At 68.3% G+C, this 57,671-nt stretch carries 53 protein-coding genes and 1 pseudogene (1 of these 54 running past the window's edge); 46 read left to right on the top strand and 8 right to left on the bottom strand.

Annotation, left to right across the window (positions count from 1 at the left end):
* From QH195_RS25710 to smc, 14 genes are all read left to right on the top strand, one after another.
* Positions 1-515 carry the 3' portion of a DivIVA domain-containing protein gene (locus QH195_RS25710; RefSeq protein ID WP_280423973.1) on the top strand. It extends 232 nt beyond the left edge of the window, so 515 of the gene's 747 nt are visible here — the last part of the coding sequence; its start codon lies off the left edge, out of view; the stop codon is at positions 513-515.
* Between the two features lie 109 nt (positions 516-624).
* Positions 625-1,284: a YceD family protein gene (locus tag QH195_RS25705; RefSeq protein WP_280423974.1), complete on the top strand. Its 660-nt coding sequence runs from the start codon at positions 625-627 to the stop codon at positions 1,282-1,284.
* A gap of 2 nt (positions 1,285-1,286) precedes the next feature.
* Positions 1,287-1,469 carry a 50S ribosomal protein L32 gene (gene rpmF / locus QH195_RS25700; RefSeq protein WP_280402095.1) on the top strand — a complete coding sequence of 61 codons (183 nt, stop codon included), beginning with the start codon at positions 1,287-1,289 and terminating at the stop codon, positions 1,467-1,469.
* A gap of 14 nt (positions 1,470-1,483) precedes the next feature.
* Entirely contained in the window at positions 1,484-2,206 is a 723-nt protein-coding gene (gene rnc, locus QH195_RS25695) for a ribonuclease III (RefSeq protein WP_280423975.1), read from the top strand.
* Position 2,207: 1 nt separating this feature from the next.
* On the top strand, positions 2,208-3,095 hold the full coding sequence (mutM, locus tag QH195_RS25690; protein ID WP_280437307.1) for a bifunctional DNA-formamidopyrimidine glycosylase/DNA-(apurinic or apyrimidinic site) lyase: 888 nt from the start codon (positions 2,208-2,210) through the stop codon (positions 3,093-3,095).
* 79 nt (positions 3,096-3,174) lie between these two features.
* Entirely contained in the window at positions 3,175-3,756 is a 582-nt protein-coding gene (locus QH195_RS25685) for a dihydrofolate reductase family protein (protein WP_280423977.1), read from the top strand.
* Between the two features lie 3 nt (positions 3,757-3,759).
* Positions 3,760-4,818 carry a PHP domain-containing protein gene (locus QH195_RS25680; protein ID WP_280437306.1) on the top strand — a complete coding sequence of 353 codons (1,059 nt, stop codon included), beginning with the start codon at positions 3,760-3,762 and terminating at the stop codon, positions 4,816-4,818.
* A gap of 31 nt (positions 4,819-4,849) precedes the next feature.
* Positions 4,850-5,935 (top strand): winged helix DNA-binding domain-containing protein, encoded by a 1,086-nt coding sequence (locus QH195_RS25675; RefSeq protein WP_280437305.1) that lies wholly within the window; start codon positions 4,850-4,852, stop codon positions 5,933-5,935.
* A 448-nt stretch (positions 5,936-6,383) separates the two neighbouring features.
* Positions 6,384-7,907 (top strand): PstS family phosphate ABC transporter substrate-binding protein, encoded by a 1,524-nt coding sequence (locus QH195_RS25670; RefSeq protein ID WP_280437304.1) that lies wholly within the window; start codon positions 6,384-6,386, stop codon positions 7,905-7,907.
* A 192-nt stretch (positions 7,908-8,099) separates the two neighbouring features.
* Positions 8,100-8,234 carry a hypothetical protein gene (locus QH195_RS25665; protein WP_280422853.1) on the top strand — a complete coding sequence of 45 codons (135 nt, stop codon included), beginning with the start codon at positions 8,100-8,102 and terminating at the stop codon, positions 8,232-8,234.
* A 59-nt stretch (positions 8,235-8,293) separates the two neighbouring features.
* Positions 8,294-8,770 carry an OsmC family protein gene (locus tag QH195_RS25660; RefSeq protein ID WP_280422854.1) on the top strand — a complete coding sequence of 159 codons (477 nt, stop codon included), beginning with the start codon at positions 8,294-8,296 and terminating at the stop codon, positions 8,768-8,770.
* Positions 8,771-8,772: 2 nt separating this feature from the next.
* Positions 8,773-9,078 carry an acylphosphatase gene (locus QH195_RS25655; RefSeq protein WP_280422855.1) on the top strand — a complete coding sequence of 102 codons (306 nt, stop codon included), beginning with the start codon at positions 8,773-8,775 and terminating at the stop codon, positions 9,076-9,078.
* A 119-nt stretch (positions 9,079-9,197) separates the two neighbouring features.
* Positions 9,198-9,632, top strand: coding sequence for a DUF1707 SHOCT-like domain-containing protein (locus tag QH195_RS25650; protein WP_280437303.1), 435 nt, complete (start codon positions 9,198-9,200; stop codon positions 9,630-9,632).
* A 202-nt stretch (positions 9,633-9,834) separates the two neighbouring features.
* Positions 9,835-13,467, top strand: coding sequence for a chromosome segregation protein SMC (smc, locus tag QH195_RS25645; protein WP_280437302.1), 3,633 nt, complete (start codon positions 9,835-9,837; stop codon positions 13,465-13,467).
* Positions 13,468-13,604: 137 nt separating this feature from the next.
* On the opposite strand, the gene QH195_RS25640 is transcribed toward smc, so the two are convergent.
* Entirely contained in the window at positions 13,605-13,994 is a 390-nt protein-coding gene (locus QH195_RS25640; protein WP_280422858.1) for a DUF2237 family protein, read from the bottom strand.
* Positions 13,995-14,172: 178 nt separating this feature from the next.
* Here QH195_RS25640 and ftsY point away from each other — a divergent pair, with 178 nt between their 5' ends.
* The 6 genes from ftsY (at position 14,173) to ffh (ending at position 22,652) form a co-directional block, all read left to right on the top strand.
* Positions 14,173-15,963 carry a signal recognition particle-docking protein FtsY gene (gene ftsY, locus QH195_RS25635; protein ID WP_280437301.1) on the top strand — a complete coding sequence of 597 codons (1,791 nt, stop codon included), beginning with the start codon at positions 14,173-14,175 and terminating at the stop codon, positions 15,961-15,963.
* A 266-nt stretch (positions 15,964-16,229) separates the two neighbouring features.
* On the top strand, positions 16,230-17,519 hold the full coding sequence (locus QH195_RS25630; RefSeq protein WP_280422876.1) for an ammonium transporter: 1,290 nt from the start codon (positions 16,230-16,232) through the stop codon (positions 17,517-17,519).
* A 5-nt stretch (positions 17,520-17,524) separates the two neighbouring features.
* Positions 17,525-17,863, top strand: a complete 339-nt coding sequence (locus QH195_RS25625) for a P-II family nitrogen regulator (RefSeq protein ID WP_062974701.1) — start codon at positions 17,525-17,527, stop codon at positions 17,861-17,863.
* Positions 17,864-18,044: 181 nt separating this feature from the next.
* Positions 18,045-20,471 (top strand): [protein-PII] uridylyltransferase, encoded by a 2,427-nt coding sequence (locus tag QH195_RS25620; RefSeq protein WP_280437309.1) that lies wholly within the window; start codon positions 18,045-18,047, stop codon positions 20,469-20,471.
* 175 nt (positions 20,472-20,646) lie between these two features.
* A complete protein-coding gene (locus QH195_RS25615; RefSeq protein ID WP_063915929.1) occupies positions 20,647-20,952 on the top strand; it encodes a hypothetical protein in 306 nt (101 codons plus the stop codon).
* A 134-nt stretch (positions 20,953-21,086) separates the two neighbouring features.
* On the top strand, positions 21,087-22,652 hold the full coding sequence (ffh, locus tag QH195_RS25610) for a signal recognition particle protein (RefSeq protein ID WP_280422860.1): 1,566 nt from the start codon (positions 21,087-21,089) through the stop codon (positions 22,650-22,652).
* Positions 22,653-23,032: 380 nt separating this feature from the next.
* Here ffh and QH195_RS25605 read toward each other — a convergent pair whose 3' ends face one another.
* The gene (locus tag QH195_RS25605; protein WP_280437300.1) at positions 23,033-24,925 is read right to left on the bottom strand and encodes a vWA domain-containing protein; all 1,893 of its coding nucleotides are present in this window, start codon (positions 24,923-24,925) and stop codon (positions 23,033-23,035) included.
* Between the two features lie 330 nt (positions 24,926-25,255).
* Here QH195_RS25605 and rpsP point away from each other — a divergent pair, with 330 nt between their 5' ends.
* The 4 genes from rpsP to trmD are packed head-to-tail and all read left to right on the top strand — an operon-like array spanning position 25,256 to position 27,169.
* Positions 25,256-25,705, top strand: coding sequence for a 30S ribosomal protein S16 (gene rpsP / locus QH195_RS25600; RefSeq protein WP_280437299.1), 450 nt, complete (start codon positions 25,256-25,258; stop codon positions 25,703-25,705).
* Positions 25,705-25,947: an RNA-binding protein gene (locus QH195_RS25595; protein ID WP_030521790.1), complete on the top strand. Its 243-nt coding sequence runs from the start codon at positions 25,705-25,707 to the stop codon at positions 25,945-25,947. The genes rpsP and QH195_RS25595 overlap by 1 nt, the downstream gene beginning before the upstream one ends.
* Entirely contained in the window at positions 25,948-26,472 is a 525-nt protein-coding gene (gene rimM / locus QH195_RS25590; RefSeq protein ID WP_280422863.1) for a ribosome maturation factor RimM, read from the top strand.
* Between the two features lie 10 nt (positions 26,473-26,482).
* On the top strand, positions 26,483-27,169 hold the full coding sequence (gene trmD / locus QH195_RS25585; RefSeq protein WP_280437298.1) for a tRNA (guanosine(37)-N1)-methyltransferase TrmD: 687 nt from the start codon (positions 26,483-26,485) through the stop codon (positions 27,167-27,169).
* Between the two features lie 78 nt (positions 27,170-27,247).
* Here trmD and QH195_RS25580 read toward each other — a convergent pair whose 3' ends face one another.
* A complete protein-coding gene (locus QH195_RS25580) occupies positions 27,248-28,102 on the bottom strand; it encodes a helix-turn-helix transcriptional regulator (RefSeq protein ID WP_280437297.1) in 855 nt (284 codons plus the stop codon).
* Positions 28,103-28,191: 89 nt separating this feature from the next.
* Here QH195_RS25580 and QH195_RS25575 point away from each other — a divergent pair, with 89 nt between their 5' ends.
* From QH195_RS25575 to QH195_RS25515, 13 genes are all read left to right on the top strand, one after another.
* Positions 28,192-29,817, top strand: coding sequence for an AMP-binding protein (locus QH195_RS25575; protein ID WP_280437296.1), 1,626 nt, complete (start codon positions 28,192-28,194; stop codon positions 29,815-29,817).
* 111 nt (positions 29,818-29,928) lie between these two features.
* A complete protein-coding gene (locus QH195_RS25570) occupies positions 29,929-32,436 on the top strand; it encodes a Tex family protein (RefSeq protein WP_432278304.1) in 2,508 nt (835 codons plus the stop codon).
* A 25-nt stretch (positions 32,437-32,461) separates the two neighbouring features.
* Positions 32,462-33,412 carry a hypothetical protein gene (locus QH195_RS25565; protein ID WP_280437295.1) on the top strand — a complete coding sequence of 317 codons (951 nt, stop codon included), beginning with the start codon at positions 32,462-32,464 and terminating at the stop codon, positions 33,410-33,412.
* Between the two features lie 125 nt (positions 33,413-33,537).
* Positions 33,538-33,879: a 50S ribosomal protein L19 gene (gene rplS / locus QH195_RS25560; RefSeq protein WP_030521783.1), complete on the top strand. Its 342-nt coding sequence runs from the start codon at positions 33,538-33,540 to the stop codon at positions 33,877-33,879.
* Positions 33,880-33,992: 113 nt separating this feature from the next.
* Positions 33,993-34,781, top strand: a complete 789-nt coding sequence (lepB, locus tag QH195_RS25555; protein WP_432278303.1) for a signal peptidase I — start codon at positions 33,993-33,995, stop codon at positions 34,779-34,781.
* 34 nt (positions 34,782-34,815) lie between these two features.
* On the top strand, positions 34,816-35,541 hold the full coding sequence (locus tag QH195_RS25550; protein ID WP_280437294.1) for a ribonuclease HII: 726 nt from the start codon (positions 34,816-34,818) through the stop codon (positions 35,539-35,541).
* Between the two features lie 151 nt (positions 35,542-35,692).
* On the top strand, positions 35,693-35,998 hold the full coding sequence (locus QH195_RS25545) for a DUF2469 domain-containing protein (protein ID WP_011210678.1): 306 nt from the start codon (positions 35,693-35,695) through the stop codon (positions 35,996-35,998).
* A gap of 648 nt (positions 35,999-36,646) precedes the next feature.
* Positions 36,647-37,003 (top strand): YraN family protein, encoded by a 357-nt coding sequence (locus QH195_RS25540; protein WP_280437293.1) that lies wholly within the window; start codon positions 36,647-36,649, stop codon positions 37,001-37,003.
* The gene (locus QH195_RS25535; RefSeq protein WP_280437292.1) at positions 37,003-38,511 is read left to right on the top strand and encodes a YifB family Mg chelatase-like AAA ATPase; all 1,509 of its coding nucleotides are present in this window, start codon (positions 37,003-37,005) and stop codon (positions 38,509-38,511) included. The genes QH195_RS25540 and QH195_RS25535 overlap by 1 nt, the downstream gene beginning before the upstream one ends.
* Positions 38,508-39,746, top strand: coding sequence for a DNA-processing protein DprA (gene dprA, locus QH195_RS25530; RefSeq protein ID WP_280437291.1), 1,239 nt, complete (start codon positions 38,508-38,510; stop codon positions 39,744-39,746). The genes QH195_RS25535 and dprA overlap by 4 nt, the downstream gene beginning before the upstream one ends.
* A gap of 167 nt (positions 39,747-39,913) precedes the next feature.
* Positions 39,914-40,837: a tyrosine-type recombinase/integrase gene (locus QH195_RS25525; protein ID WP_280437290.1), complete on the top strand. Its 924-nt coding sequence runs from the start codon at positions 39,914-39,916 to the stop codon at positions 40,835-40,837.
* 407 nt (positions 40,838-41,244) lie between these two features.
* The gene (locus QH195_RS25520; RefSeq protein WP_280422873.1) at positions 41,245-41,631 is read left to right on the top strand and encodes a YidH family protein; all 387 of its coding nucleotides are present in this window, start codon (positions 41,245-41,247) and stop codon (positions 41,629-41,631) included.
* A gap of 9 nt (positions 41,632-41,640) precedes the next feature.
* Positions 41,641-41,961 carry a DUF202 domain-containing protein gene (locus QH195_RS25515; RefSeq protein ID WP_280437289.1) on the top strand — a complete coding sequence of 107 codons (321 nt, stop codon included), beginning with the start codon at positions 41,641-41,643 and terminating at the stop codon, positions 41,959-41,961.
* A 156-nt stretch (positions 41,962-42,117) separates the two neighbouring features.
* Here QH195_RS25515 and QH195_RS25510 read toward each other — a convergent pair whose 3' ends face one another.
* Complete coding sequence (locus QH195_RS25510; RefSeq protein ID WP_280489801.1) at positions 42,118-42,606, bottom strand: M23 family metallopeptidase; 489 nt, start codon at positions 42,604-42,606, stop codon at positions 42,118-42,120.
* Between the two features lie 2,260 nt (positions 42,607-44,866).
* Between QH195_RS25510 and rpsB the strand changes: the two genes are divergently transcribed.
* The 5 genes from rpsB (at position 44,867) to QH195_RS25485 (ending at position 49,661) form a co-directional block, all read left to right on the top strand.
* Positions 44,867-45,691: a 30S ribosomal protein S2 gene (gene rpsB, locus QH195_RS25505; RefSeq protein ID WP_195054710.1), complete on the top strand. Its 825-nt coding sequence runs from the start codon at positions 44,867-44,869 to the stop codon at positions 45,689-45,691.
* Positions 45,692-45,838: 147 nt separating this feature from the next.
* Positions 45,839-46,663 carry a translation elongation factor Ts gene (gene tsf / locus QH195_RS25500; protein ID WP_280437287.1) on the top strand — a complete coding sequence of 275 codons (825 nt, stop codon included), beginning with the start codon at positions 45,839-45,841 and terminating at the stop codon, positions 46,661-46,663.
* Positions 46,664-46,919: 256 nt separating this feature from the next.
* Positions 46,920-47,648 (top strand): UMP kinase, encoded by a 729-nt coding sequence (gene pyrH / locus QH195_RS25495; RefSeq protein ID WP_280419750.1) that lies wholly within the window; start codon positions 46,920-46,922, stop codon positions 47,646-47,648.
* 50 nt (positions 47,649-47,698) lie between these two features.
* On the top strand, positions 47,699-48,256 hold the full coding sequence (gene frr / locus QH195_RS25490; protein WP_280419749.1) for a ribosome recycling factor: 558 nt from the start codon (positions 47,699-47,701) through the stop codon (positions 48,254-48,256).
* A gap of 517 nt (positions 48,257-48,773) precedes the next feature.
* Positions 48,774-49,661, top strand: coding sequence for a phosphatidate cytidylyltransferase (locus QH195_RS25485; RefSeq protein WP_280419752.1), 888 nt, complete (start codon positions 48,774-48,776; stop codon positions 49,659-49,661).
* Between the two features lie 12 nt (positions 49,662-49,673).
* On the opposite strand, the gene QH195_RS25480 is transcribed toward QH195_RS25485, so the two are convergent.
* On the bottom strand, positions 49,674-50,060 hold the full coding sequence (locus tag QH195_RS25480; RefSeq protein ID WP_280419748.1) for a LapA family protein: 387 nt from the start codon (positions 50,058-50,060) through the stop codon (positions 49,674-49,676).
* A 136-nt stretch (positions 50,061-50,196) separates the two neighbouring features.
* Between QH195_RS25480 and rlmN the strand changes: the two genes are divergently transcribed.
* Together rlmN and lhgO are read left to right on the top strand one after the other, a co-directional pair.
* Positions 50,197-51,306, top strand: coding sequence for a 23S rRNA (adenine(2503)-C(2))-methyltransferase RlmN (rlmN, locus tag QH195_RS25475; protein ID WP_280419747.1), 1,110 nt, complete (start codon positions 50,197-50,199; stop codon positions 51,304-51,306).
* Between the two features lie 64 nt (positions 51,307-51,370).
* Entirely contained in the window at positions 51,371-52,585 is a 1,215-nt protein-coding gene (gene lhgO, locus QH195_RS25470; protein ID WP_280437286.1) for an L-2-hydroxyglutarate oxidase, read from the top strand.
* A 24-nt stretch (positions 52,586-52,609) separates the two neighbouring features.
* On the opposite strand, the pseudogene QH195_RS25465 reads toward lhgO, so the two are convergent.
* The 3 genes and pseudogenes from QH195_RS25465 to dxr form a co-directional block, all read right to left on the bottom strand.
* A pseudogene (locus QH195_RS25465) lies at positions 52,610-53,257 on the bottom strand (AAA family ATPase); the annotation flags it as partial.
* A gap of 140 nt (positions 53,258-53,397) precedes the next feature.
* A complete protein-coding gene (locus QH195_RS25460; RefSeq protein ID WP_280419744.1) occupies positions 53,398-54,600 on the bottom strand; it encodes a M50 family metallopeptidase in 1,203 nt (400 codons plus the stop codon).
* 125 nt (positions 54,601-54,725) lie between these two features.
* Positions 54,726-55,865 carry a 1-deoxy-D-xylulose-5-phosphate reductoisomerase gene (gene dxr, locus QH195_RS25455; RefSeq protein ID WP_280437285.1) on the bottom strand — a complete coding sequence of 380 codons (1,140 nt, stop codon included), beginning with the start codon at positions 55,863-55,865 and terminating at the stop codon, positions 54,726-54,728.
* A gap of 95 nt (positions 55,866-55,960) precedes the next feature.
* On the opposite strand from dxr, the gene QH195_RS25450 reads away from it, so the two are divergent.
* A complete protein-coding gene (locus QH195_RS25450; RefSeq protein ID WP_280419742.1) occupies positions 55,961-56,224 on the top strand; it encodes a DUF2631 domain-containing protein in 264 nt (87 codons plus the stop codon).
* A 169-nt stretch (positions 56,225-56,393) separates the two neighbouring features.
* Positions 56,394-57,551, top strand: coding sequence for a flavodoxin-dependent (E)-4-hydroxy-3-methylbut-2-enyl-diphosphate synthase (ispG, locus tag QH195_RS25445; protein WP_280419741.1), 1,158 nt, complete (start codon positions 56,394-56,396; stop codon positions 57,549-57,551).
* Positions 57,552-57,671: the final 120 nt, after the last annotated feature.

Here is a 57,671-nt window from a genome sequence, read left to right as displayed (position 1 = left end):
ACGAACAGGCCACCACCACAGTGGCCGATGCCCGCGCCGAGGCCGACCGCATCCTCGCCGAGGCGAAGGCGCACGCCGACCGTATGGTCGCCGAGGCCACCGCGCACGCCGACCGGCTGGTCGATACCGCTTCGAACGAAGCTCAGCGCCTGGTCGCCGATGCCAAGGCCGAATACGAATCGGTGACCGGCCGGGCTCGCGCCGAAGCCGACCGGATGGTCGAAGCCGGCCGGGCCTCCTACGACCGGTCGGTGGCCGACGGACAGGCCGAACAGCGCCGCCTGGTGGAGGAGACCGAGGTGGTGCGGGCCGCGCACGCGGAATCCGCCCGGCTGATCGATAGCGCACAGGCCGACGCCGACCGGATGCGGGCCGATTGCGACCACTACGTCGACAGCAAACTCGCCGAATTCGAGGAGACTCTCGGCGGCGCCCTGCGCACCGTCGGCCGCGGCCGGCAGCAGTTGCGCAACGGGTCGGGGGTACCGGACTACGCGGCGGAGTTCCGCCGCTAGCCACCGGACGATTTTGCAGGTAACCGCCCGTTTCGCGTACTGTGGTGTGGTTGCCCGCCGAATCCGGCCTGTACCCATATCCCCGAACGACCCAGTGGAGTGTTCTTCGATGCCTGCCGATACAACCACGCGCTCGCGTTCCGGTGCACGCCGTGCACACGACGCGGGTTTCGTGCTGGATGTGCGCAGCCTCGGTCGCGCCCCGGGATCCATGCGCGAACTGCGGCGTACCGTCACCACCTCCGAACGGCTCGGCCTGGATCTGATCGCCGTGCCGGCCGGTGCCGAGGTCGAGCTGGATCTGCGTTTGCAGTCGGTCTCGGAGGGGGTGCTCGTCACGGGTACCGTAACCGCGCCGGTGGCCGGTGAATGCTCGCGCTGCCTGGAACAGTTCACCGATTCGATCGAACTCGCGCTGACCGAACTGTTCGCCTACCCGGACAGCACCACGGATCGGACCGCGTCCGACGACGAGGTCTACCGGATGGACGACGACCTCATCGACCTCGAACCCCTGGTCGTGGACCAGCTCGGCCTCGAATTACCGCTGCAGCCGCTGTGCACTCCCGACTGCGCGGGACTGTGCCCGGAATGCGGGGTTCGGATGGCGATTGCGGGATCCGATCACGGGCATGAGATACTGGATCCCCGCTGGGCCGGGCTGGCGAAATTCGCCTCCGAATCGCCCGGCAGCGGCAGCCCCGACAAGGGTGCGGCCACCGGAGACCGTTCCGCAGACATTGCACGTAACAGTACAGAGGAGAAGTAGTCGTGGCCGTTCCCAAGCGCCGGATGTCCCGTTCCAATACCCGGTCGCGGCGCAGCCAGTGGAAGGCCGTCGCGCCTACGCTGATCACCTGCCCGAACCGGGCCTGCGGTCAGAAGACCCCGCCGCATATCGCGTGCCCCTCCTGCGGTACCTACAAGGGCCGCCAGGTCGCCTCGGCCGTCTGATCCCCGGTCGACCATTGACCGCGGGCAAGGACGAACCCGGCGAGCGGCCGGATCAAGCGAGTTTGCTCGCCGCCCTGGGTGTCGAGATACAGCCCGAGCTGCTTCGTCTCGCATTGACCCATCGCTCGTACGCGTACGAGAACGGTGGGCTGCCGACGAATGAGCGGCTCGAGTTCCTCGGCGATTCGGTACTCGGACTGAGTATCACCGAACGGCTCTATCACGAGCATCCGGAGAAATCCGAGGGCGAACTGGCAAAGCTGCGCGCGAGTGTGGTGAATATGCACGCCCTTGCCGAAGTGGCCCGAAAGCTGGGCGAAGGCGGTCTGGGCGTACATCTGCTGCTCGGCAAAGGTGAGGAACTCACCGGCGGCCGGGACAAACCCAGCATCCTGGCCGACGGGATGGAATCGCTGCTCGGTGCCGTGCATCTCGAGCACGGTATCGATGTGGCGCGTGAAGTCGTGTTGCGGCTGTTCGCCGAACTGCTCGAACGCGGTCCGCGGATGGGCGCCGGGCTGGATTTCAAGACCAGCCTGCAGGAACTGACCGCCGAACGCGGACTCGGCGTGCCCAGTTACGAGATCACCTCCACCGGGCCCGACCACGACAAGGAATTCACCGCGACCACTGTGATCGCCGGGGATGCCTATGGACAGGGCGTCGGACGGTCGAAGAAGGAAGCCGAGCAGAAGGCGGCGGGCGCGGCCTACCGCGCGTTGACCGGCGAATCCTGAAGTGCCCGAGCTCCCCGAGGTCGAGGTCGTTCGCCGCGGTCTGGCCGAACATCTGTCCGGTCGGACCGTGGAATCGGTCACCGTCACGCATCCACGTTCGGTGCGCCGTCATGTGCCCGGTGCCGCGGATATGGCGGCCCGGCTCACCGGCCTGACAGTGGCCGCTGCCCGGCGCCGCGGCAAATACCTGTGGCTCACCTTCGACGAGCCGGCCGGTGACCCCGCGGACGCCGCGCTGGTCGTACATCTGGGCATGAGTGGGCAGATGCTGGTGCAGCCGGCTGCTGCACCGGTCGAGAAACACGCGCATATCCGGGCGACTCTCGACGACGGCCGGGAACTGCGGTTCGTCGATCAGCGCACCTTCGGCGGCTGGGTGCTGGCACCGCTGGTGGCGGTGGACGGCGATCTGCTGCCCGATCTGCTGGCCCATATCGCTCGCGATCCGCTCGATCCTCGTTTCGATGCGGAGCGTGTGGTCGCCGTGCTGCGCACCAAGCAGTCCGAGATCAAACGGTTGCTGCTGGATCAGACCGTGGTCTCCGGGATCGGCAATATCTACGCCGACGAGGCGCTCTGGCGGGCGCAGGTCCACGGCGGCCGGACGGCGGCCGGACTCACTCGTCCGGTGTTGCGGCGGCTGCTCGCCGAGGCCGCGGCGGTGATGAACGACGCGCTGGCCGCGGGCGGTACGTCGTTCGATGCGCTGTATGTGAACGTCAACGGCGAATCCGGCTATTTCGAGCGAGCTCTGGCGGTGTACGGGCGCGGTGACCGGCCCTGCCCGCGCTGCGGTGCGGTGATCGTCCGGGAGAAGTTCATGAATCGCTCTTCCTTCTCGTGCCCACGGTGCCAGCCACCGGCGCGACGCCGCAAAACCGCGTCGTAGATCTCTCGCGGCGGCGCCCGGCGGCGGGTTACGGTTTTGTCGGCAAGATCGTCGACCCGGTCGGCCTGGGAAGGACGTTATGCGCAAGCTCACCTACTTCGTCGCCGCCACGATGGACGGTTTCATCGCCACCGAGGACGGCGCCGTCGATTTCTTCCCGGTCGGCGGCGACCACGGCCCCACCATTACCGCGCAGTATCCGGAGACCGTGCCGTCCGAGGTACGCCGCGCACTCGGCATCGACGCACGCAATGCCAACTTCGACACCGTGATCATGGGCCGCAAAACCTTCGATTTCGGGGTGCGCACCGGCACCACCAGCCCCTACGCGCACCTGCGCCAATTCGTGGTGTCCACGACGCTCACCGCACCGCCGGACCCGGCCGTGGAACTCGTCACCGGCGACCCGCTCGCCCGGGTGCGCGAACTCAAACGCGAGCAGGGCCCCGGAATCTGGTTGTGCGGCGGCGGAGAGCTCGCTCAGGATCTGTTGCCCGAGATCGATCAGATCTTCCTCAAACTGCACCCGATCGTGCTGGGCCGCGGCCGGCCGCTGTTCGGCAGCGGCCCGCGTTTGCCCGAGCCGCTGGCGTTCCGCGTGATAACCAGCCAGGTCTTCGACGACGGTGTCGCCTTCGTCAAGTACGGAAGGGCCCGCTGACCGGTGTCCGACGACGCACCGGAAACCACCGGACGGCCCGCGCCGGAGCCGGTGGGAGCGCTGCGCGAAATCGGGTTCTGGCTCGAACGGGGTCGCGAGAAAACCTATCGGGTCAAGGCGTATCGGCGGGCGGCCGATATCGTCGCCGGTCTCGACGACGAGGAGGTCCGGCGGCGCCGGGCGGCCGGGAACTGGCAGGAACTGCCCGGGATCGGCCCCAAGACCGCGGCGGTGATCGAGGAGGCCTGCCAGGGCGCCGTTCCGCGCTACCTCGCCGAGTTGCGGGCCGCGGCGCGGCCGATCGGGGCCACGGGGGCCGAGCTGCGCGCGCGGTTGCGGGGTGATCTGCACACCCATTCGGACTGGTCCGACGGTGGGAGCCCGATCGCGGAGATGATGGGTTGTGCGGCCGCGCTCGGACACGAGTACTGCGCGCTGACCGATCATTCACCGCGGCTCACCGTGGCGAACGGTCTTTCCGCGCAACGGCTGCGGCGGCAACTCGATGTGGTCGCCGAAGTGAACGCCGAACTGGCGCCGTTCCGGGTGCTCACCGGGATCGAGGTCGACATCCTCGACGACGGCAGCCTGGACCAGGACGCCGATCTGCTCGCCGAGCTCGATATCGTCGTCGCCAGCGTGCATTCGCGGCTGCGCGACGACCGCGACACCATGACCCGGCGCATGGTGTACGCGGTGGCGAATCCGCATGTGGACGTACTCGGCCATTGCACCGGACGGCTGGTCGAGGGCGGGCGGGGGACGCGGCCCGAATCGGATTTCGACGCCGAGATCGTGTTCGAGGCCTGCCGCCGCTACGGAACGGCGGTCGAGATCAACAGCCGCCCCGAACGGCAGGACCCGCCGGAGCGGCTGATCCGGCTCGCGCTCGAGATGGGCTGCGAATTCGCGCTGGACACCGATGCCCACGCGCCGGGCCAGCTGGACTGGCAGGGTTATGGCTGTGCCCGCGCGGTGGCCTGCGAGGTCGCACCCGACCGGATCATCAACGCCCGGTCCGTGGACGAGCTACTGGAGTGGACGCGGTCTCGCGGTGCCTGACCTGTCGGTGCCGGCTCCGATAATGCCCGGTATGCGGGAACTGTCGCTGCGCACCTTGAACCGGACTCTGCTGGTACGCCAGCATCTGGCGAACCGTACCGATCTTCCTGCCTACGAGCTGATCCGGCATCTGGTCGCGGTGCAAGGGCAGGAACCGAATTGGCCCTATATCGGAATATGGTCGCGGTCGCGACAGTTCGATCATCAGGACCTGGCCGCGCTGATGCACGACCGGAAACTCGTCCGCTCCACCACGATCCGGCGCACTGTACATCTGAGCACGGCGGAGGATTTTCGCTGGTTGCGCCCCACGGTTCAGGCGTATGTCGAGGGGGCGCTCAATACCGCCTACTACCGCGAGGAGATCGACGGTATCGAGTTGTCCGAGTTGGCCGCCGCCGGCCGGGAAGTGCTGGCCGGTCGGCGGATGTCCCGCGGTGACCTCGGAAGGATTCTGGCCGAACGGTTTCCGCAACGTCATACGCGCCGCCTGGCCGAAGCAGTGGAGGTGCTGGTGCCCATGGCGCACGGCGCCGAGACCGGGGAATGGGGGCGGTGGCGCAACCGGTACGTCACGGTCGGCCCGGCCGAGGACTGGATCGGTGCACCGCTGGATCCGCCCGATCCGTCCACGCTGATTCTGCGCTATCTCGCCGCGTTCGGTCCCGCGAGTGTCGCCGATATACAGGCCTGGTCGGGTCTCACCCGGCTCCGCGAGGTCGTGAGCACCTTGCGTCCGCGGCTCCGGGTGCTGCGTAGTGCGGAGGGAGACGAGTTGTTCGATCTGCCCGATGCTCCGCTGGCCGATCCGGAACTGCCTGTGCCGGTGCGTTTTCTCCCCGCGTTCGACAATTCGCTGCTCGGGTACCGGGACCGGCGCCGGATCATCGCCGAAGAGGACCGGCGGCGGACGGCCCGCGAGGCCTCGGCCGGGGTTCCGGTGTACCTGGTGGACGGTTTCGTGCACGGCAGATGGTCGGTGCAGGATTCGATACTGCGCATCGAGCCCTGGCACGGGTTCGCCGCGGACCAGCGGGAGCTCGTCGAGGCGGAAGCCCGGCGGCTGCTGGGGTTCATTTCCGGCGGCGGTGACGGCGAAATCATCGTCGCCGAATGAACGGGACCGCAAGCCTCGGCTGAGCCACGGTCTCCGCCCGGGCCCTGCATATTCCGGATCCCCTGTCGGACGGAGTGCCAGATCGCGCGCCCGCACATCCCACGCCTTGGGTCGGCGGGAGCGCGTCGGCTGAACGCGAGTAGCCGCTGTGGCACCCAGCAGATCTGCGCCGAGGTGCACCCACGTTCCGGTGCCGTGGAGTCCGCCGGTACGCCGAAAGAGAAAGCGCTCGCATCCGCCCGGCAGACCCGCACGCGGGGGGGGGGGCGGGGGGCGCCCCCCCCCCCGCCCCCCCCGCCCGGGGCCTCCGGCCTAACCCCCGCCGAGCCCACGAGCACATCTGCCCGGCGGCCGATGACGTTGTGGTGAATGGTGTGCGAACACTCACCTGGCCTAGCGCGTTTCGCCGTACGGTTGGCCGAAGATGGTGCCGAGGGAGGGATTCGGGGTGGGTGAACTTCTGTTCGGTTTTGTGCTCCCGCTCGCCGGTATCGCGATTCCGGTGGGGGCCTTCGTCTGGGAGTTCGTTTTCGTCGGCCGTAAACGGCTCGGCTGGCGGGTGCAGATGGATACGCCGGTCACCGGTGAAGCGGAATCCGGGCATGCCGGGGCGCTGCGGCAGTTACGGCAGACCGCCGAGGGGCCCGAACGTAACCTGCAAGATCTGTCGGTGGTACTGATCCGGATCGAGAACCACGGCGCCACCACCATCGATGCCACCGACTACGTGACCGGGCAGAACGGCCAGGCCGGGCTGCATCTGCATTTCCCGCAGCGGCGGGTGATCGGGATGGCGGTCACCGAACTGAGCAATCCGGGGCTGGCCGTCTGCTTCGAGCCGGATTCCGGTTTCGGCCATCGTGAACTTCCGGGTCAGGATATCGGTGTCATCGATTTACCGAAGGTTCCGCTGAACCGCTCGGACCACTACAAGATCCTGGCGACTCTGGAACGCACAGCCGGCACGGGGGAGTATCCCGAGCCCACGATGCAGGGCGTGGTCACCGGCGGCGGGATCACCAAGACCCAGGGTCGCTCCGGGGCATCGCTGCTCATGCTGGTGCTGATCGGCTTCCTGGTCACCGTTATCGCGGCGATGGCGGTGCTCGATATCGTCGAGTCCGAGGCCGCGCCGAGCGGCTGCGCGACGGGACGGCTCACCGTGGTCGGGTCGACCGCGTTCGCCCGGGTGGTCGAGGAGGCGGGCGAACTCTACGAACGTACGTGCCCGGGTGCGGAGATCGACTACGAGTTCGAGGGCAGTGAACGCGGTATGGCACGGGTCGACGACGTACGTGGTGCCGACGGCACGCTGCTCGCGATCGGTGACGCGCCGAAGGGCACAGACTTCCCCGGACTGGTGCAGCGGCCGCTGGCGCTGTCGCTGTTCACCGTCGTCGTGCACCCGGAAACGGGGGTGACCGACCTCACCGTCGAGCAGATCAGGGAGTTGTTCCTCGGCGAGGTCACGAACTGGCGGGCCGTCGGCGGCGCCGATCTGCCCGTGCGGGTCGTCAACCGTTACGCCGGATCCGGTACCCGCTGGAATTTCGAGACCCGGCTGCTGGAAGCCGCACAGCCACCGGAACCCGGTATCACCTGCAACGAGCTCGCGCGCGGCGGGGAACCCGGGCGCTGCCAGACCTTGACCACCGCGGATGTCCTCGACGAGATCACCGAGATACCGGGTGCCGTCGGATACAGCGAGGCTGCGGACGCCTCGGACACTCCAGGCGTGGTGCGGGTGTCGATCGGTGGCCGACCCGCGACGCGAGAGGCGGCCGGTGCGCAGAGCTACCCGTTCTGGGGCGTGGAGTACGCGTACTCGTACGGTGATTTCGCCCCCGGGTCGATCGGTGCGAGCTTCGTGCGCTTCCTGCTGTGGGAGGGCGGTCAGGACGTGATCCGCCGGTACGGGAATCTTCCCTGTGCGGAGCTGGTCGATCCGTCGCGATGCCATCCGCATCGGTGACTCGGGCGATGTGTATCGGCCGGGCCCCGGGAGTGGTCTGCGGGCGTAAAGATTGCGCAAGCAAGGGGTTTCCGAGCTGTCCGCGGGGGTAGTTTTTCCTGCGCACCGCCGGTGAGCGCGGCCGGAGATACCGGCGTCACCGGTGGGTACGTGACCGATAGCGGTTGCGTGATGCGGAATGGAAGGACTGTCATGTCCCTGGTGACCCCGATGTTGATCGCGGGATTCCTGGTCGGTCTGCTGCTGCTGCGGGTTCTCGCCGCAACGCTGGAGAACCGTTCTCAGCGGCCGGTCCGGGTGGCCGCGCCGCGGTCGCGCCGGGGCTGACCCGCACCTGTCGCGGACGGGTGCGCCGAGCCCGGGCGGTGGATGGCAGGATCGAAACCATGGCTGATGACACCACCACTGCGGCCGCCGCCGCGGCGCCGGCCGGCGCACCCTCGGGCCCCACCACGCTGTGGGTGGAGCGTACGGGGACCCGGCGCTATACCGGGCGTAGTTCACGCGGCGCGGAGGTTCTGATCGGGTCCGAAGGTGTTCCCGGTGTTTTCACACCCGGTGAACTCCTGAAGATCGCGCTGGCCGCATGCTCGGGGATGAGCTCGGATTTCCCGCTCTCGCGCCGGCTCGGCGACGACTACGACGCGACCATCCGGGTTTCCGGCGCCGCGGACCGGGAGAACGAGGTGTATCCACAGCTGGACGAGGTATTCGAACTCGATCTCAGCGAACTCGACGAAGCCGCCCGCGAGCGGCTTCTGGTGACGGTGCAGCGGGCGATCGACAAGGTGTGCACGGTGGGCCGGACATTGAAGGCGGGTAGCAAGGTGACGCTGTCCTTCGAGATCGATACCGCCGACTGATCATGATCGGCGAAACGGCGGCGCGATCGGAATCCGATCCGGTGCGGCTGAGCGCCTGGGTGCACGGATACGTGCAGGGCGTGGGATTCCGCTGGTGGACCCGGTCCCGGGCATTGGAACTCGGGCTCACCGGGCATGCCACCAACGCGGCCGACGGGCGGGTGCATGTGGTGGCCGAGGGGCCGCGGCGCGCGGCGGCCGAACTGCTGGCGCTGCTGCGTTCTCCGGCGGCGCCCGGCCGGGTGGATCTGGTGGTCGAGAACTGGGAGCCGGCTCGGGGCGGGCTGCAGGGTTTCGTGGAGCGATAGGACACATTCGGCCGGCTCCGCGAGGCGGTATTTCTCGAACCCCTTGACATTCCACAGTGGGAGTAGCACTCTGGTTATATTCCACAGTGGAGTGTGGCCCGATGTGTAAGGGGAGCGATATGGAGATCTCGACGGGTATCCGCGCCTCGGATGCCGAACGCGATCGGATCGTGCGGGAGTTGGGCCGGCATCTGGGCGACGGCAGGCTCGACCTCGCCGAATACGACGAGCGGGTCGCGCAGGTGTACCGGATCGCGACCCGCGAGGAGCTGCAGAGTGTGCTCGCCGATCTGCCCGAACCGAAGCCGGGTCCCGGTCCGAACTCGACCGTCCCGGGATCGCGCTCGCGGTTCCCGATCTGGCAGCGGATCGAGGGCAGCGCCTGGCTGGGCGTCAGCGTGCTGGTGCTGGTGATCTGGGCGGCGATCTCGCTGGGCGTCGGAGCATTCACCTACTTCTGGCCCATATGGGTCATCGGCCCGTGGGGTGCCGTGCTGGCATTGCGGGCGGCAACCGGAATCGAGGCCGGCCGCTGCCATCGCCGAAAGGTATAACGCCCGGTAGCCTCGGTGGCATCCGGTCGGCGGAACCACCGGGCTACGGTACGGACTGCCCTCGGCAACCGCGCCGCCACCACCCGCCCTCGATCGGCCACCTCCGGTGCGCCGGATGGGGTTATCTCGCCGCGGCCCTATAGCATGGCTGATCGGCCTGAGCGAGGCGGACAGTACGTGGAGGCGGAAAGGGTCGTCGGCGTTGCATCTGAAGAGCTTGACGTTGAAGGGATTCAAATCCTTCGCGTCCGCGACGACCCTGCGGTTCGAGCCCGGTATCACCTGCGTGGTGGGTCCGAACGGATCCGGTAAGTCCAATGTCGTCGACGCGCTCACCTGGGTGATGGGCGAACAGGGCGCCAAAGCACTACGCGGCGGCAAGATGCAGGACGTCATCTTCGCCGGTACCTCCGGCCGGGCCGCGCTCGGGCGGGCCGAGGTGACGCTCACCATCGACAATTCCGACGGCGCGCTGCCGATCGATTATGCCGAGGTCTCCATCACCCGCCGGATGTTCCGCGACGGTGCGGGCGAATACGAGATCAACGGCAACTCCTGCCGGCTGATGGATGTCCAGGAACTGCTCAGCGATTCCGGTATCGGCCGGGAAATGCATGTGATCGTCGGACAGGGGCAGCTCTCGGCGATCCTGGAATCGCGCCCCGAGGACCGGCGCGCTTTCATCGAGGAAGCAGCGGGCGTCCTCAAACACCGCAAACGCAAAGAAAAGGCCGTCCGCAAACTGGACGCCATGCAGGCCAACCTCGCCCGCCTCACCGACCTCACCACCGAACTGCGCCGACAGCTCAAACCCCTGGGCCGCCAGGCCGAGGTGGCGCGCCGGGCGCAGACCGTGCAGGCCGATCTACGCGACGCCCGGTTGCGGCTGGCCGCCGACGATCTGGTCACCCGGCGAGCCGAACTGGAAAGCCAGCAGAGCAAAGAGGCCTACGCGCGGGAACAGCAGATCACCGTGCAGAGCGAACTCGACGCGGCGAATGCCGCCCTGGCCCAGCAGGAATTCGAACTCTCCCGGCTCACCCCCAGTGCCGAAGCGGCGGGGCAGCTGTGGTTCCAGCTGTCCGCACTGGCCGAACGGGTCAACGCCACCACCCGAATCGCGAACGACCGCGCCCGTCATCTCGATACCGCGCCCGCGGCGAATACCGGCCGCGACCCCGACCAGCTCGAAGCCGAGGCCGACCGGGTGGAGGCCGAGGAGGCCGAACTCCGCGAAGCCGTCGAAATGGCCACGGAGACCCTCGAAGCGGCGCGGGACGGGCTCGCCGAACGGGAATACGAGGCCAAAGCGGCCGAACAGGCGCATCTGGCTGCCGTCCGGGCCATCGCCGACCGCCGCGAAGGGCTGGTCCGGTTGTCGGGACAGGTCGAGAACCTGCGCACCAGAGCGCAATCCGTCGACGCCGAAATCGTCCGCTTGACGACCGCCCTCGGCCAGGCGCGGACCCGGGGTGAGGAAGCACAGCGCGAATACGACGGTGTCCAGGACGAACTGGCCGAACTGGACGCCGGGGAAGCGGGGCTCGACGCCCAGCACGAACACGCTGTCGAGGCGCTGGAACTCGCCGATCACCGGGTCACCGAACTGCGCGCCGAGGACCGCGACGCCGGGCGGCGGGTCGCCTCGCTGACCGCGCGGATCGAAGCGCTCGGTATGAACCTGGCCAGCCGCGACGGTGCGGCCTGGCTCACCGAGAACCAGCCGGCCGGGTTGCTGGGCCCGCTGTCCGAACTACTCGGGGTACACGCCGGCTACGAGGCCGCGGTCGCGGCGGTCCTGGGCCCGGTGGCGGAGGCGATGGTCGCCGATACCGGTGAGACGGCGGTCGGCGCCGTCCGAGCGCTCGGGAAGGCCGATGCCGGCCGGGCCGCGCTGGTCTACGAGGGTGCCGCCGCGGAGACCGGTACCGACGACGATTCCGAGCTGCCCGGTGCGGCGCGCCGGCTGCTCGACGTGGTGAACTACCCCGATTCGCTGCGCGCGGCGGTGGTCGCGCTGACCAGCCGGGTGGTGGTCGTCGACGATCTGGACCGTGCCGCGGAGGTACTCGCTGCCCGTCCGGAGTTGCGGGTCGTGACCCGGGACGGCGATCTCGCGGGGACCGGCTGGCTGGTGGGCGGATCCGATCGTGCACCGAGCCGTCTCGAGATCCAGGCCGAAATCGATACCGCCGAGGCCGAACTGCGGGCCGCGCAGCGGCATGCCGAGGAACTGGAAGCGAGCCTGTCCGGGGCGCTGGAGGAACAGGCCGACCGCAAAGACGCGGTGGACCAGGCGCTGCTCGCGCTGCACGAATCGGATCAGGCGCTCAACAACATCTATGAACGGCTGGGCCGGCTCGGCGCGGCCGCGCGGGCGGCGAATACCGAATCCGAACGCCTCATCGAGCAGCGGGCCGCCGCCGAGACCTCGCGGGAAGAGGCCGTCACCACACTGGCCGACCTGGAGGACCGGCTCCGCCGCGCCGAACTGGAACAGGCCGACGCCGACGGTGATGCGGCCGGGGCCGCCGGTACCGAGGCAGCCGCACTGGCCCGCGAAGAAGCCGCGGCGGCATTGGCGGAGGCCCGGGCCATGGAGGTGGAGGCGCGGCTGGCCGTGCGGACGGCCGAGGAACGCGCCGAATCGGTGCGCGGTAAGGCGGAGTCACTGCGCCGCGCCGCCCGGGCCGAACGCGACGCCCGGGCCCGGGCCGAACGAGCCCAGGCCGCCCGGCGCCGCGCCGCCCAGGTGGCGGCCGCGGTCGCCGAATCCGGTGCGGAACTGTCCGCCGAATTGGAGCGGGTGGTGGCGGCCGCGGCCGACCGGCGCGACGATCTGGTGCGCCGGCGCACCGAATGCGCGACCGCCGTCGATCGGATAAAGGAGCGGGTGCGGGCGTTGAGCACTCAGCTCGGGCAGCTCACCGACGCCGTGCACCGCGACGAGGTCGCCAAGGCGCAGGCCGCGTTGCGGATCGAACAGCTCGAAACGAATATCGGCGAGCAGTTCGGTATCGCGCTCGACGATCTGATCGCCGAATACGGGCCCGATGTCGCGCTACCGCCCAGCGAGCTGGAGATGCGGGAATACGAGCAGGCCAAGGAGCGTGGGGAACAGGTCACCGCACCGGCACCCATGCCGTTCGACAGAGCCTCGCAGGAGCGTCGCGCCAAACGGGCCGAAAAAGACCTGGCGACGCTCGGCAAAGTGAACCCCCTGGCACTCGAGGAGTTCGCGGCCCTGGAAGAACGCTACAACTTCCTGGCGACCCAGCTCGAGGACGTCAAGAAAGCCCGCCAGGACCTGCTGGACGTGGTGGCCGAGGTGGACGACCGCATTCTGCAGGTCTTCACCGACGCCTACGCCGATGTGGAACGGGAATTCGTCCAGGTCTTCTCGGCACTCTTCCCGGGCGGCGAGGGCCGGCTGCTGCTCACCGACCCCGGCGATATGCTGACCACCGGTATCGAGGTGGAGGCGCGGCCGCCCGGTAAGAAGGTCAAACGGTTGTCGCTGCTGTCCGGCGGCGAGAAATCGCTGACCGCGGTGGCGCTGCTGGTCGCCATCTTCCGCGCGCGACCCTCACCGTTCTATGTGATGGACGAGGTGGAGGCCGCGCTCGACGACACCAACCTGCGGCGCCTCATCGGACTGTTCGAGCAGCTGCGCGAGAAGAGCCAGTTGATCGTCATCACCCACCAGAAGCCGACCATGGAGATCGCCGACGCGCTCTACGGCGTCAGCATGCGCGGCGACGGGATCACCCAGGTGATCTCGCAGCGCCTGCGCGGGCAGAATGTCGCCCCCGCGCCCGCTGCGGCACCGACCTGATATCGCCTGGCGCCGCGACCGGCAGGGCGGCGCCAGACCGGGGAACGGCGCGGACGACGCCCGTTGCCGACTCTCTTGGAACGTGGTGGTCGCATCGGCCGAGGGTGCAGCAAGGCGCGCTCGCTTCCGGTCGCTGCTCAGAGCAGGTCGCTGACGTCGTCCGGTACGTCGACCGCGTATTTTCGCAGGATCTCCATCGATATCACTTCCAGGGCATTCTCATGGGTCGCCGCCAGCACCACCGGCGCGGCGACACCGTCCTCGTGCGCGTGCAACCAGCGCACCGCCACCACACACCATCGGTCGCCCGGCTGCAGGCCGGGAAAATTGTTCTCCGGACGCGGTGTGCTCAGATCGTTGCCGATGGATGCCTGGTGCTCCAGGAACTCGGCTGTGACGACCGTGCACACGGTGTGGCTGCCCAGATCCTCCGGGCCGGTGCTGCAGCAGCCGTCCCGGTAGAACCCGGTCATAGGATCGGTGCCGCACTCTTGTAGCGGACCCCCAAGCACGTTTCGATCGGTCACATCGCCGATCCTATTGGCCTGCCGCGAGAACTTCCGCAGGACAAGAAATCTCACCGGTCGTGTTCGCCGGGCTGAGCTGGGAATGTGCAGCGTGTGGCCGGGCGGGCGCGGATCCGGCCGCCGCGCGGTCCGGGCGGGGTCGGCAGGGGTCCGTACCGGCTCTGCAAGGATGGGCGGTGTGAGTGCGCAAGCCTGGATTCTGATCGCAGCGATCGCCGCCGTACTGCTGGTCGCGCTCGTGGCCGGCTTCGTCCGGTACAAACGCGGCCGGGTCTCGCTGACCCCGCCGGCGGAGAAAGGGGAGCTGGCCGACCGCTCCGGTGGATACCGGGCCGCCGGTGGTTTCAGTTTCAGTCAGGGTGGTCAGGGAGCCACCGCGGCACCCGCGCGCCCGAGTCCCGCTGAGCGGACGGATACCGAGGGGCAGCCGCATATCGGTGACGACGCGGCGATCCCACGGGATGCCCCTCGCCGCGGTATCACCGATGTACCCCTGCCGGACGCCGTGGACACCGCGACCACCACCGAGCCGGAAGCGCCGGGCGGTGGAGCCGCCATGACCTCCGCTCCCACCGCACCGCCGGAATCCGAGACCGCCCCGCCGCCCGACGGCGGGACGACTGTGGCACCGGAGACCGGAAAATCCGGGGGTGCCGCTGCCGAGACCACCGCCCCCGGCGAAACCGCGGCGCCCGAGACCGCGCCTGCGGACTCGGCGACCTCCACGCCGTCGGTGGCCGAGCCGTCCGCACCGCCGACGGACGAAACATCCGCGCCGCCCGCGACAGATACCTCCGCGCCGCAGGCGGCAGAAACGTCCACGCCCGCGGCAGAGACGACCGCGCCGGAGAAACCTGCGCCTGCCGAGCCCGAGACCGCCACGCCGGCGGCCGGTGGTGCGACTGCCGCGGCGAGCGCCGCCGCCCCGGGTACCGAGACCGCGCCGCCGGCCACCCCACCCTCAGCGGAAACCACCACCGGTGAAGCTCCGGTAGTGGCACCCGATACCGCGGCCGGCGCCCATCTCGTCCCCGAAGTGGAGGAGATCGAACCCACCTCCGGCCGGTTGACCCGGCTGCGCGGCCGGTTGTCGCGGTCCCAGAATGCGGTCGGCAAGAGCCTGCTGGGTCTGCTCGGTGGTGGCGACCTCGACGAGGAATCGTGGGAAGAGGTCGAGGACACGCTGGTCCTGGCCGATATCGGCACTGCCGTCACCACCGTCATCGTGGAACGGCTGCGGGAGGAGATGGCCGCGCGCAGTGTGCGCACCGCCGACGAGGCACGGGCGGTGCTGCGCGATGTACTCGTCGAATCGCTGCGGCCCGAACTCGACCGTTCCGTACGTGCCCTACCGCACCCCGATCACCCGTCGATCCTGCTCGTGGTCGGGGTGAACGGCACCGGTAAGACCACCACCACCGGCAAACTCGCCCGTGTTCTCGTCGCCGACGGCCGCCGGGTGCTACTGGGTGCGGCCGATACCTTCCGCGCGGCCGCGGCCGACCAATTGCAGACCTGGGGCGAGCGGGTCGGCGCGGATACGGTCCGCGGTAAGGAGGGCGCCGATCCCGCCGCGGTCGCCTTCGACGCGGTGGCCACCGGTATCGACTCCGGTGTGGACGCGGTACTCATCGATACCGCCGGGCGCCTGCACACCAAGACCGGGCTGATGGACGAGCTCGGCAAGGTGAAACGAGTGGTGGAGAAGAAGGCGTCGGTGGACGAGGTACTGCTGGTGCTGGATGCCACCGTCGGACAGAACGGTCTCACGCAGGCCCGGATCTTCGCCGAGGTGGTCGATATCAGCGGGGTCGTGCTGACGAAACTGGACGGCACCGCGAAGGGCGGGATCGTCTTCCAGATCCAGCACGAACTCGGGGTACCGGTGAAACTCGTCGGTCTCGGCGAGGGCGCCGACGATCTGGCTCCGTTCGAACCCGCGGCGTTCGTGGACGCGCTGCTCGGTTGACCTGCGGCCGCCCGGCGGCGTCCAGCAGACCTGACAGATGGCCGGGCCGCCGCCGGTGGCCGCTGAGCGGGGCGATCTCACAACCCGCGGTGAGCAGCGGGTACGGCGGCGGCAACACACTCGAAACATGACGGCGTGATCCATTCACGTAGGTGAAACACCGGAGCGTCACGGATGAAACACCGAATGAGGACCCTTCATTAGCGGGCCCGAAGTCGCGCAGGCGGCGGGCCGGAAGATGAGGGAGGTAACTGGTGGAAACCGTGATCGGGGCGCCCAATGCCGGCGATACCGCATGGATATTGACGAGCGCCGCGCTCGTACTGCTCATGACACCCGGCCTGGCGTTCTTCTACGGCGGGATGGTCCGGGGCAAGAACGTGCTCAACATGATCATGATGAGCATCAGCGCGATGGCCGTCGTCACAGTGCTCTGGGTGCTGTTCGGCTTCTCGGTCGCGTTCGGGACCGACAAGGGCGGACTACTCGGCGATCCGGGTCAGTTCTTCGGATTGAAGACGCTGATCGCCGGATTCGGTGACGAATCGGCGGGTGTCCCGCTGTTCGGGACCATCCCGGCGACCGTATTCGTCGCCTTCCAGGCGATGTTCGCCATCATCACCGTGGCACTGATCTCCGGTGCGGTCGCCGACCGGCTGAAGTTCGGCGCGTGGCTGGCGTTCAGCGCCATCTGGGTCACCCTGGTGTACTTCCCGGTCGCGCACTGGGTCTGGGGTGGCGGCTGGATCATGGAGAAGGTCGAGGCCATCGACTTCGCCGGTGGTACCGCCGTACACATCAACTCCGGTGCCGCGGCGCTCGCCTTGGCGATCGTGGTCGGTAAACGTGCCGGCTGGCCCAAGACTCCCTTCCGGCCGCACAACCTGCCGTTCGTGATGCTGGGTGCCGCGCTGCTGTGGTTCGGCTGGTTCGGGTTCAACGCCGGTTCCGCGGTGGCCGCCGACGGTGTCGCGGGTGCCGCCTTCATCACCACCCTGGTCGCCACCGCCGCCGCGATGATCGGCTGGCTCGTGGTCGAGAAGATCCGCGACGGTAAACCCACCTCGCTGGGTGCCGCCTCCGGTATCGTCGCCGGTCTGGTCGCCATCACCCCGTCCTGTACTTCGGTCAACGTGCTGGGTGCGCTGGCCATCGGCGTGATCGCCGGCGCGGTCTGCGCGCTGGCGGTGAGCCTGAAGTTCAAGTTCGGTTACGACGATTCGCTCGATGTCGTGGGTATCCACATGGTCGGCGGTATCCTCGGCACGGTGCTGATCGGCTTGTTCGCCGCTCCCGAGGCGCCCGCGGGTGCCGAGGGCCTGTTCTACGGCGGTGATCTCGAGCTGCTGGGCCGGCAGACGCTCGGCGCGGTTGCCGTGCTCGCGTACTCCTTCGTGATCGCCTTGGTGATCGCGTACGCGATCAAGTTCACGATCGGTCTGCGTGCCGACGCCGAAGCGGAGTCCAACGGTCTGGACGACTCCGAACACGCGGAGACCGCATACGATTTCGCTGCACTGGGTGGAACCGCTCGTTCGGCCGGCAAGGAGGCATGAACCCCATGAAACTGATCACCGCAATCGTCAAACCGTTCACGCTCGAAGACGTCAAAACCGGTCTGGAACAGGCGGGCGTATTCGGTATGACCGTGAGCGAGGTCCAGGGCTACGGCCGGCAGAAAGGCCATACCGAGGTCTACCGCGGCGCCGAGTACTCGGTGGACTTCGTCCCGAAGGTGCGGGTCGAGGTCGTGGTGGACGACGCCTCGGTGGACCGGGTCGTGGACCTCATCGTCGATGCCGCGCGCACCGGCAAGATCGGCGACGGCAAGGTCTGGGTCAGCCCGGTCGAGACGATCGTCCGGGTGCGCACCGGCGAACGCGGCACCGACGCGCTATAGCGCCTGCCGCGTCGAGAGCCCGCGGACGCGTTCGGCTACACGAGAACGCAGCGCGCGCCAGGAGAGTGTGTAAACAACGACAGCGGCCCCGCTCCCACCGTTTCCGGTCGGGGCGGGGTCGCCTGTGTGACGGGTGGTGGTTCGGTTGGGTGAGGATCGGCAGAAACGGGAGCACGAGCGGGTGGCCGGCGGGGAGCCGGGGAAAGCCGCGGAACTGTCGAACGGCGCCGCCGATCTGGTCCGCGCCCGCGACCAGTTGCTCGGCGGCGGGCAACCCCGGCATCCGCGCCTGGACGCCGAATCATTGCGGTCGGCGCTGGTCGACCTGTACGAGCTGTGGCTCACGAGCAAGGGCACCGAGGTCGGCATAACCGCGGACAGCGGCCTGGCGATCATGGCCGTGGGCGGGCTCGGCCGGCGCGAGATGCTGCCCTACTCCGATCTCGATCTGGTGCTGCTGCACGAGGATATGGACCCGAAACGGGTCGCCGAAATCGCCGACCGGCTGTGGTATCCGCTCTGGGACGCCCACATCAAACTCGACCACAGTGTGCGCACGGTGCCGCAGGCGTTGAAGGTCGCCGCCGATGACCTGGTTGCCGCCCTCGGCATGCTGGACGCCCGCCATATCGTGGGCAACCCCGAACTCAGCGACCGCATCATCGCCGGTATCCGCAAGGATTGGCGCCGCGGAATCCGCGGCCGCTACGACGAACTGCTCACCGGGGTCCACGCCCGCTGGGACCGCAGCGGGCAGATCGCCCACCGCACCGAACCCGATCTGAAGAACGGCCGCGGCGGGTTGCGCGATATCCAGCTCCTGGACGCGCTGGCCATCGCGCAGCTCACCGACGCCATGCCGGGCCTGGGGCCGGATACGCCGGGTGGCGGCCTGGCCCAGGCGCATCGGCGGCTCCTGGACGTCCGCACCGAACTGCATCGGGTCGCGGGCCGGGCACGTGATCAGCTGCGGGCCCAGGATGCCGACGAGATCGGTGCGGCGCTGCGTATCGGTGACCGGTTCGATCTGGCTCGTACGCTCAGCGACGCGGCCCGCACGGTCGGCTATTCGGTCGACGTCGGATTGCGCACCGCCGGTAACGCGTTACCGCGGCGGGGGCTGGCACGGCTACGGCGGATGCCGGTGCGGCGACCCCTCGACGAGGGTGTCGTCGAACATGCGGGCGAGGTGGTACTGGCCCGCGATGCCCGGCCGCAGCGCGACCCGGGCCTGATCCTGCGGGTGGCGGCGGCGTCCGCGCAAACCGGCCTGCCGATGTCGGCGACCACCCTCAACCGGCTGGCCGAGGATGCTCCGGAGCTACGGGAGCCGTGGCCGAAAGACGCGCTCAACGATCTGCTGGTGCTGCTCGGTTCCGGCCGCGGGGTGATCGATGCGGTGGAGGCGCTCGACCGTACCGGCCTGTGGGGCAGGCTGCTTCCGGAATGGGGCGCGGTGCGCGATCTGCCGCCGCGCGACGCTCTGCACATCTGGACGGTGGACCGGCATTCGGTGGAGACCGTCGCCTACGCGAGCGCATTGAGTACCCGGGTGGCCCGCCCCGATCTGCTGGCGCTCGGCGCACTGCTGCACGATATCGGCAAGGGACGCACCGAAGATCACTGTGTGGTCGGCGCCGAGCTGGCCACGCAGATCGGGCGCCGGATGGGACTGTGGCCCTCGGATGTGCAGATCCTCAGCGCTCTGGTGCGTCACCATCTGCTGCTACCCGACGTCGCCACCCACCGCGATATCGACGACCCGGCCACGGTGCAGTACGTGGCGGACACGCTCGAACACGATCCGCGGCGGCTGGAACTGTTGCACGCGCTGGCGGAGGCGGATTCGCTGGCCACCGGGCCGGGTGTCTGGGGTGACTGGAAAGCGACACTGATCGGCGAGCTGGTCCGGCGCTGCCGCACCGTGATGGCGGGCGAGGAACTCCCCGAGCCCGAACCCATACCGGAGGCGTTGCTCGCCCGCGCCGCGGCCGGCGGCGTGCACGTCGAATTGTCCCAGGGCGACGGTAAATACACCTACCTCGCCACCGTCATCGCCCCGGATACTCCCGGTTTGCTGGCCGATACCGCCGGGGTGCTGGCCCTGCATTCGCTGCGGGTGCTGTCGGCGTCGGTCGGCGGGGCGGGGGAGTCGGCGATCAACACCTTCGTCGTGACACCGATCTTCGGGTCCCCGCCGGACGCCGGCCTACTGCGTCAGGAGCTCAAACGGGCGATCGCCGGGGACCTCGACGTGCGCGCCGTTCTGACCGCGCGGGAACGCGATACGCCCGCTGCGGCCCGCTACGCCCGGGCCGAACCGTGGTTGCAGTGGACACCGACCCGGGTAGCAGGCCAGTTCCTCCTGCAGTTACGGGCGGAGGACCGAATCGGCCTGCTGTGCCGGTTGTCCGCCGTGCTGTCGGGCGCAGGCGCCGATGTGCGCTGGGCCAAGGTGGTGACCATGGGTTCGTTCGTGGTCGATGTCTTCTGTGTGGAACTGGGTGAGGACGCCGGCGGGCAACGGCGGTCTGCCGTCGAAAGCGCGATCCTGGCGGAGCTTCCGCAGCCGGCGCCGCGCAAAACCGCGGAGCAGGAAGGAACCTGAACGCCGGCCGGGCGAACCCGGACAGGCGCGGGCACGGTCGTGACCGGCTTGTCCTGTGTCGAAGGTCACCGTTGCGCGTCGATTGCTCTCCATTTGCCAACAGGTCCTGAGTCGTGCGGGATTCGGCCCCTACGATTCGGGAGTCAGCTGTCGCGCTCATGAGGGGAGCAGGTCGGTGGCAATCCAAGTGGTGACCTCGTCGATCATGACCAGCGATATGACCCCTCATATCGCCCGATGTGTGGGCGACGCCTACTGGGTGGTGACCTGGCTGCCCGGGCGTACCCTCACCGAACCCCAGGCGATGGCCGCGATGACCGTGGCCGCCGCCGTCGCGACCACCGGCGTCCCGCCGGACGACGACTGGTCGCAACTGGATTCCCTGGCCCGCGGACTCGGTCTCACCGGCCGGGAAGCGGCCTACCTGGTCGCCGTGGAACAACACGACTACCAGCGCGGTTTCTCCACCCCCGCGAGCTGAACCCACCGCGCCATATTCTCGAGTACAGTGCGGGCACCGACGGTGCGAGCGGAGTCACGCCGCGACGCCCGCTAGTCTGGGACGCCCATTACCCTGGGACTCAGTGACGTCACTCGAGATCAGGAGCGCGCCAGGTGTTCGAATCTTTATCCGACCGGTTGACCGGTGCCCTGAAGGACCTTCGCGGTAAGGGACGCCTGTCGCCGGCCGATATCGACGCCACCTGCCGGGAGATCCGGCTGGCCCTGCTGGAGGCCGATGTCGCGTTGCCGGTGGTCCGCGGATTCATCGCCCGGATCAAGGAACGCGCGAAGGGTGCCGAGGTTTCCGCGGCGCTGAACCCGGCCCAGCAGGTCGTCAAGATCGTCAACGAGGAACTCGTCGCCATCCTCGGCGGCGAGACCCGGCGCCTCACGCTGGCGAAGACGCCGCCGACGGTGATCATGCTCGCCGGCCTGCAGGGCGCCGGTAAGACCACGCTGGCCGGCAAGCTCGCCAAGTGGCTGCGCGACCAGGGCCATCAGCCGCTGCTCGTGGCCTGCGACCTGCAGCGTCCCGGTGCCGTCACCCAGTTGCAGGTGGTGGGCGAACGTGCCGGTGTCCCGGTGTTCGCACCACATCCCGGCACCTCCATCGGTGGCGGTGAGAACGCGCTCGGGGTCACCGCGGCCGATCCGATCGCGGTCGCCGAATCCGGTGTCGCCGAGGCACGCGCCAAACAGTACGACGTGGTGATCGTCGACACCGCCGGCCGTCTCGGTATCGACGCCGAGTTGATGGCGCAGGCCGCCGGTATCCGCGACGCGGTGCAACCCGACGAAACCCTGTTCGTCCTCGACGCCATGATCGGTCAGGACGCCGTCTCCACCGCCGAAGCTTTCCGCGACGGGGTCGGCTTCACCGGTGTGGTGCTCACCAAGCTCGACGGTGACGCCCGCGGTGGCGCGGCGCTGAGCGTGCGCAACGTCACCGGCGAGCCGATCATGTTCGCTTCCACCGGTGAGAAGCTCGAGGATTTCGACGTCTTCCACCCTGACCGGATGGCCGGCCGCATCCTCGGGATGGGCGATGTGCTCACCCTTATCGAGCAGGCCGAGCAGGTCTACGACGCGCAGCAGGCCGAGGAGGCCGCGCGCAAGATCGGTAGCGGTGAACTCACCCTCGAGGATTTCCTCGATCAGATGCTGGCCATCCGGAAACTGGGCCCCATCGGCAACCTGCTCGGGATGCTGCCCGGCGCGGGCCAGATGAAGGACGCCCTGGCCCAGGTCGACGACAAACAACTCGATCGTGTCCAGGCCATCATCCGCGGTATGACCCCCGCGGAACGGGAGAACCCGAAGATCATCAACGCCTCCCGGCGGCTGCGGATCGCCAACGGGTCCGGGGTGCAGGTCTCCGATGTCAACCAGCTGGTCGACAGGTTCTTCGAGGCCCGCAAGATGATGACCGCGATGGGTCGGCAGATGGGCATGCCGGGCGGTAACCGGCGCACCAAGAAACAAAAGGGCAAAAAGGGCAAGAAGGGCGGTCGCGGGCCGACCCAGCCGAAGATGCGGGGCGGTTTCCCGGGCATGCCCGGTATGCCCGCGGGCGGCGGTGGTATGCCGGATCTGTCGAATATGCCCCCGGGGCTCGATCAGCTGCCGCCCGGACTGGAGAACTTCGATCTCTCCAAGTTCAAGTTCCCGGACAAGTAGTCCGGCGTAAAACCGTAGGCACGACGCCGCCGCACTGCGAAGGTTGCGGCGGCGTCGGCGTCTCCGGGTACGTGGCTGTCGTGTCGACCTCCGCCGAGGCCCGCTGAGTAGGGGAGACAACGGACGCGCCCCGGTGTATGGCGCGAGCCATCGGATCAGCTCCTGACGGCTACCGGCCGAATTCGGTCGGCAGCGCCGGCCGGAGTGTCGTGGGCCCTGATGGTGGGCCCGTCGGTGCGCGCCGGTGGTGTGCGGACCGACGGTTTCCTGTGCTGCCAGTCCGCGACCGAACAGCAGCGGCCGCGGTGCCGCATCGTCGGCGTGTCACGGGACGGCCCGTCTCCCCCGGGCGATTTCACCTGCTCAGAGGAGACGCCGGCTCAGTGTTTGCGGCGGCGGGCCAGAAGCAGCGCGCCGGCGAACGCCGCCACTGCCACCAGCACGGCGCCCGCGAGGGCAACCCACACCAGCGGGGACACTCCACTATCGGAGGTTTCCCCCGCTCGGGCGACCGCGTCGCCGGGGGCCACCTGCTTCGAATCGCCGAATGTTGCCTCGCCCGCGGCCTTCCCGTCCGCGTACTGCGGCCCGGGTTCCGGCTCACCGGTGACAGCAACCTCCAGCTCGATCGGCACCGGCGCGACGGCGCGAGTGCTGTGGATCGTCGGGCTCAGTTTGACCGCGATGTAGTGCCAGCCCGCGACGGCCTGATCGGCAACCTCGCCGCGTTCTTCCCGGTTGAGATAGCGGACCGGGGCGGTCGCGAGCGCCGGATCGTTGCCCGGGAGGGTTTTCTCGGTGCCGGCGTAGGAGTTGGTGTCGGAGTCGAGTTCGGCACGGTACGGGTTGTAGAGCGTGGTCGCGATATTCGAGGTGTACTCGCTACCTTCCTCGGTGCTGTCACCGAACCTCACCCGGTAGGCCAGTCCCTGACCCCAATCCACCTGCACCCGGTAGAAGACGAACTCGCCCCGCTGCACGGTATCGGTGTAGCGGCCGGTACCCGGCAGATCCGCCGCGACATTGAACGAACCACCACCGACGACCGGCACGACAGGTGTCATGGGTGCGCTGAATTCCACCGGCTGGGTATCCGCCGCGGGACCGGGGTCGGTGACCGCCGGTTCCACGCCGATGTTCAGCTCGATCGGCAACCGGGCCGGTGCGCCGTCGGAGATATGTGCCCATTCGAGCGCGAAATAGTAGCGGCCGCCGCCCCGGCAATTATCCGTGCTCGCACTGCCGGAATCGGCTTCGGCGGCACCTCGCCAGGCACTGCTGATCGTCAGCGCCACCCCGTCGATGGAACGGGTCGCCAGCTCGCTTTCCAAGCTGTGGCAATCTTGGCCCTCGGCGCCGTAGACCCGCAGATCGAGCCGGTTGTTCGATGTGGACGCGTCGCCGTTGCCGCGGGGGAACGACACCGTACCGCTGAAGTACGCGGTCGCACCGTCGGGTACATCCACTGCGTAGTACTGCGGTTTCTGCTGCCCGACCACGTCCAGATACTGCCCGGGCTCGGCCACCGGAGCCTCTCGCCAGCCCGGCGCGCCGGTCAGGGGCAGCCCGACCGGTGCGTAGCTGCGCAAAGCGACGGCGCTGACCCGGGGCAGTACCTGCTCGAGTATCGCGCCGTCGGCGGCATCGGTGTAGGTGCCGCCGGTGCGCTGAGCGATACAGGTCAACTGTGCGCGCGAGGCATCGTCGACCCCGAAACCGATGGCATGCATCACGATCTCGTTCCCCTGGGCGCTGAGCTGGCGGGCGACATCACAGGGATCCGGCGGTGCGCAGGTGTCGAGACCGTCGGAGACCAGCACGATCGAGCGCGGTCCTTCCTGCGGCAGCGCGGCGGCGGCGGCCCGCAGCGAGGCACCGATCGGGGTGAAGCCGCGGGGGACGATCCGGTCCGTGGCCGCGGTCAAAGCCGGCTTGTCGATGGTTTCGGCCGGGTGCAGAATTTGCACGTCCTGGCAGCCCGCGGCCTTTTCCGCGTCCGAGTTACCGGTGCCGGTGCCGTAGGCGGACAGGCCGACTTTCGCGTTGTCCGGCGCCGCGGTGACGAAACTGCGGACGGCGTTCTTGGCCGCGTCCATCTTGGTACCGCCGCTGGGATCGGCCGCCAGCATCGAACCCGACGCGTCCAGCACCAGCATCGTCGGGGCGTACTCCGTCCCGGCCTGTGGCGACTGCTGCGCGAGTGCGGGCATCGCGACCGGTACCGAGGCGATCACCGCCGCTGCTGCCGCGGCGAGGACTCTGTTCAGAAACAACACGCTGTCCGTACTCCCGATCGTTGCCGTCGCGCGGACAGCGCGACCCAGCGGACACTACGCACGCGCGCCACGGCCCGCCACCGGGCGGTACGGTTGTCCAGTAGTCCGGCGATCCGGGCCTACCGGCCGCGTAAGCAGGACGTAGCGGGTGCGATTTCGGGCTCGGACCTGCATCTGGCAGAATGGTCGATCGTCCTTCCGGACAGTGTCAGCCCGTCTCCGGTTACGTACCGCGCGGCGGTCACACACTTCATTCGCAAAACCGGGCTCGCGAACCGCGTGAGTCGCTGAATTGCGCCGTGACCACAATGAAAGGCAGATCAGCAGATGGCTGTTCGCATCAAGCTCACCCGTATGGGCAAGATCCGCAACCCGCAGTACCGCGTCGTCGTCGCGGACGCCCGCACCCGTCGTGACGGCCGGGCCATCGAGTCCATCGGCAAGTACCACCCCAAGGAAGAGCCCTCGCTGATCGAGATCGATTCCGAGCGCGCCCAGTACTGGCTGGGTGTCGGCGCGCAGCCGACCGAGCCCGTGCAGCGGCTGCTGGAGATCACCGGCGACTGGCAGAAGTTCAAGGGCCTGCCGGGCACCGAGGGCACCCTCAAGGTCGCCGAGCCCAAGCCGTCCAAGCTGGACCTGTTCAACGCCGCGCTGGCCGCCGCCGACAACGAGCCGGTCACCGAGGCCGTGACCCCGAAGAAGAAGGCCAAGAAGGACAAGGACGGCGAGGCCGAATCGGCCGAGGCCGCCGAATCCGCCGAGGCTGCCGAGTAATGAGCGTCGTCGTCGCCGATGCCGTGGAACATCTGGTTCGCGGTATCGTCGCCAATCCCGATGACGTGCGCGTCGAGCTGATCACCGGGCGCCGCGGGCGTACGGTCGAGGTGCACGTCCACCCCGACGACCTCGGCAAGGTCATCGGCCGGGGCGGCCGCACCGCGACCGCGCTGCGCACCCTGGTCGCCGGGATCGGCGGCCGCGGTATCCGGGTCGACGTGGTCGACACCGATCAGTAGATGGAACTCGTAGTCGGCCGGGTCGCCAGATCGCACGGTGTGCGCGGCGAACTGGTCGTCGAGGTACGCACCGACGAACCGGAGGCGCGTTTCGCGCCCGGCTCGACCCTGCGGGGCCGGGCGGCACGGTCGAAAGAGGTGCGGGATTTCACCGTGGAGTCGGCCCGGGAACATTCGGGCCGGCTTCTCGTGCAACTGGCCGGCGTCACCGATCGCGGTGCCGCCGACGCCCTGCGCGGCACGCTGTTTCTGGTGGACAGCGAGGATATCGGGTCGGCGGCGGATCCGGACGAGTTCTACGATCACGAACTCGAGGGTCTGCGGGTGGAACTCACCGACGGTTCCGCCGTCGGTACCGTCACCGAGGTATTGCATTCCGCGGCAGGTGAACTGCTGTCGGTCCGCGCCGCCGACGACGGCCGCGAAATCCTGATCCCGTTCGTCACCGCGATCGTGCCGACGGTGTCCATCGCCGACGGGCTGATCGTGATCGACCCGCCCGAGGGCCTGCTGGATCCGGAATGAGGCGGTCGTCGTGAAGCTCGACGTGATCACCATCTTCCCCGAATACCTGGAGCCGCTGCGCACCGCGCTACTGGGCAAGGCCACCGAAAAAGGGCTGCTCTCGGTGGATGTGCACGATCTGCGCCGCTGGACGCACGATGTGCACAAATCCGTCGACGATTCGCCGTACGGCGGCGGCCCCGGCATGGTGATGAAACCCACGGTCTGGGGTTCCGCGCTCGACGAGGTGTGCCCGGACGACGCCCTGCTCGTCGTCCCGACACCGGCCGGAGTGCCCTTCACCCAGGACACGGCCGCCCGCTGGTCCGGCGAGCAGCATCTGGTCTTCGCCTGCGGCCGGTACGAGGGGATCGATCAGCGCGTGTTCGACGACGCCGCCCGCCGGGTCCGGGTCGAAGAGGTCAGTATCGGTGACTACGTACTGATCGGCGGCGAGGCCGCGGCCCTCGTGATGACCGAGGCAGTGGTGCGGCTGATTCCGGGAGTGCTCGGTAATCAGCAGTCACACGAACAGGATTCGTTTTCCGACGGGCTGTTGGAAGGCCCCAGTTATACCCGCCCGGTGTCGTGGCGGGGACTCGAGGTCCCGCCGATCCTGCTGTCCGGTGATCACGCCAAGGTCGCGGCCTGGCGCCGTGAACAAGCGCTGGCCCGTACGCGCGACCGTCGCCCGGATCTGCTGTCCGGGGACGACTGACCGGATCCAGGTGGATCCGCGCCGCCGAGGAGCGGCGGATGTTCGAACCGGTGACGCGAATCCGCCTCATGTCCGGTATCAGGGGATGAGGCCGAAGCGGCGCGCGGCGACCACGGCCTCGTGCCGGGACCGGGCGTCGAGTTTTTGCATCGCGCTGCGCAGATAACTCTTGACTGTTTCGGGTCCCAGTGAAAGACGTTGTGCGGCCACCTGGTTGGAACATCCCAGCGCGACCTGCACCAGCACATCCTTCTCCCGGCGGGAGAGCCGGGGCGCCTCCGGGGCCGGTGGACCCGACAGCGCCCTGGCCAGTTTGTCGCCGACCGCCCGCAGCGCCGCACCCAGCTGCGCGTCGGCGGACCCGTCCGCGAGGGCATGGAGCTCCGCCTGCACAGCGCGGATCTCCTCGGCGAGCGTGCCGTCGGTAGCAGGCGCCCGCGCCGCCGCGTCCAGCAACCGCAGCCGCCGATCGACCTCGTCGCGGATCATGATCTCCGCCGCCAGCCGGCGACCGGCCTGCAGCAGCGCCTCGGCGGTACGGCCGCCGATGGGGCCCGGGCCGCGGGTCGCCGCGTACAACACGGCGCGCGACCGGTCTTCCACGACCACGGGTACCGCCAGGACCGAACGGATCCCCTCACTCAGCACCGGGCCGTCGTAATGGTGGGTGATCGACAGTGCGCTGCGGTAGTCGGCCACCGCGGCGGGCCGGCGCGAATCGAGAACCTGACCACCGAGACCGGATGCGCGCCGCACCGACAGTCCGCGCAGCCCATTGGTGCGGACCCCGCAGAACTCGCTGAGCAGGAGCGTATCGGCCTGGACTTCGCCGCCGAAGAGCACCGGAACCCCGGTGCTACCCGCCAGTCGGCGGAGTTCGGCGCGCAGTGCGTCGCTGTCGCGGGGGCGGAGCAGTGCCGGGGTGGCGGTCATGGAAGTTCACCCCTTTTCGGGGGTAGTGCCGACAAACTGTGACCTACATCCTATGGCAACACCGGATCGATGAACCGAGGAGATGCGAGATGGGTGCCGACCCGAATACGCGGGTGCGTGAACTGCTGGACACCTACGACCGTGCCGATGCGTGCGCAGCCGAATTGCTCTGCGACCGGCACCCGGCCGATGCCGTCGCTTTCACGATTGTCGAGAGCGATCTCTCGTCGTTCGATCTGACCTACGGTGAACTGCGCGAACGATCCGAACGGTATGCGGCTGCCCTGGCCGGTCTCGGGGTGGGGCCGGGCGATCGAGTCGCGACACTGATGGCGAAATCCGCGGACCTGGTGGCCGTGCTGCTGGCCGTCTGGCGCCGCGGCGCGGTCCATGTTCCGCTGTTCACCGCTTTCGCACCTCCGGCGATCGCCTTCCGTTTGCGTGCCGCCGAAGCCGCCGTCGTGATCACCGACCCCGACCAGGCCGGCAAGCTGGCGCCGGGCGACGACATCCCGGCGGACCCATCGTGGCGCACCGTCGTCACCGGCCCGGCCGCTGTCGCGGGCGCCGTGCGGCTGGACGATCTCCCGGTCGCCGACACCGGCGCACCGGTGGTGACAGTCGGCGGGGAGGGCCTGCTGGTCCAGTTGTTCACCAGCGGAACCACCGGAACACCGAAAGGTGTGCCGATTCCGGTTCGCGCGCTGGCCTCGTTCCACGCCTACCAGGAATTCGCACTCGACGTGCGGCCCGACGATGTCTTCTGGAACGCGGCGGACCCCGGCTGGGCCTACGGCCTCTATTACGCCATCCTCGGCCCCCTGGCGTCGGGCACCCGCAGTCTGCTGTTGCACGCCGGCTTCTCCCCGGACCTCACCTGGCAGGTGCTGGAACGATTCGGCGTCACCAACTTTGCCGCCGCGCCGACGGTCTATCGGGCGCTGCGGGCCGGATCCGCGGGGCAATCGGCCCGACTGCGCCGCGCATCGTCGGCAGGGGAGCCGTTGACACCGGAGGTGGTCGCATGGTCGGCCGAGGCACTCGGCGTCGCGGTCCGCGATCACTACGGCCAGACCGAACACGGCATGGTCATCTGCAACGCCTGGCACGACGAACTGAACGCGATGGCGCCCGCCGGATCGATGGGCCGTTCCCTGCCGGGCTGGGCCTGTACCGTGCTCGCCGACGACGCCGATATCGAGGCCCCGCCCGGACAGCTCGGCCGGATCGCCATCGATACCCAGCACAGTGCCCTGCTGTGGTTCGTCGGCTACCTGGGCGATCCCGAGCGCTCCGCACAGCGCTACACGCCCGACGGCCGCTGGTACCTCACCGGGGACGCCGGTTCCCGTGACAGCGACGGTTTCTTCCGCTTCTCCGCCCGCGACGACGACGTGATCATCATGGCCGGCTACCGGATCGGCCCGTTCGAAGTGGAAAGTGTGCTGGTCCTGCACCCCGATGTCGCCGAGGCCGCGGTCGTCGGCCTGCCGGACGAACTCCGCGGCGAGGTACTGGAAGCTTTCGTGGTGCTGCGCGAGGGGGTCACGGGCACCGACGCATTGGCCGAAGAGCTGCAGACCCTGGTCAAGCAGAAATTCGCCGCGCACGCCTATCCGCGCCGCGTACATTTCGTCACGGATCTGCCCAAGACGCCCAGCGGCAAGATCCAGCGCTTCCTGCTCCGGGACCAGCGGCGAACGGCGGCCGGTTAGCGGTACCGGCGCCGGCCCGGTCATGCAGGACCGGGCCGGGTTCGCCTGTCACCCGGCGCAGGTAGTGTGCGGGTCGTGACGACAGCGCCAGAGACCTCGGGTCCCGACACGATCCAGACCGACTCGACCGCAACCACCGGTACCGGCCCGGCCGTTTCCGGCACCGTGACCCGGCGCATCGCCGACGAACTGGCGGTGCGCGAGAACCAGGTCGCGGCCGCCGTCGAACTACTCGACGGCGGGTCCACGGTGCCGTTCATCGCGCGCTATCGCAAAGAGGTCACCGGCGGCCTGGACGACGCCCAGCTGCGCACTCTCGAAGAACGCCTGCACTATCTGCGTGAACTCGACGAACGCCGTGCCACCGTTATCGAATCCATCCGCAGCCAGGGCAAACTCGACGAAGCCCTGCACCGGCAGCTGCTGCTGGCCGAGACGAAGGCGCGCCTGGAAGATATCTACCTGCCTTATAAACCCAAGCGCCGCACCAAGGCTCAGATCGCCCGCGAGGCCGGCCACGAACCCGTCGCGGACGCCCTGCTCGGCGATCCGGCCACCGATCCGGCCGGTTACACCGCCGAACAGCTCGACGGCGCCCGGGCCATCCTGGTCGAAAAATTCGCCGAGGACGCCGATCTCGTGGGCGAACTCCGGGAGTTGATGTGGAATCGGGGGCGGGTCACCGCGACGGTCCGCGCCGGCAAGGAAGAGGAGGGGGCGAAGTTCGCCGATTACTTCGACTTCGCCGAGGAATTCACCGCCCTGCCCTCACATCGGATCCTGGCGCTGCTGCGTGGCGAGAAAGAAGAGGTGCTTTCCCTGCACCTCGATCCCGAACCCGCGGATTCCGAACTCGCGCCCGGTGAGCGCAGCGTCTACGAGGCACGGATCGCGCAGCGGTTCGCGATCGCCGACGAGGGCCGCCCCGCCGATTCCTGGCTGTTGGACACGGTGCGCTGGGCATGGCGGACCAAATTGCAGGTGAGCCTCGGTATCGATACCAGGATGCGGTTGCGGCAGGCCGCCGAACGCGATGCGGTCGACGTATTCGCCGCCAACCTGCGTGATCTGCTGCTGGCCGCACCGGCAGGTACCCGCACCACCATGGGCCTGGACCCCGGCTACCGCACCGGCGTCAAGGTCGCGGTGGTCGACGGTACCGGCAAGGTCGTCGCAACCGAGGTCATCTATCCGCACAAACCGCAGAACCAAACCGAGAAATCACTGGCCGTCCTCGCGGCCCTGGTGGACCGGTTCGGGGTCGAGCTGATCGCCATCGGCAACGGCACCGCCTCCCGGGAAACCGATGCGCTGGCCGCTCAGCTGATCGAGCGGATTCCGGAGAACAAACCGACCAAGATCGTGGTGTCCGAGGCCGGCGCCTCGGTGTATTCGGCGTCCGCGTATGCCTCGCAGGAACTTCCCGAACTGGATGTCTCGTTGCGCGGCGCGGTATCCATCGCCCGCCGATTGCAGGATCCCCTGGCCGAACTCGTCAAGATCGAACCGAAATCCATCGGAGTGGGGCAGTACCAGCACGATATCTCCGAAACACTGCTGGCCCGATCCCTGGGCGCGGTGGTCGAAGATGCCGTGAACGCGGTCGGTGTCGATGTGAACACCGCCTCGGTTCCGTTGCTGTCCCGGGTTTCCGGGATCACGGGTTCGGTAGCGGAAAGTATTGTCGCCCACCGCGACCGCAACGGTCGCTTCCCGAGTCGCACCGCGCTACTGGATGTTCCCCGCCTGGGCCCCAAGGCTTTCGAACAATGCGCCGGCTTCCTGCGAATCCGCGGTGGCGACAATCCGCTCGACACCTCGGCCGTGCATCCCGAGGCCTATCCGGTGGTGCACCGGATCCTCGAGTCGACCGGGAGCGGGATCGCCGAGATCATCGGTAACGAGGCCGTGCTGCGTACCCTGCGTCCCGCCGAATTCACCGACGAGACCTTCGGCGTACCGACCGTCACCGATATCATCGGCGAACTGGAGAAACCCGGTCGTGACCCGCGACCGGAATTCAAAACCGCCGAATTCGCCGCCGGGATCGAGAAGGTGGCCGATCTGCAACCCGGGATGGTGCTCGAGGGCGTGGTCACCAATGTCGCCGCGTTCGGTGCCTTCGTCGATGTGGGCGTGCACCAGGACGGGCTGGTACATGTCTCGGCGATGTCGAAGAACTTCGTCCGCGATCCGCGCGAGGTCGTCAAATCCGGTGACGTGGTCAAGGTGAAGGTGCTCGAGGTCGATATTCCGCGCCAGCGGATCGGGCTGTCGTTGCGGCTCGACGACGAACCCGGCGCCGGGAAACCGGAGCGCGGCCAGGGGCCCGGTGGCGACCGCGGCCGCGGTTCCGGTGGCCGCGACGGTACCGCCCGGGGCGGCGGAGCGGATCGCGGCGGTCGGGGCAGTGGTGCGAAGAACCGTGGCGGTCAGGGCACCGGCGGTGGCCGTGGTGGCCAGGGCAACGGAAACGGCCGTGGCGGTCAGGGCAATCCCGGCGGCCGCGGGGGCGATCAGGGCCGCAATCGGGGCCAGGGCCGCGATAATCGGCGGGATAATGCACCTGTGAACGGCGCCATGGCCGACGCGCTGCGGCGGGCGGGTTTCGGAAAGTAGCTTCTCAGGAGGAAGGGGGGCCGGTATGCGGCAGTGGTGGTCCGAGGACGTCATCGCCGCGGGCCGGCTCCCACTCCTGTGCTTTCTGTTCGGTTTCATCATCGGTTTCCTGGTGATCCGGGTCAGCGTCCGGCTGATCCGGGCTCAGGTGCGCTGGTGGCCCGGCAATCTGAAATCCGGTGGGGTGCATATCCACCACATGGTGTTCGGGGTGGTGCTGGTCCTGATCTCGGGGATCGGGATGATCGCCACCGCCGACGCGGGTGGCGGTCCGGCCGTCGCGGCCGGGCTGGCGGCATCGTTCGGGGTCGGTGCGGCACTGGTCCTCGACGAATTCGCGCTGCTCTATTACCTGCGCGACGTCTATTGGGAAAAGCAGGGCCGTACCTCGGTGGATGCGGTCTTCGTCGCGCTCGCCGTCACCGGCTTGCTGTTGCTCGGGTTCCACCCGCTGTGGCTGCTCGAGATCAACGGCCTGCGCGATCATCCGGGCGCGTGGGTGCGGGTCCTGGTCATCGCGTTCGCGCTGGGCAACCTGGCATTGGCCGCCGTGGTGATCGCCAAGGGCAAGATCTGGACCGGCCTGTTCGGGATGTTCTTCCTGCCGTTGCTGGTGGTGGGAGCGCTGCGGCTGAGCCGGCCGGGGGCTCCGTGGGCGCGCTGGCGCTACGGCAACAACCGGCGTCGGCTGATGTATCGCTCGATCGTGCGCGAACGGCGGTACCGCCGCCCGGTGATCCGGGCCAAGATCTTCGTTCAGGATCTGATCGCCGGGAAGCCGGATGTCGAGCACGTCCGGTCGGCGGCAGAAGAGGAACTGAGCCGCCGGGTGGTACCCGCGCCGCCCGCACCACATCGGCACCACCCGCTGCTGCACGATCTGAACCGGTGGGCGCACGGCGGCGAGACGGAAACCCGCGAGGACCCGGGCGACCCAGGGGTCGCACCGGGGCCCGTTTCCGGAACCGATCCCTGATCTGGCACAATGCACGGGTTGCCCTGGTCGCATTCGGCCCGGCACATCCCACATTCGGAGCACGAACCGGTCGAGCGTCCGCGCCGCCAGGTTCCTCTGTTCGCGCGACCATCAGAAGGATGATCATGAACACCCTTGATTTCGTCGACGAGAGCTCGCTGCGCAGCGATGTCCCCGACTTCCGTCCGGGCGACACCCTCAATGTGCACGTGAAGGTCATCGAGGGCTCCAAGGAGCGTATCCAGGTCTTCAAGGGCGTCGTCATCCGGCGCCAAGGCGGCGGTATCCGCGAGACCTTCACCGTGCGCAAGGTGTCGTTCGGTGTCGGCGTGGAGCGCACCTTCCCCGTGCACAGCCCCACCATCGATCACATCGATGTGGTGACCCGCGGCGACGTCCGCCGGGCCAAGCTGTACTACCTGCGGGAGCTGCGCGGTAAGGCCGCCAAGATCAAAGAAAAGCGCTGACCTGCCCTTGATCGCCGACACCCGCGCGCCCTGGTGTGCGCCGGTGACCTCGGCGAACGGCATAAGTAGCCCGGTACCGCGTAACCACTGCGGTGCCGGGCTACGCTGTTCGCGTGGCAGACGAGAGTTGGTCGATATCGGGGTCGGATCCCGCGGACGGGCAGCCCCGCAGGCGCCGGGCGCGGCGGGCCGTCAAAGCGAAGAAGCAGCGGCCGTTCTGGCAGGAACTTCCCATCCTGTTGGTGATCGCGGCGGTTATCGCCGCTCTCATGGTGACCTTCGTCGGCCGTCCCTATGTCATACCTTCCCAATCCATGGAACCGACCCTGCACGGCTGCGCCGGTTGCACCGGCGACCGGATCTATGTGCAGAAGGTGAGCTACTACTGGAGCGAGCCGCAGCCGGGTGACGTCGTGGTCTTCGTCGGGCCGCCGTCCTGGAACGGGCACTACCGCTCCATCCGCTCGGACAATACGGTCGTCCGCGGTGTGCAGAACTTCTTCTCGTTCTTCGGCCTGGTGCCGCCGGACGAGAACGACCTCGTCAAACGTGTTATCGCGGTCGGCGGGCAAACCGTGGAATGTTGTGACGACCAGGGCCGCGTGATGGTCGACGGACAACCGCTCGACGAGCCGTACGTCGAGGACGATTACCCGTGGATGCCCGGTCAGGCGAATGCCTCCTACCCGGTCGGACGCGTTTTCGGGCCGGTGACCGTGCCCGAGGGCAACCTGTGGGTCATGGGCGACAACCGCAACGAATCCGCGGATTCCCGGGCACATATCGGCGATGAATTCCAGGGCACCGTGCCCATCGACAACGTTCGCGGCAAAGCGGTGTTCAAAATCTGGCCGCCGGGCCGGATCGGCACCATCGACGGAACGAACCCGCAGGAGAATTGAGTCGGGGCGGATCGAGTTGGCTGCGAAGACGCATATGAAACCTGTACGAGAACAGAGTTGGCCACCCCGGGTGGTGATGCGCCGGGCCGGTGGATTGCGGACCCTGGAATCGGCGCTGCACCGCTGCGGGCTGGGACCGGTCGCCGGAGTCGACGAGGCGGGTCGTGGTCCCAGCGCGGGGCCCCTCGTCGTGGCTGCCTGTGTGCTCGGGCCCCGGGCCCACGACGCACTGGCCGGGCTCGACGATTCGAAAAAACTCAGCGAGGCGACCCGTGAGGCCCTCTACCCGGTGATCACCCGGCTCGCGGCGGCCTGGTCGGTCATCGTGATCCCGGCGGCCGAAATCGATGCCATCGGTATCCACGTGGCGAATATCCAGGGCATGCGCCGGGCGGTCGCCGGTCTCGGACGCAGCCCCGGCTATGTGCTCACCGACGGATTCCGGGTGCCCGGACTGCCGGTGCCGTCACTACCGGTGATCGGTGGGGACGGCACCGCGGCGTGTATCGCCGCGGCCAGTGTGCTCGCCAAGGTCACCCGCGACCGGATGATGGTCGAACTCGATCAGCGGCTGCCCGGATACGGGTTCGCCGAACACAAGGGCTACAACACCACCCGGCATATCGAAGCGCTGCGGCGACTCGGGCCCTGCCCGGAACATCGCAGGTCATGGCGCAATGTGCGAGACAGCGAGGTCGCGCTCACACCGGCCGGCGAAATACTGGCGGAGGTCACCGCCGGGGCCGGTGGCGCCGCCTGACCGAGCTCTCCAGAGCGTAGGGCCGGCTGTTGTCGCGGCCGGTCACGCCCGCCGCCGAGGGGCGCCCGACCGGCCCACGGTGACATGCACAGGCGACATGAGCGATGATGACAACACACGCATGGCGGCGAGAAGGAGGACGTTCCACCCGATGAGTGCCGAGGACCTCGAGAAATACGAAACCGAGATGGAGCTCTCGCTGTACCGGGAGTACAAGGACATCGTCGGTCAGTTCTCGTACGTGGTGGAAACCGAGCGCCGTTTCTATCTGGCCAACTCCGTGGAACTGCGGCCGCAGAACGCCGACGGCGAGGTGTACTTCGAAGTCAGGATGAGCGATGCCTGGGTCTGGGATATGTACCGGCCGGCGCGGTTCGTCAAACACGTCCGGGTGATCACCTTCAAGGACGTCAATATCGAAGAGCTGGAGAAACCGGACCTGCGGCTGCCGGAGTGATCGGTTCCTGCCACGGCCGTCGATCCCCGGCCCGGGACCGGGCCGCACTCCGGCGGACCGAAGTGACCGACAGGTCGGGCCATCCACCCCGGCGCGCACCCGGTGTTCGGGACGATCCGAAACTGCTTGTCGTTGCCCGTGTACCACCGGCCCGGCGGCGGACGTAGGCGACGCCGGACACAAGAACTCGCGCACGCACGCCGCCCGAGATCTCGAGCGGCGGAACCTTGTCGATTCGCTCGATGACAGCTTCCCCGGCCGGGTATCGACGCTGATGCGGCGGTGTACCGAGATTCCGGTGGAGGCGTGGCGGTCGCGCCGGCGATATACGCCGGTTCTGTGGGAATTCCGGACGCGGCGGGCCGGGTGACGCCCGAATACGCCCGGCGGGCGGCGCTGTCGACCGTCGCGGACAGCGTGATGATCGGGCGGGCGAGCATGGCGCGAGCCGCGACCGATCGGACTGCCGGTGCCGGCCGAGTACCTTGCCCGCACCGTGGTCCGCCCGATGGCGCCGGCCGGTTCCGCGGCCAGGGACGGCAGGCTGCGCCTGCCGGTACTTGTCCACAGGATGCGGTTGTCCACAGGTTCGGTGCCTGCCCAGGTCACCGGCCCGCACTACACCGTGCACTCGCCGATGCTGGGCGGGTGGCACACAACACGGCGCTCGGCGCACAAGGGGAGGAACTGGCGGCGCAGTATCTGCAGGCCGCCGGCATGGAGATCGTCTGCCGGAACTGGCGCTGCCGGTACGGCGAACTGGATCTGATCGTCCGCGATGCGGGCGTCACCGCTTTCGTAGAGGTGAAGACGAGGTCGGGTCTGGGGTACGGCATACCGGCCGAAGCCGTCACCTATGAAAAGCAGCGGCGGATCCGCAGACTGGCACTGCTCTGGCTCACCGAACAGGACGGGCCGTGGCAGCGCATCCGGTTCGATGTGGTCTCCGTCCTGCTGTCGCGGACGGCCGAACCCGTCATCGAGCACCTCGAGGCGGTGTTCTGATGCCACTCGGCCGGGCGTGCTCGATCGCCGTCCGAGGGATCGACGGACAGGTCGTGGAGATCGAGGCCGATATCGGGCAGGGGTTGCCGTCGGTCCACTTGGTCGGCCTGCCGGATACGTCGCTGCAGGAATCGCGCGACCGGGTTCGGGCGGCCGTGGCCAACACCGGCGAGAAATGGCCCGATGGGCGGGTGATCCTGGCGCTCTCCCCGGCGACGCTACCGAAGGTCGGTTCGGTGTACGACCTGGCGCTGGCCGTCGCCGTGCTGGACGCGGCCGATATCGTGCCGTCCGCCAAACTCGCCGGTACGGTGCTGCTCGGCGAACTGGCGCTCGACGGCCGGCTGCGGCGGGTCCGGGGGATCCTGCCCGCAGTGCTCGCGGCCCGGCGGGCGGGCCGGAAAACCGTGATCGTGCCCGAGGAAGTGTTGTGCGAGGCAGGTCTTGTCGCGGGCATCCGGGTCCTGGGGGCGCCCACATTGCGCGCCGCCCTCGATTGGTTACGCGGGGAACGGGAGCTTGCGGAATCACCGGCCCTGCCGCCGCATCAGGCATCTCCGGTGGGTGATCTGCGCGATGTCGCGGGGCAGCACGAGGCACGGTGGGCGCTGGAGGTCGCCGCGGCCGGTGGGCATCATCTGCTGTTGACCGGTTCGCCCGGTATCGGGAAAACAATGCTCGCGCAACGGCTGCCGGGTGTGCTACCCCCGCTGTCGGATAACGAGGCGCTGGAGGTCACTGCCATCCATTCGGTGGCCGGCACCCTTTCCGAGGAACAGCCGCTGATCACCACACCGCCGTTCGTCGCACCCCATCATTCGACTTCGGTGAGTGCCATGGTCGGCGGCGGGTCGGGTTCGGCCCGGCCAGGTGCCGTCAGCCGTGCCCACCGAGGTGTGCTGTTCCTGGACGAATGCGCCGAAATCGGCGCCAAGGTGCTGGAGGCGATGCGCACGCCGCTGGAGGAGGGCGAGGTCCGGATCGCCCGCCGCGACGGGGTCGCGCGGTTTCCGGCCCGGTTCCAGCTCATCCTGGCCGCGAACCCCTGCCCCTGTGCCCCTGCCCGCGATGTGGACTGTATCTGCGCGCCGCTGGCGCGGCGCCGGTTCCTCGGCAAACTGTCCGGTCCGCTGATGGACCGGATCGATATCTGGATGCAGATGCATCCGATGTCGACCGCCGGGCTGGCGGCCGCGGAGTCCGAGGACAGCGCGACAGTCCGAACCAGAGTCACGGCCGCCCGCGCGGCCGCGGCCGCCCGCTGGCGCGAATTCGGCTGGCGGACCAACGGCGAAGTGCCGGGCCATGTCCTCCGTCGGCAGTTCCCGCTACCCGCCGACTCCACGGCACCGGTGGAAGCGGCGTTGCGGCTGGGGCGGATCTCGGCACGAGGAGCCGACCGCGCACTCCGGGTCGCGTGGACGGTGTGTGATCTGCGCGGCGGTGACGTGCCCACCGCACACGACGTCATGCAGGCGCTCAACTTCCGGCAGCGGGGAACACAGTGACGGCCGGAGAGCCCGGACCGCCGGCGGCGCAGGGGGCCGCCGGCGAGTCCGGCCGCCGGCAACTCGCCTGGGCCTATCTGTCCCGGGTGGTGCTGGGCCCGTGCCCGGCGCTCACCGCATTGATCGAATCGGTCGGCGTGGTGGAAGCAGCTCGAGCCGTCCGGGAACGGGAACTACCGCAGGTTCTGCGCGCCGCGACGGCGGCACGTCGTGCGGAAGATCTGGCGGCCCGAGATCTGGAAACCATGGGCGGACTGGGCGGCCGGCTGGTCACCCCCGACGATCCGGAATGGCCGGCCTGGCGCATGCTGGGCTTATCGCAACTACCGCCCGGACGTGATCCCGACGGTGCGGTGCCTCTCGTGCTCTGGGTGCGCGGAACCCGCAACCTGGCCGAGCTGACCGAACGGTCGCTGGCGGTGGTCGGTGCCCGGTGCAGTACCGGATACGGCGATCGGGCCGCCGGTGCGCTGGCCGGGGACCTCGCGGCCCGCGGCTGGACCATTGTCTCCGGTGCGGCCTTCGGTATCGACGGTATGGCCCACCGCGCGGCGCTAGCGGTCGGTGGCGCGACCCTCGCCGTCCTGGCCTGCGGCGTGGACCGGCCCTATCCCGCCCAGCACGATCGACTACTCGACCGGATCGCCGAAATCGGTCTGGTGGTCAGCGAATATCCGCCGGGTACCACTGCACGTAAACACCATTTCCTGGCGCGGAATCGGCTCATCGCGGCTCTGTCCGATGGTGTGCTCGTGGTCGAAGCGGGGGTGCGTAGCGGTGCGCGCAATACGGTGAAATGGGCTCGCCGTATCGGCCGGCCCGCCATGGCGGTACCCGGGTCGGTGGATTCCGCGGCCTCCGCGGGCTGCCACCGGATGATTCGTGAGGGGGAAGCAACGCTGGTCGGCAGCGTGGACGAGGTGCTGGCCGATGCCGCACCGCTGCATCTACCGTCGGCCGGTGCGCCGGAACCACCGGCCGCGCACCGGCTCACCGCCGCGCAGTCGTCGGTGTACGCAGCGTTGCCCGGTACCGGCGGACGCTGGCCACACGAATTGGGTACCGCCACCGGATTGGCCATAGCGGAAGTCCGCGCCGCATTGGCGGCCCTGGACCTCGCCGGGCTCGCCGGTAGCGCCGGGTCGGGCTGGTACCGGTTGCGCGGCGGACCGCACCCAACCGCCGAGCAGGCACCGGGCAGCGGTGCGGTACAGGGATTCGCATTGCCCGAGTGATTCGAGCAGGCAGCGGGCGAAGGATGCTCAGGCAGGTTCGGGGCACGTTGCGCGCACCGGGTGCGGACCACGATGCAGCATCCGCTGCGGTTGCAGCCGGTGAGCGATGGTGATCGGTAACGGCGCGTGGGGTTGCGGACCCGGGCGCCGCGGGCAACGGTGTGGTGGTGGCGGAACTACCCGAGGACCTGGAAGCCTTGCTGAGCGAATACGAGAGATATCTGGAACTCGGACGTAACCGGTCGGCGCATACCGTGCGCGCCTACCTCGGCGATATCCGGTCGCTGCTGCGGCATCTGCTCGGACAGTCTGCCGATGCTTCGCTACGCGAACTCGATCTGACCACCCTGCGGTCGTGGCTGGCGGCGCACGCGGAACAGGGCGCCGCGCGTACGAGCATGGCGCGACGCGCCTCCGCGGCCCGGGCGTTCACCGCGTGGCTCACCCATACCGGTCGGCTGGAACGCGATCCCGGCCTGCGTCTGGCCGCACCCAAGCCGCATCGCAGCCTGCCCGCGGTGCTGGGTCAGGAACAGGCCGCGCGGATCATGTCTGCGGTGGAATCGGGTGCGGCCCAGCACGACCCGATGGCATTACGCGACCGGCTCATCATCGAACTGCTCTATGCCACCGGTATCCGGGTCAGCGAGCTGTGCGGCCTCGATATCGACGATGTGGACCGCGAACGCCGGGTGGTGCGCGTACTCGGTAAAGGGCGCAAGGAACGATCCGCGCCGTTCGGGCTGCCCGCCGACCGTGCGGTACACAACTGGCTCAACCACGGCCGGCCGATGCTGGCCACCCCGGATTCCGGTCGCGCCCTGTTGCTGGGCCGGCGCGGCCGGCGCCTGGACCAGCGCCAAGCCCGGACCGTCGTGCACGCGGCGATATCCGCCGTGCCCGGCGTCGCGGATATGGGTCCGCACGGGCTCCGGCATACGGCGGCCACGCATCTGCTCGAAGGCGGTGCCGACCTTCGGGTGGTGCAGGAATTACTGGGCCACGCCAGCCTGGCCACCACTCAGCTCTACACCCACGTATCCATCGAACGTCTCCGCGCAGCACACGACCAAGCGCATCCCCGGGCGTGAGAGACAGCCGATCGTCTCGACACCACGTGCGGCGGCGATCGGCCGGACCGGCGAATCCGCTGATGACCTGCGCGCCCATGAAGGTAAAGCCCGGTAGCCCGATCTCCAGGCCGATCAGCGGGCCCCGAACTCCGGATGTACTCGTCCAACGAGGTGATAGCGGTCGACGTAAGCGAGGGGGATCGATGCGGGAAATGGTTTCGATCTGCGCAATGCGCCGGCAGCCGAAGCCTGGGCCGTCTCCGATGAACGCGCGCTTTCCGATCTCGGCCGGATATACCGGAAACGGCGCGTGGACGTGGACTCGTGTACAGCGCGGCGTTTACGCTGTCCAGCGGATCCGTTCAGCTGGGCCCGTATGCGGATCGGGAGGTGAGCGTGCAGACCGCTGACAGCGCGAATACTCGATGAGCCCGATACCGGGCGAGACCGGTGAGCCGGGCGTCGATGAGACACCGGAACCTGCCGTGGCACCGATCGATTACCGGTTCACTCTCGCCAACGAACGCACATTCCTGTCGTGGATTCGTACCGCACTCGGGTTGCTTGCCGGTGGTGTCGCCGTGCACACCGTGGTGGTGGAGCAGTGGCCATCGGACTTCCGTTCCGCGCTGGCAGTGAGCTGCCTGGTGCTGTCGCTGGTGGTGGCGGTCGGTGCCTTCCTGCACTGGCGCCGCATCCGGTCGGCCATGGACGAGGGCCGGCCCCTGCCCGGCACGGTGCTCGTCCCCGTACTTTCCGCGGGAACCGCGTTCGTGGCGGTACTCGCCTGCGTGGCAGTACTGCTGCACTGAGGTATGCCGATGCCCGATCCCACCGAAATCCGATTGGCCGCGGAACGGACCGCACTGTCGTGGCGGCGCACATGCCTGGGCACGGTGGCCGTCGCACTGCTGCTGCTCCGCTCGGTACTCCAGGCCGGCTGGGATACCGCCGCCCTGGCGCCCGGTATCGCCGGCCTCGTCCTGCTCGCCGTCGCCGGGCTGGGTTACCGGCGCAATCTGCGGCTGCACCGAGGTGCGGGCGGCTCCGGCTCGACGAGTATCCGGTGGACGACCGTGGCTGTGGTCGTCGCCGCGGCCGTCACCGTCGGGTTCACGCTGGTCACCCCGGCCGCCGGCTAACGCATTCGGAGTACAGGTGCCTACCGCACCGCATAGCTCCGGGTCCTGTTCATCGGACCTTCGGAAGCAGCCGGAGCTGTCCGGCTCCGCACCATGCTCACTACCGCGACGAAGGCGCACGACCGGCGTCCGGCCGATGCGTCTTTCCGCGTTCGGTCACCGGCCCGGGAGCACCGGTTTCAGGCGGATAGGGGCCAGGCGCAGCAGGCCGAGTGGATCCAGATACTCCCGTTTCGCCCTGCCGCTGTGCTCGCGGCGCACACCCCAATGCAGACAAGCCGTCGCGCATCCCGCGTGCCCGGCTTCGAGGGCACCGATCGCCGTATCGCGGGTGACGCGGCTACCGACCGTGACCGTCGCCGTCACCGGTTCATAGGTCGTCCGCAGGTCTCCTTCGTGACGTATCGATACCACCGGCCGACCGGCCACTTCGCCGGCGAAGACCACGATTCCCGGACCGGCCGCGTAAACAGGCTGGCCCGGTGTCCCGGCGAGATCGACGCCGCGATGCCCGGGCAGCCAGTCCTGCTCCGGTGGGTCGAAGGCTCGTTCGATGGCCGGCCGTGGCCGCAGCGGCCAGGTGAACGGCTTGTCGGGGCCTGCTGCGGCCGTGCCTGTGGAGATCAACGCCATCAGCGGAACCATGAGCGCCGCGAAGGGCCCCACGTAGGGCCGGGCGTACCCCCTCCGTACGCCCGGCCCGGCGGCGCTCCTACGTCCGGCCATTCGGCCACGGACAGGGTGGCGGAGCGATCTTCGGTGCGAGCCGGATCAGTGTGCGCAGCAGCTCGCCCAATGCCGGAACGACCGTGCAGGCCGACCCGGACGCAGAACCGGCCCCGAACTCGGCGGACCCGGACCAGGGCGCAGATTCGGACCGGGACCCGGATCTCGAAGCAGAACCCGATCCGCCGCATACGGCGACCGAGGCCGGGGTGGCGGGACCGACACCTGAGGTCGCCGCCGGATTCGGTCGGTGCCCTGTCCGGCCGAGAGCCGGGGCAGCTGCCACGTCGGCAGATCTCGGCGCCGCCTCCCCAGGAGAGACGGGAGATTTCCGGGCCGGCATACCCACCAGGAGGTGATGAGTGCCGTCAGCGGCCGGTGCAGTGATCGCCGCTGTAACCGGCCGAGCGCGATCGGCCGAAGTATCCGGAAGCGGGGCATTCGCGTGTGGTGCCCTCGTCCGGCCGTTGCCGTCCGCGGTATTTCCGGTATGCGACTGCGCGAGCACCGAGGACTCGCCGGAGTAGGCGGCGGCTGTTGCTCCCGGCCCCAGCGGGAACGCGATGAGCACCGTGGTGAATGCGGCACCGAGCAGTACGTCCCACCGCCGGCGCCCCACTACGGAGCGACGGTGCCGAGCCCGCACGGAAACCGAACGGGTGGTCACCTGTCTGCTTCCCACAGCCATCACCCGTGTCTCCGGGAGTCTCCCGTCACTGCGCAGTCGTAGGTGCCTGACAGCGGGGGCGTCCGTGTGACCTCGCCCTTTCGGTGTCGGAGCTGTTGCCGAGGAGGACCACCGATATCCGAGCCCCCGTAGTCCGCACGGCCGGGTGACGTCGCCCGACCCCGCCGCGCTCGGATATCGGCCGGAGCGGCTCCGCGCGCCGATGTGGTCTTCCGGGACACCACGCCGGATCGGGTTCCGGACCGGCGAACGCCGGAATCGCCGACCGGGTGCGAGCCGCGACGGTATGTCCACGAGCGGCTGCGTGCCACCGGGCGGCAGCGCGGGAGACCGGCGCCCTGGGTTCGCGCGCTGCGATCCGACGGCGCCGGCCGGTACGGGGACACGGTCGTGTTCCGTGGGGCGTGAGGCGCCGTGCGCAATCCGGCGTTCGTAACGCCGGGCCCGCCGTTCGATATCGCCGGTTCCCGCGGCGACCGGCTCCGAAATTCCGGGACCCGCGACCTGCACCGTGGTGCCCGTACCGGTCTCGGCAGCCGCCCGGCCCGCGTTCCGGACCGGATGATTCGCCCCGGACGCCGTGGCTTCGCTCCGAGCACGAGCGGATGCTGTGGCAGAAATGTTTCGGTGGTGTGCACCAGCGGGAACCGGGAGAAACCATGAGTCCCGGGATCGCTGCGCAGCGCTCGACCCGGCCTCGCATGCCCGCGGCTCGGGCTCGTTGCCGGCCGTATCGGCGACGGACGATGTCGGTGTGTCGACGAGCCGATCGGTGCTCGTCGTCCGGTGGCTGTCGGTACACCACGGTCGGCGTGCGAATCGCGGGGCCGGACCGTGCCGGGTGCGCGCGGTGTGGCCGGGGATGCCGGCGTCGCCGCGCAGCGCCCGCTGCGCTCGGGTGTTCGCTGCCGGCGGTTCCGGCGGTCTTCGCGGCCACGGTGGCAGCGATCCGCCGCTGCCCGCGGTTCGTGGCATGACCGGCCGGTCACGTGGTGCGATATAGGGCCAGCTCCGTGGAGCGGGCGGGAGCCCGGCGGAGGGGTCGAGGGTGTGGTCGATGCTGTGGTGACGGCTCATACGCTCAGCGTGCCTGCGGTGGATTCCGGCCGGAACCCGCAAATCCGGCACCTGTGGATAAACCGTCACTTGTGAATAAATCCCATTTCGAAAGACCTGCCCGCGCCTCGTCGGAGGCACCCGTGCGACCGGCCGATTTCCGATTCTCGCAGCGCACGCCGTAAACTGGCCGAGCGGTCTGTGGTCGCAGGTTTCTGCGTGACACCGACCGACTTCGCGCACCACCGTGCTTGTTCATCACGGCGCTGCCCACCACGCGCTCCCCATGGAGCCGACGGCCGGCGGCGCGATTCCGGAACAGGGGACGTCTCGGCTGGTCCCGATCGACGATCGGGTCCGAGTGTTCTGTGGTGCCAGGGCAGCAGGCCGCCGGCTTGCTGCGACAACCGGCAACGAAAGAGAGATACGAGAGCAATGGCTGTCGTAACCATGAAGCAGCTGCTCGACAGCGGCGCGCATTTCGGGCACCAGACCCGTCGCTGGAACCCGAAGATGAAGCGGTTCATCTTCACCGACCGCAACGGCATCTACATCATCGATCTGCAGCAGACGCTGACCTACATCGACAAGGCCTACGAATTCGTCAAGGAGACCGTCGCGCACGGCGGCACCGTCCTGTTCGTCGGCACCAAGAAGCAGGCCCAGGAATCCATCGCGGCCGAGGCCACCCGGGTCGGTATGCCCTATGTGAACCAGCGCTGGCTGGGCGGCATGCTCACCAACTTCTCCACCGTGCACAAGCGCCTGCAGCGCCTCAAGGAGCTCGAGGCCATGGAGCAGACCGGTGGTTTCGAAGGTCGCACCAAGAAGGAAATCCTCATGCTCACGCGTGAGATGAACAAACTGGACCGCACCCTCGGCGGTATCCGCGATATGCAGAAGGTGCCCTCGGCCATCTGGGTTGTCGACACCAACAAAGAGCACATCGCCGTCGGCGAGGCCCGCAAGCTGAACATCCCGGTCATCGCGATCCTGGACACCAACTGCGATCCCGACCTCGTCGACTACCCGATCCCGGGTAACGACGACGCGATCCGTTCCGCCGCGCTGCTCACCAAGGTCGTCGCCTCCGCGGTGGCCGAGGGTGTGCAGGCCCGGGCCGGCCGTTCCGGCGGCGACGACAAGCCCGAGGCCGGCGCGGAGCCGCTGCCGGAGTGGGAGCAGGAGCTGCTGGCGCAGGCCGCGCCCGGCGCCGAGACCCCGGCCGAGGCGCCCGCGGAGACTCCGGCCGAGGCCTGAGTCGTCACCCCGTGTTCGGCCGGCGCTCACCGCCCACCGCCGAGGTGAGCGCCACCGAACCCGAATTTCCACAGCGGTGGTCACGGCTGTACGAGTCGTGGCCACCGCTGACCGGTACCTGACTTTCTCGAAGGAGGCTCGCCCCCGATGGCGAACTACACCGCCGCTGACGTGAAGCGGCTGCGGGAGCTCACCGGCTCCGGAATGATGGACTGCAAGAACGCGCTGGCCGAAACCGACGGCGATTTCGACAAGGCCGTGGAATTGCTGCGCATCAAGGGCGCCAAGGATGTCGGCAAACGGGCCGAGCGCACCACCGCCGAGGGCCTGGTCATCGCCAAGGACGGCGTGATGGTCGAGATCAACTCCGAAACCGACTTCGTCGCCAAGAACGCGGAGTTCCAGGAGCTGGCCGACAGGATCGTCACCGCCGCCGCGGCCGCCGAACCGGCCGATGTGGATGCTCTCAAGGCAGTGGCCCTCGACGGCTCGACTGTCGACGAGGCACTGCAGGCGCTGGCCGCCAAGATCGGCGAGAAACTGGAACTGCGTCGTGTCGTCTCCCTCGACGGCCCGGTCGCCACCTACCTGCACAAGCGGGCCTCGGATCTGCCGCCGGCCGTCGGTGTGCTCGTCGAGTACACCGGTTCCGGCGATGCTGCCGCCGAGGCCGCCCGTGGCGCCGCCATGCAGATCGCCGCGCTCAAGGCCAAGTACGTCACCCGTGACGAGGTGCCGGCCGATATCGTCGAGAACGAGCGCCGCATCGCGGAGCAGACCGCCCGCGAAGAAGGTAAGCCCGAGGCTGCGCTGCCCAAGATCACCGAGGGTCGCGTGAACGGCTTCTTCAAGGACGTCGTACTGCTCGAGCAGGCGTCGGTCACCGATAACAAGAAGACCGTGAAGGCTCTGCTGGACGAGGCCGGTGTCACCGTCACCCGGTTCGCCCGGTTCGAGGTCGGCCAGGCCTGATCCGCTTCGTACAGACCCCCGTCGCATACGCTGCGGCGGGGGTCTGCTGCTGAGCGGGCTCTTTCCGGGCTCGGCCGCCCCGTCGTATCGGCGCCGAGCGGCGTAGGGCAGGATAGAAGCCGCCCTGTGCTGCCTATGCCACATAGCCGCGCCCCGCGCCCGGGCCAGTCGGAAGCGGACGGCACCGGTTCCCCGGCGGCCCCGCACCATGAACGCTATCTACCGCACCGCCGATCGCCGAAGGAGACGCCAGCCGATGACGCACCCCGGGACCGACCGCCCAGGATATCGCCGGGTACTGCTGAAACTGGGTGGTGAGATGTTCGGCGGCGGCACGGTGGGGCTGGATCCCGATATGGTGCAGACCGTCGCGGAGCAGATCGCCGAGGTCGTTTCCACCGGGGTGCAGGTGGCAGTGGTGATCGGCGGTGGGAACTTCTTCCGCGGTGCCGAACTCGAGGAGCGTGGTCTCGAACGCGCCCGGTCGGATTACATGGGCATGCTCGGCACGGTGATGAACAGTCTGGCGCTGCAGGATTTCCTGCAGAAACAGGGCGTGGACACCAGGGTGCAGACCGCCATCACGATGGGCCAGGTCGCCGAACCCTACCTGCCGTTGCGCGCCAAGCGGCATCTGGAGAAGGGACGTGTGGTGATCTTCGGTGCCGGGATGGGGATGCCCTACTTCTCGACCGACACCACCGCCGCCCAGCGGGCGCTGGAGATCGGCGCCGAGGTCGTGCTCATGGCCAAAGCCGTCGACGGGGTATTCGATGCCGATCCACGGTTGGATCCGGACGCCAGCATGTTCCACGAGATCACGCACAAGGAAGCCATCGAACGCGATCTGAAGGTCGCCGATTCGACGGCGTTCAGTTTGTGCATGGACAACCAGATGCCGATGCTGGTGTTCAATTTGTTGACCAAGGGCAATATCGCCCGGGCGGTGGCCGGTGAGAAGATCGGCACATTGGTTCGATCCTGATACCGCGGGCCCGCGGGTCATGACGATGACGACGCAGTGGAGGAACGGTCGTGATTGAAGAAGCGCTCTTCGACGCCGAGGAGAAGATGGAAAAGGCCGTCTCGGTGGCGAAGGACGATCTAGGCAGCATCCGGACCGGGCGCGCGAACCCGGGGATGTTCTCGCGGGTCGTGGTCGACTACTACGGATCGCCGACCCCGATCACCCAGATGTCGAGTATCACCGTCCCGGAGCCGCGGATGGTGGTGGTGAAGCCGTACGAGCAGGCGCAGCTGGGGCCGATCGAAACCGCGATCCGCAATTCCGATCTGGGCGTGAACCCGACCAACAACGGCGATATCCTGCGGATCTCTATCCCGCAGCTCACCGAGGAGCGGCGCCGCGAACTGGTCAAACAGGCCAAGCAGAAGGGCGAGGACGCCAAGGTCTCGATCCGCAATGTGCGTCGCAAGGCCATGGACGAACTGGGCCGGATCCAGAAGGACGGCGAAGCCGGTGAGGACGAAGTCGGCCGGGCCGAGAAGGAACTGGACAAGACCACGGCCAGATATGTCGGTCAGATCGACGAGCTGGTGAAACACAAGGAATCCGAACTGCTCGAGGTCTGACCCGGCGTTCTCCGATGTGTTCGCCGCCGCGGCGATGGTGTAGCTTGCGCAGGCATATCGGGTGGTGTGGTCGCGTATTGTCCGTGCTCGGCACGAGCGGTGGGTGCCGTACGGAAGCGGTGTCGTAGCGATACCGCAACGGTGATCCGGCGGGCCGATGGCCCGGGGATTGACGCACAATGAGAACAGCGGAGCGGCGACGCCCGCTTCGGGTGGGAACGAACGGAACGACGACGAGTTGAGCGACGGGACAATCGTGGCCGAGAAAGCCGCCGCGACCGGTGCGGCCCGACCGCAGCCGCCGGCCGAGGGCATATCCGAATCGACATCGGCGCCGGCCGGTGCGTCCGCAGACGCGCAGGCGGCCGGTACGCCCTCCGGTGCCGTGCCCACCGATCTGCCCGCCGGCGCTGTGTCCTCTGGTGCGCCGGCCGGCGGGGCGGCGGCCGCACCCGGGGGTCCCGGGTCCTCCGGTACGCACGCGGGCGCTGATCCGGCCGGGGCATCCACCGGCGCTGTGCCGGCCGGTACCTCCTCCGATGCGGGGCCCGCGAGCAATGCACCCGCGGACCCGGCGACGCGGCGGTCCCGCGCCGGGCGCAACCTTCCGGCGGCGCTCGCTGTCGGTTTGACCCTCGGTATCTCCTGTATCGCGGTCCTGCTGTTCGTACCCAAGGTGTTCATCGGCGTCGCCGGCGTCGCGGTCGGAATCGCCACCTGGGAGGTGGCCAAACGACTCCGCGAGGCGGATGTGCTGGTGCCTCGCACGCCGCTGATCGCCGGTGGTCAAGCGGCATTCTGGCTGGGCTGGCCGTTCGGGGCGAGCGGGGTGGTCGGTGCTTTCGCGGCGACGGTCCTGGTCTGTATGGTGTGGCGGCTGTTCGACCACGGCCTCAACACGGCGCCACGTAACTTCCTGCGCGATACCGCAATCACGGTGTTCACGCTGGCGTGGATTCCGCTGCTGGCCTCCTTCGCGGTCCTGCTGCTCCTGGAGGATCCCGACGGCAATCTGCGGGTGCTGACCTTCATGATCCTGGTGGTGTGCTCCGATGTGGGTGGCTACGTGGCAGGTGTGCTGTTCGGCCGCCACCCCATGGTCCCCTCGATCAGCCCCAAGAAATCCTGGGAGGGATTCTGTGGGTCGCTGGTGTTCGCGATCATCGGCGGACTGCTCACCGTGACACTGTTGTTGGAAGCCAACTCGATGATCGGGGTGGTGCTCGGCGTGGGACTGGTGGTCGTCGCGACCCTGGGCGATCTGATCGAATCGCAGATCAAACGAGAACTCGGCATCAAGGATATGGGCACGATGCTGCCCGGACACGGCGGCATCATGGACCGGCTCGATTCCATGCTGCCGTCGGCCTTTGTGTCCTGGCTGGTCCTCAGCACTCTGATCTGAGACCGCGGGCCGTCACTTCTTGTGCACCGCGCGGCGCAACTGCATGATCCGGACACCGCCGACCAGGGCCATGACGAGGGCGCCCGCGATCACCGAGAGCAGGATCGTCACGCCCAGGGGCAGCGAGAAGTTCCAGAAGAGCATTTCGACATCCGCGCTCTCCGAGTTCTGGATGATGAAGATGAGCAGGATGATGCCGAGGATGGCCGCGATGATGAGGGCGATCCAGGCATTTCCTACCCGGGAACTGCCCGCGGCCTTGCGGCGGCCGGGCTTACCGGTTCCTTTCCGGACGGTGGGGGCGGGCTTTCCACCCAGGGGTTCGGTCGCCGGTCCGCCCGGAGGCTGCGCGCCGGGCACCGCACCGGGTTCTGGAGTTCGGTCATCAGAGGTCGCCATACGTCGATGATTGCCGACAGCTATCGCCCGCGCATGGATTTCCGGCCCGCCCGTCGAACGTGCCGCCGGCCGCACCACTTCCTGATGGACGGCTTGTCGCTGGTCACATCGAGCGAGATGCCACACTGGTAGGACTATGACCGCCCCCTTGCCCTTGGTTTTCGACGCACCCCGCCGCGGGATGCCGCCCCGCCACCTCGCCGATCTCGACGCCGAGGGGCGCCGCGCCGCCATGGCGGAACTGGGTCTGCCGAAGTTCCGGGCCGACCAGATCGCCCGCCAGTACTACGGCCGGCTCCAGGCCGACCCCGCCGCGATGACCGATCTACCCGCCGCCGTGCGGGACACGATCGCCGGGGCGCTCTTCCCACCGCTGCTGACCCCGGTACGGCATATCGCCTGCGATTCGGGGGAGACCCGTAAGACGCTGTGGCGCGCCGGTGACGGCACCTTGCTGGAGAGCGTGCTCATGCGCTATCCGGACCGTGCCACCCTGTGTATTTCCAGCCAGGCCGGTTGCGGTATGGCCTGTCCGTTCTGCGCCACGGGCCAGGGCGGGCTGAACCGCAACCTGTCCACCGCCGAAATCGTCGACCAGGTCCGCGCCGCCGCCGCCGACCTGCGCGACGGTGCGGTACCGGGCGGGGCCGGGCGCCTGTCGAATATCGTGTTCATGGGCATGGGAGAGCCGCTGGCGAACTACAAGCGGGTGGTGAACGCCGTCCGCCGGATCACCTCGGCCGCCCCGGACGGCCTCGGGATCTCACAGCGCAACGTGGTGGTCTCCACCGTGGGCTTGGCCCCCGCTATTCGCAAACTCGCCGACGAGGGCCTTTCGGTGACGCTGGCCGTCTCCCTGCACACCCCCGACGACGAACTCCGCGACACCCTGGTCCCGGTGAACAACCGGTGGCCGGTGGCGGAGGTCCTCGCCGCCGCCCGCTACTACGCCGACAAGACCGGCCGCCGCATCTCGGTGGAATATGCGCTGATCCGCGATATCAACGATCACCCCTGGCGGGCGGATATGCTGGGCGCGAAACTGCACAAGGCGCTCGGGTCGCGCGTGCATGTGAACGTCATCCCGCTCAATCCGACACCGGGCAGCAAATGGGATGCCAGCCCGAAGCCGGTCGAACGCGAATTCGTGCGCCGAGTCGAGGCGCAGGGCGTTCCGTGCACGGTGCGCGATACCCGCGGCCAGGAAATCGCGGCTGCCTGCGGGCAGCTGGCCGCCGAGGGCTGAGCACCGGCTGACCGTCAGCCCTGAGTGCGGCCACCTGGCGGATTCACCGGAAGTAGGAGTGTGTATGGCCGACCGGGTGGTCGTCGTGGTCGGTGCGGGGATCGTTGGATTGGCGGTGGCCAGGGAGATCGGCCTCCGCCGGCCGGGGGACCGAGTTGTGGTGCTGGAGAAGGAAGACCGGGTGGCCGTGCACCAGACCGGGCACAACTCGGGGGTGGTACATGCCGGGATCTATTACCAGCCGGGCAGTTTGAAGGCTGTGCTGTGCGCGCGGGGGCGGGCGATGATGCGCGACTACTGTGCCGAGCGGGGTGTGGCGTACGAGGAATGCGGCAAGCTCGTCATCGCCGTGGACGACGAGGAAATGGCTCGTCTCGATGCCCTGGAGGCGCGGGCGGGACATAACGCGGTGCCCGGGCTGCGTCGAGTCGATGCGGCCGGTATTCGCGATATCGAGCCGTTCGCGGAAGGTATCGCGGCGCTGTACTCACCGCATACCGCGATCACCGATTTCCGCCGAGTGGCCGAGGCTTTCGCGGCAGATGTTGTGGCGGCCGGCGGTGAGGTCAGGACCACCTGCGCGGTGGACCGGATCACCCGGACGGCTTCGGGTATCGAAATCGGTGTGGGAGAGCAGGTTCTGCATGCCGATCAGGTGGTTCTCTGCGCCGGATTACAGGCGGATACGGTGGCGGGTCTGGTGGGTGGCGACCCCGCACCGCGCATTGTCCCTTTCCGTGGGGAGTACATGGATGTGCTGCCGGAGAAACGGGACCTCGTACGCGGGCTCGTCTATCCGGTCCCTGATCCGCGGTATCCGTTTCTGGGCGTGCATTTCACTCGGCGGGTATCGGGGACCGTCGAGGTCGGGCCGAATGCGGTCCTGGCCTTCGCGCGAGAGGGATATCGGCAGACCGATTTCGAACCCCGGGATATGGCGAGAACGCTGGCCTGGCCCGGCTTCCGGCGGTTGGCGCGGCAGCATTGGCGCACCGGGCTCGAGGAAATGTACGGCTCGGTATCCACAGCCGCGTATATGCGGAAGGCGCAGCGCTACATTCCCGCCATCGGGCCCGCGGATGTGGTGCGCGGGGGAGCGGGTGTTCGCGCGCAGGCCCTCGACGCCGACGGCACCCTGGTCGACGATTTCCGGATCGACCGCCTCGGCCCCGTCACCGCCGTCCGCAACGCGCCGTCGCCGGCGGCGACCTCCTCGCTGGCGATCGCCGAATACGTGGTGGACGTGATCGACGGGAAGGGCGAAGGCGCACTGCGCTGACGCGTTCGCCGGGATGGGATGCCGTTATTGTCCCTCGAGCAGGTACCGCAGGTAGTGCTGCGGTCTGGCAAGGAACTCCCGGGTGACGGCGACCGGAACGGCCTGATCGAATTCAACGGTATCGATGGAACCGTCTTCGTCGAATTGGTAGATCGTTGCGCCCGGAACGGCAAGCAGAACAGGGGAATGGGTGGCCACGACGAACTGGGATCCGTCGGCCACCAATTCGGAAATCCGTGCCAGGACAGTCATGCAGCCGCGGGCGGACAGCGCGGCTTCGGGTTCGTCCATGAGATAGAGGCCGCCGGGAACGAAGCGATGTCGGATGAGGTCGACGAACGATTCGCCGTGGGAACGGCTGTGCGGGGAGCCCCCGATCGCCGCGAGTTGTTCCGGTCCGAGTCGTTCGCTTTCGGTGGCTACGTTGTAGAAAGATTCGGCGCGCAGGAAAAAGCGGCTGCGGGGTTTGTGGATGCCCCAGCGCAGGACCAGATGCTCACCCAGCTCCGACTCGGTGGCGCGGGTGGCGAACCGGTAGTTCTGACTGCCACCTTCTGGGTTGAGACCGGCGGCCACCGCGATCGCCTCGAGTAGCGTCGATTTGCCGCTACCGTTCTCACCGACCAGGAACGTTACTCCCGGCGACAGCAACAGCTCGCCGGACCGTGCCAGGTGGCGCACCGCGGGCAGATCGAACGGGTAGCCGGTCGATTCGGCGGTGGAGTCGAGCCGGACGGCCCGGAGGTAATGCCCGGGCCCGGATGCGCGCCGCATGCGGCGATGCTAACCGAGCCTCGGGGCCGAGCCGGCCGTCAGGGGAAGAGGTTGATCGGGTTGACGATGTCGGCGGCCAGGGTGAGCAGCATGTACGCCCCGCCGATGACGACGGCGACGTAGGTGAGGGGGAGCAGCTTCAGGTAGTCGACCGGTGCGCCGGGCGCGAGACCCTTCCAGCCGCGGAAGGTGTTGCGGATCTTCTCGTACAGCACCACCGCGATATGGCCGCCGTCGAGCGGGAGCAGCGGCAGAATGTTGAACGCGCCGAGGAAGAAGTTCAGGCTCGCCAGCACCAGGATGAACATATTCCAGTAGCCGCGTTCGGCGGTTTCGCCGCCGATCTTGCTGGCGCCGTACACACTGACGGGAGTATCCGCGTCGCGTTCGCCGCCGGTCACCGCGTCCCACAGCGAGACGACCTTGGCCGGCATCTGGGCCAGCGATTGGAAGGTGCGGATGAACATATCCCCGGTGAACGCCGCCGACGCGGGAATCGCGCCGAGAACGTCGTACTGGACCGGTTCGTAGAATTCCTGGCCTACCCCGACCACACCGACTTCCCGGCCCGGACCGCCCTCGCTGGGGTAGCGCATCGTCTGCTCGGGCACGACCTCGATATCCAGCGTCTGCCCGCCGCGTTCGACGGTGTAGGTGAACGGGCCGTCCTGCTGCTGGGTGAGGGTCTGGAATTCCTTCCACGTGTCCACGGGCTCGCCGTCGACCGCGGTCACCACATCGCCGCGTTGCAGGCCGGCGCGCTGCGCGGGGCCTTCGCCGGTGCAGGTGCCGACGGTCCCGTCGGGATTCTGCGGCGCGACGCAGCTCATATCGCCGAGGGTGGTTTCGGGCGGCTGGTTCAGGTTGGGCAGCCCCCAGCCGACCGCCAGCACGACGATGAGGATGAACCCGAGCAGGAAGTTCATCGCGATACCGCCGGACATCACGACCAGGCGTTTCCAGGTGGCCTGCCGGTACATGGCACGGTCGAGTTCCTCGGGTTCGAGTTCGTCGAGCGCGGTCATTCCGGCGATATCACAGAAACCACCGAGCGGCAGCCATTTGACCCCGTATTCGGTTTCCCCGCGGCGGAAAGAGAACATTTTCGGGCCGAAACCGATGTAATACCGGCGGACCTTCATTCCGGTCGCCTGCGCGGTCCACATATGCCCGCATTCGTGCAATGCGATCGAAATCGTGATGCCGAGGGCGAACAGCACGAACCCCAACACGAACAGCATGTGGTCTACAGCCCTCCTGCGGTGCGCAGATCATTTCTCCCGGCCCGCACGGAGACCGGAGCGGCCGCGAGCACGTGTCCACAGTAACCGCCCGCGTGCCCGGCCTCGACCATCTGGGACATGGATTACCGGTGTACCAGTGTGCGGGCGCGGTCACGAGCCCATTCGTCGGCCGCCAGAACCTCGGCGAGTTCGCCCGGTTCGGCGCGCCACTGTCCCGCGTCGCGGACCACGCGGGACACGGTGTGCACGATCTCCGGGAACCGGATCCGCTCGTCGAGAAATGCCTGTACCGCGACCTCGTTCGCCGCGTTGTAGACCGCGGTCACGCAACCACCTGCAGTACCGGCTTCCCGGGCCAGTTCCACGGCTGGGAACACCGCGTCGTCTACCGGCTCGAACGTCCAGGTGGCCGCAGTACCGAAATCGCACGGCGTGGCCGCGCCGGGGACCCGGTCCGGCCAGCCCAGCGCCAGGGCGATGGGCAGTTTCATATCCGGCGGGCTGGCCTGCGCGAGGGTGGACCCGTCGGTGAAGGTGACCATGGAATGCACGATGGACTGCGGGTGCACGGTGACCTCGATCCGGTCGTACGGAATGCCGAACAGCAGATGGGTTTCGATCAACTCCAGGCCCTTGTTCACCAGCGAGGCCGAGTTCAATGTGTTCATCGGGCCCATCGACCAGGTGGGATGGGTTTTCGCCTCGGCAGGGTTCACGCCGTCCAGCATTTCGGTGGTCCAACCCCGGAACGGGCCACCGGAGGCGGTGAGAACCAGTTTGTCGACCTCCTCGGCGCGTCCGCCGCGCAGACACTGGGCCAGCGCCGAATGTTCGGAATCGACCGGGACGATCTGGCCGGGCCGGGCCGCCCGGGTGACCAGCGAACCGCCGGCCACCAGTGATTCCTTGTTCGCCAGTGCCAGCGTGGCCCCCGAATCCAGCGCCGCCAGGGTGGGTTCCAGGCCGAGCGAACCGACGAGCGCGTTGAGTACGACATCTGCCTCGGTGCTGCGGACGAGTTCGGTCGCCGCGCCGGCGCCCGCGAACGGCACTCCCAGCCGGGCCGCGGCCGCGGGGTCGGCGACTGCCACGTTGGTGGTGCCGGTGGCGGCCATCTGCGCGGACAGCAGTTCGGTGTTCCCGCCGCCCGCGGCGAGGCCGACGATTTCGAATCTGTCGGGGTTGGCGGCGATCACCTCGAGCGCCTGGGTGCCGATGGAACCGGTGCTGCCGAGCAGGAGAACTCTGCGGAGATCTGACACCCGCCCATTGTCGCCGACCCCGCCCCTGCTGGCTACGACGGGCGGTCGTATGCCACGATAACGGGCAGTATCCGTTCTCTCGAGGAGGAGCGATCGTGGCCGCCACGGACGTCGAACCCGCCACTGACCAGCACGTCACCACGGTGGACCCTGCTGAGGTTCCGTCGGCGGCATGGGGTTGGAGCGGTGAATCGCGCAAGACCTTCCGGGTGGCCGCGGTGATCGTGATCATCGCGCTGCTCGGCATGCTGATCGGCAATCACTCCGGCCAGGTCGAGAACCTGTACCTGATCGGGTTCGCGGCCGCACTCGCCGCAATCCTGATCTACGACGTGATCTATCGCCGCAAACCGCGTTGAACTGCGGGTTCGCCCATAAGGTCGACCGTGCCGGGCGTCGCCGGGGTTACTCCTGGATGACGTCTCGGTGCCGGTTGCCGGTGTAGTCCATGTCTCGGCGGCGCGTCGCCGCGGCGGGACTAGACTCGGCACCGACCGGCCGGACCAGGACGAAAGTAGGCAGCCGAAAGTGACCAGCACAGTCGGATTGGGGATGCCGACCGCACCGGCAGCGGTGCTCGCGCCGCGGCGCAAGACCCGTCAGCTGATGGTGGGTGGTGTCGGTGTGGGCAGTGACCACCCGATCTCCGTGCAGTCGATGACGACGACCAAAACGCACGATGTGAACGCGACCCTGCAGCAGATCGCCGAACTCACCGCATCGGGCTGCGATATCGTGCGGGTGGCGTGCCCACGGCAGGAAGATGCCGATGCGCTGCCCATCATCGCGAAGAAATCCCAGATCCCGGTGATCGCCGATATCCATTTCCAGCCGCGCTATATCTTCGCCGCCATCGACGCGGGTTGCGCGGCCGTGCGGGTGAACCCGGGCAACATCAAAGAGTTCGACGGGCGGGTGAAAGAGGTCGCCAAGGCGGCCGGGGACGCAGGTATCCCGATCCGGATCGGTGTGAACGCCGGATCCCTCGACAAGCGGATGATGCTCAAATACGGCAAGGCCACCCCGGAGGCGCTGGTGGAGTCGGCGCTGTGGGAGGCGAGCCTGTTCGAGGAGTACGGGTTCGGCGATATCAAGATCTCGGTCAAACACAACGATCCCGTGGTGATGGTCGAGGCGTACCGGCAGCTGGCCGCGCAGAGCGACTATCCGCTGCATCTCGGTGTGACCGAGGCAGGTCCGGCCTTCCAGGGCACCGTGAAATCCGCGGTCGCGTTCGGTGCCCTGCTGAGCGAGGGGATCGGCGACACCATCCGGGTTTCGTTGTCCGCGCCGCCGGCCGAGGAGGTCAAGGTCGGCGGCCAGATCCTGCAATCGCTGAACCTGCGCCCCCGCAAACTGGAAATCGTGTCCTGTCCGTCCTGTGGGCGTGCGCAGGTCGACGTGTACACCCTGGCCGACGAGGTCACCGCCGGCCTCGACGGCCTGGAGGTACCGCTGCGGGTCGCGGTCATGGGTTGTGTGGTCAACGGTCCGGGCGAGGCCCGCGAAGCCGACCTGGGTGTTGCCTCCGGCAACGGCAAGGGGCAGATCTTCGTCAAGGGCGAGGTCGTCAAGACGGTGCCCGAGGCGCAGATCGTGGAAACTCTGATCGAGGAAGCCATGCGGATCGCCGAGGAGATGGGTGCGGACGCCGGCACCGGTGAACCGGTCGTCAGCGTGGGCTGACAGCGCCCAGGCATGCGGGCGCGGGGTGGCCGGCCGCCAAAACCCCGGCCCCCGGGGGGCCCCCCCGGCCCCCCGGTGGGGGGTTAGGGATAGCGGGGGCGGCCGGGGATGGGGGGGGGG

It is taken from the genome of Nocardia carnea (assembly GCF_029868855.1).
Taxonomy (GTDB): domain Bacteria; phylum Actinomycetota; class Actinomycetes; order Mycobacteriales; family Mycobacteriaceae; genus Nocardia; species Nocardia carnea_A.
The sequence above is the reverse complement of the archived record's forward strand: the minus strand, read 5'-3'. Positions and strand labels throughout refer to the sequence as shown.

Excerpts from the sequence above, each read along its gene's own strand:
- rpsB (WP_195054710.1), top strand. The coding sequence starts at position 44,867 with ATGGCTGTCGTAACCATGAAGCAGCTGCTCGACAGCGGCGCGCATTTC.
- QH195_RS25575 (WP_280437296.1), top strand. The coding sequence starts at position 28,192 with ATGGGTGCCGACCCGAATACGCGGGTGCGTGAACTGCTGGACACCTAC.
- pyrH (WP_280419750.1), top strand. The coding sequence starts at position 46,920 with ATGACGCACCCCGGGACCGACCGCCCAGGATATCGCCGGGTACTGCTG.
- rimM (WP_280422863.1), top strand. The coding sequence starts at position 25,948 with ATGGAACTCGTAGTCGGCCGGGTCGCCAGATCGCACGGTGTGCGCGGC.
- QH195_RS25535 (WP_280437292.1), top strand. The coding sequence starts at position 37,003 with ATGCCACTCGGCCGGGCGTGCTCGATCGCCGTCCGAGGGATCGACGGA.
- QH195_RS25705 (WP_280423974.1), top strand. The coding sequence starts at position 625 with ATGCCTGCCGATACAACCACGCGCTCGCGTTCCGGTGCACGCCGTGCA.
- QH195_RS25550 (WP_280437294.1), top strand. The coding sequence starts at position 34,816 with ATGAAACCTGTACGAGAACAGAGTTGGCCACCCCGGGTGGTGATGCGC.
- QH195_RS25650 (WP_280437303.1), top strand. The coding sequence starts at position 9,198 with ATGGAGATCTCGACGGGTATCCGCGCCTCGGATGCCGAACGCGATCGG.
- QH195_RS25675 (WP_280437305.1), top strand. The coding sequence starts at position 4,850 with ATGCGGGAACTGTCGCTGCGCACCTTGAACCGGACTCTGCTGGTACGC.
- QH195_RS25480 (WP_280419748.1), bottom strand. The coding sequence starts at position 50,060 with ATGGCGACCTCTGATGACCGAACTCCAGAACCCGGTGCGGTGCCCGGC.
- QH195_RS25665 (WP_280422853.1), top strand. The coding sequence starts at position 8,100 with ATGTCCCTGGTGACCCCGATGTTGATCGCGGGATTCCTGGTCGGTCTG.
- QH195_RS25510 (WP_280489801.1), bottom strand. The coding sequence starts at position 42,606 with ATGGTTCCGCTGATGGCGTTGATCTCCACAGGCACGGCCGCAGCAGGC.
- lhgO (WP_280437286.1), top strand. The coding sequence starts at position 51,371 with ATGGCCGACCGGGTGGTCGTCGTGGTCGGTGCGGGGATCGTTGGATTG.
- QH195_RS25565 (WP_280437295.1), top strand. The coding sequence starts at position 32,462 with ATGCGGCAGTGGTGGTCCGAGGACGTCATCGCCGCGGGCCGGCTCCCA.
- QH195_RS25660 (WP_280422854.1), top strand. The coding sequence starts at position 8,294 with ATGGCTGATGACACCACCACTGCGGCCGCCGCCGCGGCGCCGGCCGGC.
- QH195_RS25685 (WP_280423977.1), top strand. The coding sequence starts at position 3,175 with ATGCGCAAGCTCACCTACTTCGTCGCCGCCACGATGGACGGTTTCATC.
- rlmN (WP_280419747.1), top strand. The coding sequence starts at position 50,197 with ATGACCGCCCCCTTGCCCTTGGTTTTCGACGCACCCCGCCGCGGGATG.
- QH195_RS25515 (WP_280437289.1), top strand. The coding sequence starts at position 41,641 with ATGCCCGATCCCACCGAAATCCGATTGGCCGCGGAACGGACCGCACTG.
- QH195_RS25655 (WP_280422855.1), top strand. The coding sequence starts at position 8,773 with ATGATCGGCGAAACGGCGGCGCGATCGGAATCCGATCCGGTGCGGCTG.
- QH195_RS25625 (WP_062974701.1), top strand. The coding sequence starts at position 17,525 with ATGAAACTGATCACCGCAATCGTCAAACCGTTCACGCTCGAAGACGTC.
- QH195_RS25460 (WP_280419744.1), bottom strand. The coding sequence starts at position 54,600 with ATGCTGTTCGTGTTGGGGTTCGTGCTGTTCGCCCTCGGCATCACGATT.
- tsf (WP_280437287.1), top strand. The coding sequence starts at position 45,839 with ATGGCGAACTACACCGCCGCTGACGTGAAGCGGCTGCGGGAGCTCACC.
- QH195_RS25580 (WP_280437297.1), bottom strand. The coding sequence starts at position 28,102 with ATGACCGCCACCCCGGCACTGCTCCGCCCCCGCGACAGCGACGCACTG.
- QH195_RS25595 (WP_030521790.1), top strand. The coding sequence starts at position 25,705 with ATGAGCGTCGTCGTCGCCGATGCCGTGGAACATCTGGTTCGCGGTATC.
- rpsP (WP_280437299.1), top strand. The coding sequence starts at position 25,256 with ATGGCTGTTCGCATCAAGCTCACCCGTATGGGCAAGATCCGCAACCCG.
- QH195_RS25545 (WP_011210678.1), top strand. The coding sequence starts at position 35,693 with ATGAGTGCCGAGGACCTCGAGAAATACGAAACCGAGATGGAGCTCTCG.
- QH195_RS25520 (WP_280422873.1), top strand. The coding sequence starts at position 41,245 with ATGAGCCCGATACCGGGCGAGACCGGTGAGCCGGGCGTCGATGAGACA.
- rplS (WP_030521783.1), top strand. The coding sequence starts at position 33,538 with ATGAACACCCTTGATTTCGTCGACGAGAGCTCGCTGCGCAGCGATGTC.